Genomic DNA, 55,097 nt, shown 5'->3' on the forward strand with positions numbered 1-55,097 from the left:
CCGATGCCGCTGTCGCGGATGCGAAAACGCCACCGACCTTCATCGTCAGCGGGCGCTATCGCCAGCAGCACTTCACCCTGGTGGGTAAACTTAAGGGCGTTGCCCAGCAGGTTGGTAAGGATCTGGCGCAGCCGGGGACCGTCCGCTACCAGCACCTCCGGCAGCTCGGGGGCAATATCCACCAGCAGCTCAATGCCTTTTTCGCTGGCGGCGGGCATGTGGGGGCGGATCAGCGACTGAATAAAGGGGCGGATCTCCAGCGGCTCCGCATCCACCGACATCTTGCCCGACTCGATGCGGGAGAAGTCGAGAATGTCATTGATAATATGCAGTAGCGACTGGGCCGAACTCATGACCAGCGAAAGATACTCCCGCTGCTCCGGGTTAAGAGGGGTGTCCAGACAGAGCTGGGTCATGCCCAGAATGCCGTTCATCGGGGTGCGAATTTCGTGGCTCATGTTGGCGAGGAAGGCGCTCTTCGCCTCGTTAGCCTCCCGGGCCACCTTCGCCGCCTCTATGGCCAGCAGTTCCGCCTCTTTACGACGGGTAATATCCTGCAGGGTGCCGATCACCCGCTCGGCCTGCTGCTGCATGTTGAGAGTCACCACCTGGCCCGAAATCAACATCCAGCGCCAGCCCCGGGCGGCGTGCTGGACGCGAATTTCGCATTCGAATACCGGCATATGCGCCTGGCGAGAGGCGATCATCGCCTGGCGCAGGGTGGCGCGATCCTCCTCGTGCACCAGGTTAAGCAAAAAGCGCAGCGGATAGAGCAACTGCGTGCGCGACTCGCCCACCATCGCCAGCAGGGTATCGTTCACCTGCAGGCTGTCGTGGGAGACCTGCCAGTCCCAGATGCCGATCTGGATCGACTCCGCGGTAAGTAAAAAATCGTCGTGCAGCTGGTGGCGCGAGCGCTGGGCCTCATCCAGCTCGGTGATGTCCGTATGCAGGCTGATAATGCCGCCGTCCGCCAGCCGCTGATGCTGGACGTAGAGCCGCCGCTGACCCGACTGCCGCACTTCGCGATGACTCGGCTGACGGCAGTTGCGGATAATCGCTTCGCGCAGGGTCTGGCGGCGGCCAGGATCGATGTTATAGCCCGCATCGATAAATTTTTCCGCCAGGCTCTCCAGGGTGGCGCCGACGGCCAGCCAGGGGGTGATGACCGGGTAAAAGCGCGTCACCGGGTCGTTCCAGGCCAGCAGGCGCTCCGCCGGATCGTAGATCATTACCCCCATGGGCAGCGCGTTAAGATCGAAACAGGATCGCTCTTGCATGGTTATTCCCCTCCCGCCTGATAGTGCAGCTCCGCCTGGCGACGCAGGTACTCCAGCCCGGGCGCGATCGCCATCGCCCAGGCGGTGAGGATCTCCTCGTCGCAGAGGGGATCGCAGGCGCGAACGGTTCTGAGCATCGCTTCCCGCCAGAGGGCGAAAAACCGCGGCGGCAGGCGCAGCCCTTCATGGCTCTGCTCTCGCGCCAGCCGCTCCAGAAAGTCCGGCACGAAGAGCGCACCATCGACGGCCAGCATGGCGAAAAAGCTCTTAAAGAGCATCTGCTGGCCCTCCGCCTCCGGATGCCGGGCGAAGTGCTGCTCCGTTTCAGGAGACATATGGATAAATGTCTCCCGGAAGGCCTCAAAAAAGCGCTTTTTGTCGTTCTCCGGCAAGACGCGATTCAGGCTTGCCTCAAAGAGATCGCGATAAAACTTCATGGTGCACCCCTCGTGGCCCGTTCGCCGGGCAGACAGAGGCCGGGCGGGTTAAATTCATCCGTCGTGCGGCGGGAGAAATAGCTGTTCTCATCCGCAAGGCCGTTTTCAAACAGCGGCCCGGCATTGTGTTTGTAATAGAGGGCTTCCAGCACCATGGCGTTGGTGGAGAGGGTCAGGGTCGGGTTGATGTCGCCGGTCGCCTCAACGCGTCCCTCAAACCAGCCCTGCTGCGGGTTGTTGAGATGGCGGGTGACCGCCATCAGAGCATCGGTATAGTCGTTTTCCCACAGCGCCCAGAGCAGGAAGACCGCTTTGGTAGAGACCTGCGCCAGCCGGGGGTAGTATTTGCCGTCGTCCCCCAGGGTGTTCCAGGCATAGCCGTTTCCCCAGACGGTGTCCTCAACGTGCCAGGGCGCCTGGGAGAGATAAAAATCGGCCCGCGCGGTGAGCACTTTGTCCTGCTCCCAGCGCGATTTCTGAGAGAGCCATATCCCTTCTGCCCGGGCGCGCAGCGCTTTTTGCATACCGGACGGTACGCCGGGCGGCTGCCAGCCGAACTCCACTCCCGGCAGCATCGCGGGGAGGGTGGTCAGCAGCGAAGGTTGCCAGGTGGTGCGCGGATCCCGGGCATCTACGGCGAGGCTGCGCTGAAAGAGGATCACATTACGCGAAGGGGGAGTGAACGCCTTTCCTGCCGGGAATCCCCACAGGCGAAACGCGCTGGCGGCGTACTCACTCTCACCCAGACGCAGCTCCTCGCGCAGCACCGGCTGGCCGTTCTGAACGGAGGCGGACCACAGTTCCCCCTCGTTATCCATCACCCGGCAGAAGTTCCAGCGCAGAATGATCTTATCCAGATACTCGCGATACTGGGGGGCGCGTTCGGCAGTAAGCCGCAGGGCCAGCATCAGTCGGGCCATATCCTTTGCCGACCAGCCGCTCTTTGCCGGTTTACCGGTAAAGTCGATGGGGGTCGCCGTCCGGCTGGAGTAAAGCCTGCCCGGGGTGCGGGTTTCGGTCAGGGTCAGCCGGTTAAGCGTGCCGAGCAGGCGCGTCAGGCGGGCGTCAAACTCAGGCTCCTGCACCAGCCCCAGATCCCGGGCGGCGAGCAGGGCGATGAGGGTGTCGCCCATTTGCCAGAGGGTGACCCGCGGCTGTTTGTCGCTGCCGTTCACCAGCCCGGTCTGCGGCTGGGTGTTATTTTCGAAATAGCGCCAGGCGATGCGGGCCCACGCCTGCTCCTGCGGCGTCAGGCTGTCGATGCGCGCGGTGGTGTGCCAGCCGCCCTTCGTCAGCCAGCGCCACCCTGCGCCCTCCCGGCTGAAGAGGGCGAGGGCAATAAGCAGCAGGAGGAGGGCGACCGCCAGCCAGCGGGCTACGGTTTTAAGCATTGCGCGGTCACCGGCGGCAGTTTGACAGGCTCGTCTGCACTACAGGCGGCGCACTGGCAGGCCTGGCAGGCGGGTTTCGTGCGCTGGGTGGTCCCGGTCTGTTCACACCAGCTCTTAACCGCCGGGGTGCTGCTCAGGAAGGGGCGGTTGCGCGGGGTATTATTGGGCTCGAAAAGATCCACCAGCTTTTTGTCCCAGAGCGAAGGGGCGAAATCGCGGTTTTTCGGGTTGTCGGTATTAAACCGCAGCAGCTTGCCCTCTTTCTTGAACAGCAGCGCCTCCAGCATGATGCCGTTGTTATTGGCGGTGAACTCTTTAATCGGGCCGTCGCCGTTTTCGTAAAGCCCCTCGTAGTAGCCTTTGCCCTCTTCGTTGGCGTTTTCAATGGTGTCCAGCAGGCGGTCGGTGTAGGGCGAGTTCCAGAGTACCCACATCCCCAGCGCCGCCTTCAGGGATACGGCGGCGGTGTTGGGGACATACTGGCCTTTGTCGGTGATGGTGTTCCAGTTAAAGCCGTCGCTAAAGACGGTGTCATACACAAAGTAGGGCGACTTATCCAGCTGGTGCTCGGAGCGGGCGGACAGTATCCCGGTAATGGCGTAGCGGTTCTCCTGAGCCTGATAGACCCGGTCGGCAAAGTTTTTCATCCACGGATGGGAGTAGTCGCGCGGGCTGTTATTCCGGTCCAGCGGATTGTCATACCCAAACTCCATGCCGTACAGCACGTAGGATTCGGTCACCACGTAGTTATGCTGGCTGGTTTGACGCGGATCGCGCGAGTCGTAGGGCACCAGCACGCAGTAGATCTCCGCCAGCTCGTAAGGCTGCGGGCGGCTGGCCTGACAGGTGCTAAACCCCCAGAGCTGGAAACCTGCCGCGCCATACTCTTCATAGCCCAGCCGTCCTTCCTGCACATATTTCGGCTGGCCGTTCTCCAGGTAGGCGCCGTACATCATGCCGCAAGGATCGATAACGTGGCTGAAGTCCCACCCCAGCACCACGTTATCGATGCTGTTGGCATACTCCGGGTAACGCTCTTTGATCACTTTTAGCCAGATCAGCATCCTGCCGATATCCAGCGCCGAGAAGCCAATCTCCCCCGGTTTATTCTGGTAGTTCACCTTCTGGCCGGTAATGGTGTTGTAGGCCTTGTTAGGCAGCTCGTTGCGGAAAAGATCAAGCTTGTTCAGGGTGGCGAGCAATTTCAGCATCCGGCGGTCAAACTCGGCTTTATCAATGATCCCCAGCTCCCGCGCCGCCGTCATGGCGGCCATATAGGAGGCGCTGTCCCACATAGTGGTGGAGGGGTATTTATTTACCGCATTGACCAGCCCGGTGGTGGGCTGGAAGTTGGCGACAAAATATTGCCAGGCGTTTTTGGCGATAGCCATCTCCCTGGGAGTTAGCTCGCCGCTGCGTGGTTCGTACTCCGAGGCCGGCAGCCCGCTGGCGGCCTGTGCAGCGGAAAGCGTGAGCCAGCACGCCATAAGCCCGGCCAGAAGAGGAAAAAAGAGGAGAAATTTCAGCTTCATGGCGTAGCTCCTGCTGAAGAAGTAGGGGAAGTCGTCAGGCTCAGACAGGCCAGACAGAGCATCTGGCCGTGGGCAATATAGGCCAGGCTTTCGAGCACGATGGCGTTGGTATCAGCGTCAATCACGTCATTCACGCTGCTGTTCAGGTTAAGTCCGCGCTGCCACCCCTTGCCGGGCACCTGCAGCGTCTGAACCTGCTGGCGCAGCGCTTCGCTCCAGCCGTTGCGGAACAGGGCGTACCAGGCGAAGGCGGAGCGGGTGGAGGTGATCGCGGTCTGTTCCGGGGTGGCATCGCGCAGGGCGCTGGTTTGCAGCGGCTGGCGATCGGGCAGATCGTTTACGTAGTCCGGCGCGGGCTCAGCGTAGTCGGTGCTGATGGGCGGCTTGCTCACGCGCAGCCCGTGACGGCGCTGCTGGATCTGCATAATGCGCCAGGCGATCTCCGCGCTCTGGGCGTCGAAGCCCAGCTCAAGGCCGGTTAACAGGTAGGGGAGGCTGATAAGCGATGGCTGTCGGCCCCAGGGGGTACGTAGCCCCTCGTCGGGCACCATAATGCCGTCGATATCGATCATCTGCTGCCCCTCCGGCGGGTTGGTCACCGCCAGCCCCGCCGCGCTGTCGATCAGCCGAAGCGTATGGCTGGCATACAGACGATAACCGAAGCTGTTTCTGGGCTCGTCCGCCGCCAGTGCCCAGTGGTGGAGCGGCGCTGCGGCCTGGGTCGCGGGATTACTGGCGATCAGGGCTCCGACCTTCCACTGGTTAAAGAGGTCGCGCACGGCGGCGGCGTGCTGGGGATAGCGCCACAGCAGGGTTTGCAGGGCATTGAGCAGGCGGCCCATGCCGATAGCGGAGGAGTCTGGCTTGCCCAGCATTTGCAGCGTGTCCGCATGATAATAAGCGGCGGGTAGCCCTTCGGGATTCAGCGGGAGCTGCCCCAGCGTAAACAGCGCCGCGGTGATGCGTTCATCAAACTCGCCGGTGGTCAGGATATTGAGCTGTTTTGCCGCCGCCACGGCAAAAAGATAGCTGCCGATGCTCCACAGGCTGAACCAGGGCTCGCCATCGTGGGCGTTGGCCAGGCCGTTCGGCTGGGTATTGTTGACATAATATTGCCAGGCTACCCGGGCCCAGATCGCCTCATCGAAGGTGAGTTCACGCGTGGCGGGCAGGGGTGGGAAATCTTTACTCAGGGTCATGCCCGCGCTGCTCTCCACGCGCGAAGGCATCTGTTTCTCCACCCAGACGACGATGGCGAAGCCCAGCAGGAAACCGATCAGAATAGTGAGGTAGCTGCGGGCCGACAGCAGCGCATCGCGTTTTCTCATTGGCTCGCCTCCTCTTCGGCCGGGGTCCAGACGGCGGCCAGAATCAGCGGCAGCATGGCGGCAATATTCACCGCACCCCAGAAAATATTGATGACGTAGCCGGAAGGGTCGTCAACCTGGCCACGGGCTACCTGTATTCCGCCCCAGATGAGGCCCGCCAGGGTGAGCACGACGATAGCGATCTGCGGCTTCACCAGGTAGAGAAAACGCCCTGTCTGCCGCTCTTTGGGGGTGACGTGAAATTTTATCTGCTCGCCGCGCAGCACCGTATCGAGCGCCCGCAGATTCATGGAGAAAAACGAGAGATACGATGCCCTGCCATCCCAGGCTGATATGCCCCAGGTGCCGAACATAAACGCCAGCTCGGAGACGATGAAAAAGGGCAAAAAGTGGAGATAAAAGGGCTCAGACCAGGCCGACACCGGGGGAATACCGGTAAAGAGATAGATAATCGGCGAGATCAGGAAAATGGTATTCCATACGCAGGCCATGTAGGACCAGAAGGTGGTGGCATACATCAGCGTTTGCGGCAGGGAGAGCTTAAAGCGGCGGCGGCTGAAGATATTGTCGTGGAACAGAATATCCAGCGAGCCGGCGGCATATTTAAAACGCTGGATCATCCAGGTCAGCATATCCTGCGGGGAGAGCATCTTGGATTCAATGCGCGGGTGCATGACCGAGCGCCAGCGGCGCGCAGCATCGCCGTGCAGCAGGATAGAGGTGTAAATATCCTCGGAAACGTGGAATTTATAAGGGGTCAGCTCTGTATCGAAGGCTACATGAGGACGCATGGCCTCCTGCAGGGTTTCGCGCATCGCCGGATCGCGTATGTCCCGGGTATGGCGGTCGATCTCCTCTTCGACGGTCCAGACGTAGCTGCGCAGCGCCGCCTGCATCACCGCCTCGCGTCGATGCACCGAGGCCGCGCCGCAGCAGAAGGCGGCATTAGCCCAGTTGCGGCGGCGTAAAATCACGTCGTAGAACATGCGCGGATCGTTGAAAAAGGGATCCCGGCCAAGGGTCACCGGGCCGATAAATTTTTGGGCGAGCCAGCCCAGGCCGTATCCCGCTTTACCCGCCCTGCGCCCGAGCCAGTGCGCCAGATTCTCCCCTTCCGGCAGGTCAAAGAACCACTGGGGCGTCTGCACCCAGGCGACGTCCGGATCGCGGAAATAACCCAGCGTATGGCTGAGCAGCGTGGGGAAAACGCGGGTATCGGCGTCGCAGATGATCAGGAAATCGCCGTCGGTCTGCTCAAGTCCGTTACGCAGGTTGCCCGCCTTAAAGCCGATATTGGTCTGGCGGGTAATGTAGTTAGCGCCTTCCTCTTCGCATACGGCTTTCATCTCCGGACGCCGGCCATCATCCAGCACATGTACCTTGTAATCCAGCGGTACAGGGTAGGCCATTTTCATGGCGTCGCGGATGGAGAGCCGCACCAGCTCCACATCTTCGGAGTAGGTGGCGATAAAGAGATCGACCTTTATCGGCCTGGTCTCCTCGGCATCTTCCGGCCGCAGGCAGTCGTTGATCTCAGACGGCGGGGGCGTTTGCGGCGGATCCTCTTCCTTCCACAAGTTAATGGTGAACAGCACCGTGCCGATCCAGGCCAGGGTTTCCGCCAGCACCAGCGGAATGGCGTACCAGAGCGCGTCGGTATTTAATGAGGCCGTCCAGCGCCAGTAAATATAGTTGGCACCAAGAATAAGTGCGGCCACCGCTAATACCTGCCAGGTCATCATGACCCAGCGCGGCGTTTTAAGCGGTTCAGGCGGACGACGATGTTCAAAACGGGAAAAATAAAAATCCATAGCGAAGGATATCCTGATTCCACGATGACAATAAATTAAAAGCCTGTTACCGACAGGGAGAACGCCACGGGAATAACGCTCACAAAAACATAATTTAAGGTAAGTGTAGAACGCGGATAAAAATATTCCAGCAGGTTAAATTGCAACAGTTTAGGGGCGCTTAAATAAAAGTTAATTATTAATAAGGTTTTACCCTGTGTACCGCAATAATTGCCAGATGAAGGCATTTACGCTATCTAAATTATTAGCACGATGCTTTTTCAGGATCATTAACAGGACTCCCTATGAGCCAGATTGCGCCTGCAATACCGCAAGAAGAAAACATAAAATCAAGAACATGGCGTTATTCTCTTGCCGGGAATCGCGATCTGCGTATTGATTTTATGCGCGGAATTGCGCTGGTAATGATGGTGGTGGCGCATACAGAAGTGATGTCGATATTTAATATATTTACCTGGGAGCGTTTTGGTCTGACGACCGGTGCGGAAGGATTTGTCATTCTTTCCGGATTTATGCTGGGGATGTTAAATCGTGCCAGATTACAAAAAGCTGTCTTGCTCACTATTTCCTGGGGGCTTTACCTCAGAGCGTGGAAAATATATCGGGTAAATATTATTATCATTTTATCTTTTCTGTTGCTGGGGTATTTGCCTTTTATAAACGTTTTTGAAGTGACCCATTTTACCGACCGTTTTTCGGGCACCACCTGGTCCCTTTATCCGGTGACGCCGCAGATAAAAGAGACCTGGTTTAACATTGTTCTCTATCTGCAAATTGGCCCTCACCAGACGCAAATTTTAGGGCTCTATATCTTTCTCCTGCTGTTAAGCCCCCTGTTTTTAGGTATGTTGCAAAGGGATAAGGTGTACTGGCTACTGGGCCTTTCGCTGCTGGTTTACTGCTGCTGGCAGCGCTGGCCGGTACGGATAACCCCGTCGCAGTTTGAGTTCGCCTTTCCGCTGCTGGCGTGGCAGTTTATTTTTGTGCTGGGGATGAGTTGCGGCTGGTATAAAGAGGAGTTGCTCTCTTTCGCTCGCACTCCCGCCGGCAAAGTGGTGGTCGCGGCGCTGGTGGTGGTTGCGCTGGTCCTCGGCTTTGTCGCCCAGAATCATACCAACCCCTTTATGCCGCCCGCGCTCCTGATACATACCCTCCCCGCGGCGGACTTTAACGCTTTTTACCATACCTGGGCGGCAAAAAACGGTCTGGGCCCGGTGAGGGTGCTGAACGATATCTGCCTGATGGTGACGGTCTATCTCCTCCTGACCTGGTGCTGGCAACCTCTTTACCGGCTGGCGGGCTGGTTTCTTATCCCGCTCGGCCAGCGCTCGCTTTATACCTTTATTTTGCACGTCTACGTCGTGCTCGCGGTAAGTCAGTTTGTGACCTTCGATCTGTGGCGTCAGGAGTGGATAGTGAACACCGTTGTACATGCAGCGGCGCTTGGTGTGCTGTGGCTACTGGCGAAATATAACGTCGCCGCACGCTGGATACCTAACTAAGGAAGGGGAGATGCGGGAGAGATATTTGCTGGCCTGCGCACTCTTGTGCATTGCCACCGGCGCAGAGGCGGCGCCGAAGGAGGATGCCGGGACACTGCGCGACAACAACGGCGAGCCGGTGCAGGCGGGGGTATTTACCAGCCGCTGGGGGCGGCTTTTCTCTGGCAATGAGGATGTTTTTTCCGGCGCGCTGAGCTTTAGCTCGGGCCTGAAAGAGCAGTGGATGACTATCCCCAACAGCTCAGACAGCGCGGAGCAGAAGCGAAAATATAACCAGACGCTGAACCTGAGCCTGCAATATTCCCCCTACAGCTACTGGTTTGCCAACGTCACGTCGCGTCTACCGGTCACCGACACCAGCCGCTACACCGCTGACTTCCGCTACAGCTTTGGCTACGACGACTGGCACGCGAATACCCTTAGCCTGGTGTACAGCAACTACGGGGATAACCGCTTCTGGACCTCGGGCAGCGGTCGTCACACTTACTTCGAGCAGGGGGCGGTAACCCTGGCCTACAAATTCTCGCTGCCGAAACCGGTGGAGAATACGCTGTTGATCAACAAAGGAGACGCCATTATCTGCCAGGTGGGCTACAGCTGGGTGCCGCGCTATTACGATCTGGAGAGCAACGATATCCGCAAAAACAAAAACGTGATGCTGGGCGGATGCGGTTACACCTTCAAACAACATTTCTTTGTGCGCGCCACGGCGTTCTGGTTCCCGGACAGCAGCCAGCAGCAGCCCTGGAACGGCGATTACAGCTACAGCTTCGGCTATGCGGGCTATACGCCAGGCTCATTCTCCGTTCAGTATGCCAACTATTCCGGCACCCGTTATCCCGGCCACCAGAGCGGCAACGGAAAGTTTCGTGAAGGAACGGTTAGCCTTATCTGGTTCTTACCGCTTTAGGGGGCGAGAGAGTGACGCAGCATGTACTGATTGTGGAAGATTCACGGCTCTATCGGCGGCTGTTGAGCGGGATGCTGGCGCAGTGGGGCTATAAGGTCAGCGAGGCGGAAAACGGCCTCGCCGCGCTGCAGATCCTCGAAAGCCAGCCGGTCAGCCTGGTCATCAGCGACTGGGAAATGCCGGAGATGGACGGCCTGACGCTGTGCCGGGAGATCCGCAGCCGCCAGATTGGTCACTATATCTATGTCATTCTGCTTACCGCCCGTGAAAATCCAGACGATCTGACGCTGGGTTTTGACGCCGGCGCGGATGACTTTCTCAGCAAGCCTGTCGAGCAGAGCGAACTGCGGGCGCGGCTGCATGCGGGGGCGCGTATTCTCTCCCTGGAGGCGACCCTCGCCGCCCGCAACGCCCGCCTTAGTGAGGCCCTACGCCAGATTGAACAAGATCTCGAGGTGGCGGCGCGTATCCAGCAGTCGGTGCTGCCCGCGCACCAGCAGCGCTACCGGGACTACTTTTCCGACTGGCTCTTTCTGCCCTCGGCCTGGGTTTCCGGGGATATCTTTAACGTCTTCCCGCTGGATAACCATCTGGGCTTTTACTGCGTGGACGTCTCCGGCCACGGCGTGGGGGCGGCAATGATGTCCCTTGCGGTGGCCCGCCAGTTTTTGCACGGCAGGGCGGTAGAGCGCTTTCTCTTTACTGCCGACGACGAGGTGGCGTCCCCCGCCGAGGTGGTGCGCATCCTCAACGGCCGTTTTTGCAGCGATGAGGTAGAGATAGTCAGCTATTTCACCATGATTTACGGCGTCATCGATCTTGACACCGGCGAGGGGAAACTGTGCCAGGCCGGTCACCCGACCCCCTTTATCGTCAGCCCGGACGGTGAGGTCAGAGCCGTTGGCAGCGGCGGAGCACCGGTGGGACTGATGCCGGATCTCAGCTGGACGGATGTCGACTTCACGCTGGCGGCTGGCGAGCGGCTCTGCCTGTTCAGCGACGGCATTACCGAATGTGAAAACCTCGCCGGGGAACAGTTTGGCCCGCAGCGGCTGCAGGAGGCGCTGCGGCACGGGGCCGCCCTCGGACTGAACGATCTCCTGGCGCAGTTTGCCCGGCACCTTATTCACTGGCGCAGCGGGGAAAACCAGGAGCAGCCAACGATGGCCGATGATGTTTCACTCTTAGTGATTGAGCGTAAAGGAGAAGAGCAATGAATATTGATACAGAGCGGCAGCCCGATGTGAACATTATGACCCCGGCGGTGCGTCGGCTGGATGCCTCGGTGGCGGGGGCGTTTAAGGAGGCGATTACCCGCGAGATCGGTGAAGATCGCAAAGCCCTGATCGTCGACTTCAGCAAAATCGATTTTATCGACAGTAGCGGTCTGGGAACCCTGGTTTCCCTGCTGAAAATGATGAACGGTAAAGGCGATATGGTGCTCTGCGCGCTGAACCCCGGCATCCGCAACATGTTTAGCCTGACCCGGATGGATCGCATTTTCCGCATCTGCCCGGACCGCGCCGCAGCGCTGGCGCAGCTGAATCAATAATATGGCCGTGGCTCACGAGATTGCGCTTCCGGCCGCGTTAAGCTCGCTCTCGCCGCTGGCGGAGTGGCTGGCGCAGCAGATGGCCTCGCTGCCCGTGGACGAAACCTGGCGCTTTGCGCTGGATCTCGCCGCCTGCGAGACGGCGACCAATATCATCCGCTATGCGCTGCACGAAGATCAACGCCAGCTTTTTAACGTGACGTTTATCGCCGCCGACGCTGGCGTGACCCTGCGCTTTACCGATGCAGGGACGCCTTTTCCCGCTGAACGCCTGGCTGCGGCGCGTGATGAGGCGTTTGATGACGACACGCTGCTCGCAGAAAGTGGCCGGGGGCTCAGACTGATCCTGCTGTCGGTAGACAGTTTTGACCTCGAACGCCGGGACGGAAAGAATATTGCGGTGCTGGAAAAAGGGTGGTGAGGGCTGAAAAGCAAAACCTCCCACCGGGCGGTGAGAGGGGCAAACTTACGCGATCGCCGGGCTGGCGATAGCGGCTTTGGCGTTTTCGTTAACTTTGTACATGTATGTGGTCGAATCCAGGGTGTTTTCAACCGACTGCGCATAAAACGGAATCGACCCCGCGGTCTGCCAGCCAAGCGAGCGGTAGAGGTCGCTGGCCACGTCACCACTGCGTGTATCCAGCACCAGCAAAACGAGTCCCTTTTCCCAGGCCAACTGTTCTGCCTGCATCATCAGCGCGCTTGCAATTCCCTGGCGACGTGCTTGAGGGTGAACCAGCAGCTTGGTAATTTCTGCCCGGTGGCGGCCATTAGGCGTGGCGCAATAGTTAACCATGACGGTACCGGCTGCCGTGCCGTTATCCAGGGCGATGAAAAGATCGCAATCGCGGCGCGCAAGGCTATCTATGTTTTCCTGCCAGAAACGATCGATGGCAGGACGGTCGGTGGGATCGATAAAACCGACACTCGCGCCATCTTTTACGCACGCCTGCAAAACATCACCTAATTCTGAGAAGCGTTGACGTGCCTCGTCAGCAGTAAGACGTTTATATTCAATCATGATTTACATACCACCAGAATATAGTGGGCGCCGAGAGTTTCATGTGCCCTGAATGATGAGGTTCCCGATAAATGAAAACGTAAACTGTCACCTTTTTTCAGATGCCATGTTTCCGCATTCATGGTAATAATCAACTCCCCTGCATGTAACCAGATATATTGCTCCAGCCCCTGAACCGGCGGCTGAAGATATTCAATATAAGCACCCGGACGTAATTTCCCGTCAATCATTTCGCAGCGGAAGGCGTTAGACGGCGGTATTAACAGGCGTCGCTCAAACCCGCTGAGCTCATCATGCCACAGGCTCTGCTCCCCGGCCCGGAACAGGTTATCGGCGACCTGCTCAACCTCGCTGATCAGCCGGGACATGGTCATACCGTATACGCTACAGAGCTGGTTGAGCACTTCCGCGGTGGGGCTGACTTCACCCCGTTCAATGCGTGACAGTGAGGCTCTGCTTATCCCCGACGCCGCAGAGAGGTCCTCCAGCGAACGGTTATGCTGTAGGCGTAGCGCGGCCAGACGTGCCGCCAGCTTTTCCCTGTAGTCCTGATTGTTCATACTGGCTTCCCGTATGTGAGACAAAATTCTCTAATGAGAGATAATACTTCACGCTGAACGCGAGTCAAGCACCACTGAAAAAATCCTGCAAAAGAAAAATTCACAATTTCAAGATCAAAAAACCTATTAAATTTTTGTTAAATTTTTTATTGCGCCTGCGGGTAATTGAATTTATTACTAGTTAGCCAGCTATATTTCGTGGCCAACAGAACAATTAAAAATAACCAACAGGACAACCTATGACAACCAAACCCGCCGCTGAAATCTGCGCGGCACCGGGGCTTTTTCAGACGCTAAAAACATTTCCTGCAACCGTACACGCGCTGCTCTTTTTTACCTTCGTTATACGGTTTAGCTATTTTATGGCATGGCCCTTTATCGCCGTCATCATGACCCAGAATTACCATATGTCTCCCATCGCCATTGGCGTGGCGATGACCAGCAGCGCCCTGATCTCGGTGGTGCTCGGCATGTACGGCGGGCAGATTTCGGACCGCATGGGGCGGCGGGTGATCCTTCTGTTGGGGTGCGGGTTCTCCGCCGTGGGCTATATCACGCTGGCGCAGGCGAGCGGGATGGGGCTGTTTATCACCGGCCTGATGATCATCGGGGTCTGTTTTGCCTGGGTCGATCCCCCGGTGCGCGCGCTGATGAGCGATCTGCTGGGCGATCGCCGTCGCCGAGCGCTGGCCCTGCAAATGCGCTACTACCTGATCAACGTCGCGGCGGTGTTTGGCCCGCTGGTGGGTCTGGTCTTTGGCCTGACATCCCAGAAGGGGACATTCCTGATCACGGGCTTAACCTATCTGCCATTTTTCGTCTATGTACTGCTGTTTATCCCGGCAGGGAAACTGGTGGGCGAGCCGCAGTCCGGCAGCGCGCCGGCCATCAGGCTGCATCAGATGATGGGGATTATCGCCAAAGACCGAATTTATGTTGCGGCGCTGCTGTGTAGCATCTTGTGCAGTATCGTTTTTATCCATTATGAAGCCGTCCTGCCGCAGTATCTGATGTTACTGGATGGCAACGGGGCGGTGAAGCTCATCACCCTGATCCTGGTCACCAATGCCTGCACCGTGCTGGTGTTTCAGAGCTTGATTGTGCGGTTTATGGCGCAGATTAACCTGCCGAAACGGATACTTCTGGGCGGTGCCATTTTCGCCTTATCGCAGCTCTGCTTTTTTGCCACCCGTTCAACGGAGGTGTGGATCTGGCTGACCTTTACCGCCGTCTTCAGTATGGGGGAGGCGATTCTGATGCCAAACCTGAATATTTTGCTCGATCAGCTCGCGCCGGCGGAGCACCGGGGTGCCTATCTGGGGGCCTCAACGTTATCGACGCTGGGGGTTGCGGTCGGGCCGTTAATCGGCGGGGTGATGCTCGCCATGACCGGGGCGGGGGTCTTTATCTGCACGGCCTTGCTCAGCCTGCTGCTGTGCGCGATTATTTATCTCAGCCGGGCACGGATGCTGGCTCGTTTGCAGGAGACATAAAAGCGCCGGGGAGTGATGCATGCACCACTCCCCGGCGAGATTTCAGCGTTGGATCTTACGCCGCGACCAGGCTGTCGATAGCCGCTTTCGCGTCGTTCTGCGCTTTGGCCGCCACTTCCGGACCGTAAGCGATACCTTCAGCAAAGACGAAGTTCACGTCGGTGATGCCGATGAAGCCCAGGAACAGGGTCAGATACGGCGCTACCAGGTCAGTTGGGGTATCTTTGTGAATACCGCCACGGCTTGAAAGCACAATCGCACGTTTACCGGTAACCAGACCTTCTGGTCCTTTCTCGGTGTAGCGGAAGGTGACGCCCGCACGCGCTACCAGGTCGAAGTAGTTCTTCAGCTGGGTCGGGATGTTGAAGTTATACATCGGCGCGTTAATCACGATCACGTCGTGGGCTTTCAGCTCGGCAATCAGCTCATCGGAGAGCGCCAGCGCTTCCTGCTGACGTGGCGTCAGTGGCGCATCGCTCGGACGCAGGGCACCCACCAGCTCACCATCCAGTACCGGAACAGGCTGAGCGGCCAGATCGCGGACGGTGATTTCGTCACCGCTGTGCTGTTCACGCCACTGTTCAACGAAATAATCAGACAGCTGACCAGACTGAGAGTACCCTGCCAGAATACTGGATTTAAGAACTAATACTTTGCTCATGGGTGATTCCTTTGTTGTATTTGATGAGGGGGTTGCCCCGTTGCTTGCTGACACTCTATTCACAATCCTGTCGCAGGGATAGCGCAATATATCGAAGTCTATGTTCGAATTTTTTGAATAAGGCGCAAAAACCCGCGATGTGGTACTCTATAGCAATCATTACAAAGAGATTTTATCCGGCAGTGCACTGCCCGTTAACGCTATGACAGAACAACAGAAATTAACCTTCCCGATGCTTATGCAACAGTTGGATCCGCTGATGTTGCGTGACAAACAGCGCTTTGCCCGCCGCCTGCATGGGGTAAAGAAGGTTAAAAATCCTGATGCACAACAGGCCATTTTCCAGGAGATGGCGAAAGAGATTGAACAGGCGGCGGGTAAGGTTGTGCTGCGCGAAGCCGCGCGCCCGGCCATTACCTATCCGGAAAACCTGCCCGTCAGCCAGAAAAAACAGGCGATCCTCGAAGCCGTGCGCGATCACCAGGTGGTGATTGTGGCGGGGGAGACCGGCTCCGGCAAAACCACCCAGCTGCCAAAAATTTGTATGGAGCTGGGGCGCGGGATCAAGGGCCTGATCGGCCACACCCAGCCGCGTCGTCTGGCGGCGCGAACGGTGGCGAACCGTATTGCCGAAGAGCTGCAAACCGAGCCGGGCGGCTGCATCGGCTATAAGGTGCGCTTCAGCGATCACGTCAGCGACAACACCATGGTCAAGCTGATGACCGACGGCATTCTGCTGGCGGAGATCCAGCAGGACCGGCTGCTGATGCAGTATGACACCATCATCATCGATGAAGCGCACGAGCGCAGCCTGAACATCGACTTCCTGCTGGGCTACCTGCGGGAGCTGCTGCCGCGTCGCCCGGATCTGAAAGTGATCATCACCTCGGCCACCATCGACCCGGAACGTTTTTCGCGTCATTTCAACAATGCGCCGATTATCGAAGTCTCGGGGCGCACCTATCCGGTTGAGGTCCGCTATCGTCCGATGGTGGAAGACGCCGACGACACCGAGCGCGATCAGCTCCAGGCCATTTTCGATGCGGTGGATGAGCTGGGAAATGAAAGCCCGGGCGATATCCTGATCTTTATGAGCGGCGAGCGCGAAATCCGCGATACCGCCGACGCGCTGAGCAAACGCGACCTGCGCCATACCGAGATCCTGCCGCTGTATGCACGTCTCTCCAACAGCGAGCAGAACCGCGTCTTCCAGGCCCACAGCGGTCGCCGGATCGTGCTGGCGACCAACGTGGCGGAAACGTCCCTTACCGTGCCGGGCATTAAATATGTGATCGACCCCGGCACGGCGCGTATCAGCCGCTACAGCTACCGCACCAAGGTGCAGCGACTGCCGATCGAGCCGGTGTCGCAGGCCTCCGCCAACCAGCGTAAGGGCCGCTGCGGACGTGTCTCGGAAGGGATCTGTATCCGTCTCTATTCGGAAGACGATTTCCTCTCGCGCCCGGAGTTTACCGACCCGGAAATTCTGCGTACCAACCTGGCGTCGGTTATTCTGCAGATGACTGCCCTCGGACTGGGCGATATCGCCGCCTTCCCGTTTGTGGAAGCGCCGGACAAGCGCAACATCCAGGACGGCGTGCGCCTGCTGGAGGAGCTGGGGGCGATCACCACCGACGAGCAGGCCACGGTCTACAAGCTGACCCCCATGGGGCGCCAGCTCAGCCAGCTGCCGGTTGACCCGCGCCTGGCGCGGATGGTGCTGGAGGCGCAAAAACATGGCTGCGTGCGTGAGGCGATGATTATCACTTCGGCGCTCTCCATCCAGGATCCGCGCGAGCGCCCGATGGACAAACAGCAGGCCTCCGACGAGAAGCACCGCCGTTTCCACGATAAAGAGTCCGACTTCCTTGCCTTTGTGAACCTGTGGAACTACATCGGCGAGCAGCAGAAAGCGCTTTCCTCAAACCAGTTCCGCCGCCAGTGCCGGGTCGATTTCCTTAACTACCTGCGGGTGCGCGAGTGGCAGGATATCTACACCCAGCTGCGCCAGGTGGTGAAAGAGCTGGGCATTCCGGTCAACAGCGAGCCGGCGGAGTACCGCGAAATTCATATCGCGCTGCTGACCGGTCTGCTGTCGCATATCGGCATGAAAGATGCCGATAAGCAGGAATTTACCGGGGCGCGTAACGCCCGCTTCGCCATCTTCCCCGGCTCCGGCCTGTTCAAAAAGCCGCCGAAGTGGACGATGGTGGCCGAGCTGGTGGAGACCAGCCGTCTGTGGGGCCGCATTGCCGCACGCATCGATCCGGAGTGGGTCGAACCGGTGGCGCAGCATCTGCTGAAGCGCTCATACAGTGAGCCGCACTGGGAGCGGGCGCAGGGGGCGGTAATGGCCACCGAGAAGGTCACCGTCTACGGTCTGCCGGTGGTGGCGGCGCGTAAGGTCAACTACAGCCAGATCGACCCGGCGCTCAGCCGCGAACTGTTTATCCGCCACGCGCTGGTGGAGGGGGACTGGCAGACGCGCCACGCCTTCTTCCGGGAAAATCTCAAGCTGCGCAGCGAAGTGGAAGAGCTGGAGCACAAAACCCGTCGCCGCGACATCCTGGTGGATGACGAGACGCTGTTTGAGTTTTACGACCAGCGCATCAGCCACGACGTGATTTCTGCCCGCCACTTTGACAACTGGTGGAAAAAAGTCAGCCGCGAGACCCCGGACCTGCTCAACTTTGAAAAGAGCATGTTGATCAAAGAGGGGGCGGAGCAGGTCAGCAAGCTCGACTACCCGAACTTCTGGCACCAGGGCAACCTCAAGCTGCGCCTGAGCTACCAGTTTGAACCGGGCACCGATGCCGACGGCGTGACCGTGCATATCCCGCTGCCGCTGCTCAACCAGGTGGAGGAGAGCGGGTTTGAGTGGCAGATCCCCGGCCTGCGCCGCGAGCTGGTTATCGCTCTGATTAAATCGCTGCCAAAACCGGTGCGCCGCAACTTTGTGCCTGCGCCGAACTACGCCGAGGCGTTTTTAGGCCGCGCCACGCCGCTGGAGCTGCCGCTGCTGGATTCGCTGGAGCGCGAGCTGCGTCGCATGACGGGCGTCACCATCGACCGCGAAGACTGGCACTGGGATCAGGTGCCCGATCACCTGAAAATTAGCTTCCGGGTAGTGGATGATAAAAACAGAAAGCTGCAGGAAGGTCGCTCCCTGACCGAACTGAAAGAGGCCTTAAAAGGCAAGGTCCAGGAGACCCTCTCTGCCGTGGCCGACGACGGTATCGAACAGAGCGGGCTGCATATCTGGAGCTTTGGTCAGCTGCCGGAAAGCTACGAGCAGAAGCGCGGCAACTACAAGGTGAAAGCCTGGCCCGCGCTGGTGGACGAGCGCGAGAGCGTGGCGATCAAGCTGTTCGATAATCCGCAGGAGCAGCAGCAGGCGATGTGGCGCGGGCTGCGCCGTCTGTTGCTGTTGAACATCCCGTCGCCGATCAAATATCTGCACGAGAAGCTGCCGAACAAGGCCAAGCTGGGGCTCTACTTTAACCCGTACGGCAAGGTGCTGGATCTGATCGACGACTGCATCTCCTGCGGCGTGGATCAGCTGATCAACGCTGCTGGCGGCCCGGTCTGGACCGAAGAGGGGTTTGCGCAACTGCACGAAAAAGTGCGCGCTGAGCTCAACGAGACTGTGGTCAACATTGCGAAGCAGGTCGAACAGATCCTGACTGCGGTGTTCAATATCAACAAGCGCCTGAAAGGGCGGGTAGATATGACCATGGCGCTGGGGCTCTCGGACGTAAAAGCGCAGATGGCGGGGCTGGTCTATCGCGGGTTTGTGACCGGCAACGGGTACAAGCGTTTAGGCGATACGCTGCGCTATTTGCAGGCGATTGAAAAACGTCTGGAGAAGATGGCGATCGATCCGCACCGCGACCGGGCGCAGATGTTGAAGGTGGAAGCGGTGCAGCAGCGCTGGCAGCAGTGGCTGAACAAGCTGCCACCGGCCCGCCGCGATGACGAAGATGTACAGGAGATCCGCTGGATGATTGAAGAGCTGCGCGTCAGCTTCTTTGCCCAGCAGCTGGGGACGCCATACCCCATCTCCGATAAGCGGATTTTGCAGGCGATGGAGCAGATCTCGGCTTAACATCGCCGGGCGGCGCATGCGCTTGCCCGGCCTACAATCCTGCCATGAAGTTGTTGTAGGCCCGGTAGGCGTAGCGCCACCGGGCATTTCTTTAACCGTTCACCATCGCCAGCGTAAACCCATCCCATCCTTTCACACCCACCGTCTGTAACGCGGTGGCGGTCAGGCGCGGATTATCGCCGATCATCTCAATAAACCGCCGCACCCCGTGTACCCGGGCGTCGTCGCTCTGGCCGTTAACCACTTCTCCGTCCCGCACCACGTTATCGCCGATGATCACCGTCCCCGGCCGGGAGTAATGCAGCGCCCACTCCAGATAGCCCGGGTTATTCGGTTTATCGGCATCGATAAAGATCAGATCAAAAGGCGGGATCGCATCGAAGCGCTCAAGGGAGAGCAGGGCCGGACCTTCGATCAGCTCAATACGCTGCTCCAGTCCCGCCAGATGAATGTTCTGCCGGGCGACCTGAGCGTGAACCGGGTCGGCCTCCAGCGTGATCAGCTTGCCATCCGCGGGCAGGGCGCGCGCCATCCAGATACTGCTGTAAGCCCCGAGGGTGCCAATCTCCAGAATGCGCCTCGCCTGGGTCATGCGGACAAACAGCGCCAGTAACTGCCCCTGATTGGCGGCGACGTCGTGGGCTGGTAACCCGGCGCGCTGGTTATTATCAAGGACCTTTTGCAGCACCTCATCCTGAGGAATAAGCTCGGAAATCATGTAATTATCTACGGCAGACCACTGTTGTTGCATAGATTGACCCCTTAGTACGTATATTGCCCGGCGGCGCTACGCTTGCACGGGCCTATGAAACCTGTAGGCCGGGCAAGCGCATGCGCCGCCCGGCGTTTACGATGCCGACCAGCCGCCGCCCAGTGCCTTATACAGATCGATCTGCGCCAGCAGCAGGTTATTTTTCGCCTGCACCACGCTGGTCTGCACCGAGAACAGCGTGCGCTGGGCGTCGAGCACGTCCAGATAGGATGAATAGCCGTTGCGGTAGCGATTCTGGGCGATACGCAGCGTCTCCTGGGCGACCGCCTGCTGCGCCACCAGCTCGGTCAACTGCTCGCCATAGCGGGCGATGGCATCCAGGCTATCGTTCACCTCTTTAAAGGCATTGCGCACGGTTTTTTCATAGCTGTAGAGCGCCTGGTTGCGCTGCGACTGGCCGATATCCACCTGGGCGTTCAGCGCCTGACGGTTCAGCAGCGGGGCCAGAATACTGCCGCCGATGCTCCACAGCTCCAGCGGGTTGTCCAGCAGACCGGGCAGGGTGCGATCCTGGATCGATCCGCTCGCGGTCAGGTTGATCGATGGCAGCAGACTGGCGCGCGAAGCCGCAAGCGAGGCATCGGCGGCAATGAGCTGGCGTTCCGCCTGCACAATATCCGGGCGGCGATTAAGCAGCGTTGAGGGCAGTTGCGACGGGATACGCAGCGGCGTCAGAGCATCGAAATCGTCACTGCGGGCGATACTCCCCGGATTACCCCCCAGCAGCAGGCTGAGCGCATTCTCCTGACGGGCAATCTGGTTCTGCACCTGCGGGATCTGCGCCCGCGTCGAGCGCAACTCGGAGTCGGACTGCATCAGCTCCAGGCGCGAACTGTAGCCGGTCTGATACTGCCGCTGTGCCAGGTTAAAGGCCTCTTCCCGCGCTTTGAGGGTCGACTGCGTGACCTTAAGCTGCTCGTCCAGCGCCAGCAGGGTGACGTACCCCGAGGCCACCGAGGAGGCCACCGTCAGATCGGCCGCGGCGGCGGCCGCCTTTTGCGCCTCGAGGCTCGCCCGGGCGGCATCGGTGGTGCGGCGGTTCGCCCCCCAGATGTCTACGTCGTAGCTGGCAGTCAGGCTGCCTTTGTAGAGCGCCCCATAGGTTGGCAGACCGGTTGCCGCCGACTGAGAACGGGCGCGACCCGCATTGAGATCGGCATCCAGGGTCGGAAACAGGTTACCCTCGCTGGCGTAGACCCGCGCCTGGTACTCGTTGATTCGCTCCCGGGCAATCAGCACGTCACTGTTGTTACGCAGGGCCTGGTCAACGTAAGCGTTGAGATGATTGTCGTGAAAATTGCGCCACCACATCTGCTCAGCCGGGCTGGCAGGGCCGGTGCTGGCGCGCCACTGGGCGGGGATCTGTAGCGTCGGCTTCGCTGGCTCAACATCCACCGACTGGCAGGCGCTCAGGGCGGCGGCAATCAGCAGGGCGGTTAGCGGGCGGCGGATCATTCTGCCTCCCGGGTATCAATGGTCACCTGCACCGACATGCCAGGACGCAGCAGGGCCGACTCCTCCGGCTTGCCTAATACTTCAATACGCACCGGAATACGCTGGGCAATCTTGACGAAGTTCCCGGTGGCGTTATCGGGCGTAATGGCGCTGAACTCCACCCCGGTGGCGGGGGAGATGCTCTGCACCCGGCCTTCATAGGCTTTGTCGTTCAGGGCATCGACGGTGAATTTCACCGGCTGGCCAACGCGCAGGTTTGCCAGCTGGGTCTCTTTGATATTGGCGATCACCCAGTGCTGCGGCGGCACCAGGGTAGTGAGGTGGGTTCCGGCGGTCACATAGGCGCCTAAACGCACCGCAATTTGCCCGAGCTGGCCGTCGCGTGGCGCCACGATACGGGTATTTTGCAGGTCGATCTGCGCCAGCTCTAGGGCCGCCTTCGCGTTTTCGACGTCAGCCTCCAGCGCGGCGCGGTTAACGATGGCGGTTTGCAGATCCTGGCGCGACATCTCCAGCGTGGCCTTCGCCTGGTCGATGTCGGCGCTGCCCTGGGCGGCACTCGCCAGCGCCGCATCCCGCTCACGAATGGAGAGCGAGCCGTCGGCGGTTAAGTCCTTCACCCGCTTTAAGTCGGCCTGGGTCTTCTGGCTCTGGGCCCGGGCGTTTTTCAGCGCCGCTTCGTTACGCTGGATCACCGCCTCGGCGCTTTTGCGCTGTTGCAGGTTGTTGTTCAGCGCGGCAATTTTCATCGCCAGCTGGGCCTCAGCCTGGTGTACCCGCTGGCGGTAGATACGATCGTCAATCTGTAGCAGCAGGTCACCCTTCCTGACGCGCTCAAAATCCTGCACCCTGACCTCGGTGATATAGCCGTTCACCTGCGGGCTGATAAAGGTGGTCTGGCCGCGCACGTAGGCGTTATCGGTAAACTGGGTATGGCGGGTAAACGGCGGTAACTGCCAGGCGTAGAGGATCACCAACACGCCAACGATGCCGATGGCGGCAGCGGCGAACACTGACACCACGCGCAGATTATTACGGGTACTGGCCTGCTCTTTAGCGGCATCCTGCTGACTCATAACCACTCCTGGGAACGCACAATCATCATTATTGTATAAACCATTATTTACTGCCGGTGGCCTTTCTCAGCGCCAGACGGGCCGTGATACGAAGCCGCAGCAAACGCCACAGGATCCACACCAGCGTGGCGCTGGCAATGCCAGCCGTCAGAAGATAAGTATCGTTGTAAGCGAGAATATTTGCCTGCAGCGTGCTGGCGTTCTGTAGTTGCAACGCCGACTGGGTGCTCAGTAGGGCGCTGTCGCCAATCAGGCTCCGGTACATCTGGCTGTAGATCTGCAGGCGCTCGTTCACCAGCGGATTAAGGCTGGTGAGCTGTTCCGCCAGCAGGCTGGAGTGGTACTTCTCACGCCAGGTCTGGAAGGTGCCGAGAATGGCGGAACCCAACAGCCCGCCGATGTTCTGGCTCATGCCGAACAGCACCGAAAAACTGACCAGGTTGCGCGGATCGGCAATCACCCCGCCAATCCCGGCCAGCATCGCCGGGGCCAGGAAGAATGCACTGCCGAAACCCAGCAGGAACTGGCTCAGCATTAGCTGATCCGGGCGGGTGAGGCTGCTGGACTGGCTGTCGAGCAGCGAGGCGATAATCATCAGCACCAGCGAGGTGACAATCGGCCAGGCGAGCTTTGTCGGTTTGATGGTCAGGCAGCTTGCGGCGATGCCGCAGAGGATGCCGGCAAAAATCGCCCAGGCCAGGTGGGTCATCTGCTCGTTCTGCAACCCGACATACTGCAACCAGCCAATCACCCCGGTATTCTGCTCCGCCAGCACGATGCGGATCAGCAGCATAATCAGCCCCAGGCGCAGAATGCTGCCGCTGGAGAGCCAGCGGGTATTCAGCAGTGGGTTGCTGCGGTTATGTTCGAAGACCACCGCCGAGACAATCAGCACCAGCGAACCTGCCAGCGCCCAGCCGATCCACGGCGTTTCAAACCACCACTCCAGCCGCCCAAGGGAGAGCACCGCGCAGAGCAGCGCCATCCCCGGAGCCAGCAGGATAAAGGTGATGAAATCTTTCTTCTCGAACACCTTGCGCCGGTCGCCAGGGGGGAGCTTGAGGGCGATGACGCAGCCCAGCGAGATCAGCGCCAGACCCAGCTCAAAGAGATAGAGCCCGCGCCACTCGTCCAGCTGCAGCAGCTCGGTGGAAAAGAGCCGCGCAATGGGGATCGCCAGCGAGGAACCGGTGATACCAATGGTCAGGGCCTTCAGGCGGTGTTTCGCCGGCCAGGCCTGGATCTGATAGTAGATCCCAAGCGAGCTGAGCGCCGCGGCCACCATGCCGTGGGCGGCGCGCACCATCAGGGCCGAGCTGAGATCGTTGACGAAGAGGTGAAAGAAGGTCACCAGCACATAGAGCACCAGGAACCCTTCGGTAAAGGCGCGCAGGCCGAACTGCTGGCGAAACTTCACCAGCAGCAGGTTTATCGACACGTTAGTCATCACGTACACCGCGGGCAGCCAGGCGATCTCGGTGGACCAGGCGGCAAAGGTGCCCTGCAGATTTTGCAGGTTGGCCGAAACCATGGCATTGCCCAGCGCGCCGGTAAGGCATACCAGCAGTCCCACCACACCGTAGGCCACCCGTTTGGGCGTGCTGTGGATCGGGGTGGAGGGGGAGCCTAACAGCATTGGCTTTTCGTGAGGCTGCCACTCGCGAGGAGCATAAGGGTCGCGTTGGGGCAGTCGCATAGCGTTTATTACCTGTCGCATTGATGATAGTTAGTGGGCTAATGATTCTACGTCTGACGCAAAGTCTGTTTCAAGTGAATATGATAATAGCGGGTTAATCAAATGTGAGCGGTAAGTATGACAGCGGCCAGCAAGTGCTGGCCGCCTGGGGATCAGAGTTCGTGGGTTTGTGCGTTGATGACCGGGGCGCGTTTAACCCGGCTGGCACAGAAGATCGCAATCAGGGAGATGGTCACTGTGACCGCCAGATACCAGGCCACCGGCACCCAGTCGCCGTTATATTTCGCCAGCAGGCCGGTGGCAATCAGCGGCGCGGTGCCGCCCGCCAGGGCTGCGCCCAGCTGATAGCCGAGGGTGATGCCGGTGTAGCGCACGTTGGCGGTGAAAATTTCTGAACAGAGGGTGCCGAGTACCGCGGTGACCGGCGCCCACAGCACGCCGAAAGCGATGACGGTAGCCAGCACGATGCCCCACGTGGTGCCGGTGTTGAGCAGCATAAACCACGGCACGATAAACAGGCCGAGGACAAAGACGCTGACGGCATACATTCGCTGGCGACCAACCTTATCCGACAGCAATCCCATCAGCGGGATCATGATGGTGGCGACCAGCGCCCCGAGGGTCACGGCCTCCAGCGCCTGCGATTTTTGATAGCTGAGCGTGGTAGTGGCGTAGCTGACCACAAAGGTGGAGAAGATGTAGAAGGGCGCGGTCTCAACCACTTTTAGCCCGGCGGCGATCAGCACTTCGCGCCAGTGGTATTTCAGCGTATCGCGCAGCGGAGCTTTGGCCACCTTGCCGGAGGATTTCACCTTTTTAAACTCCGGCGTTTCGTCGATATCCTTACGGATCCACAGGCCGAGCAGCACCAGCACCGAACTCAGCAGGAACGGAATACGCCAGCCCCAGGAGAGGAAATCCTCTTCGCTGAAGAGCGTCATCAGCGAGACGATAAAGGTCGCCATCAGCATGCCGATGGTGACCCCCGCCTGAGGAATGCTGCCAAAGAAGCCTTTGCGCTTCTCAGGCGCATATTCATAAGCCAGCAGCAGAGCACCGCCCCATTCGCCGCCAATTCCCATTCCCTGAATAATGCGCATCAGGATCAGCAGGGCCGGGGCCCAGAGGCCAATCTGCTCATAGGTAGGTAACAGCCCAATCATCACGGTTGCACCCCCCATCAACGATAGGGTTAACACCAGCGTTTTTTTGCGCCCGATACGATCCCCGATGTGGGCGAATATCACCCCCCCGATGGGGCGGATAAAGAAAGTTAACGAGAACGAGAGATAGGACAAAATCAGGCCGATGACCGGGTCGACCATCGGGAAGAAGATCTTGTTGAACACCAGCGCCGCGGCTGTGCCGTAAAGAAAATAGTCAAACCATTCAATGGCGCTGCCGGTGAGGCTGGCGACCAGCACCTTTTTATTTTTGCGTAAAACTGCGGTACTGCTTTCGTGTTGTTGTGTCATACCGTGATCCCGCCCAGTGGATGATGAAGCGGGTGACACCCGGCGCGCTTCGGGTGCAACCCGATAAGAGTAAAAGGTTGTCGAATTGTTAAGCAACTTAGGGAGAGCTGTTACTTTTGGCAAGCAGGACGAGGTGAAAACTGGTCAGATCACGCTGAAATAAGCAGCAATCACTGCTTTTAATGGCGATATTTCTGGCGCTTAATTTTTTTAATGGCCTAAGTTACAGCATATAATGCAGGTGCAACCGCCTGATTTTTGGACGTTTCTGGTTATTTCAGTTTAATGACTATTCTTATAAGGTAACTGCCGATTTCGCTTTCAGAGGGATCCTCTGTTAACCGACGGCCCGCGCGTTACCCTGAACTTACTTGCTGGAAGGAGGTAACGATGAGTCTCACAATCTTCCCGTCTCTGCCGGATAAAACCCTGTCTGCGGTCAATACAGTCGGCGCCTGGCTCGCTGAAGACAATCTGCCTTACAATCCGCCCGCGCTACAGCCGGATCTGGTGGTGCTGGCCGGTAATGCGGTGATCCCCTCCATCGACGCAGCCTGCCGTCTGGCATCGGAGCTTGCCGTGCCGCTGCTGATCAGCGGCGGGATAGGCCATTCCACCACCTTTTTATATGCCGCCATCGCGCAGCATCCCCGCTATAACAAGGTGCGCACCACTGGCAAAGCGGAAGCCACCATTCTGGCGGAGATCGCCCGGGAGTTCTGGTCTGTTCCGCCGGAACGGCTGCTGGTGGAAGATCAGTCCACCAACTGCGGTGAAAATGCCCGCTTCAGCGCCGCCATGATCCAGCACCATCCTCTGGCGGTGAAGCGCGGGATTGTGGTGCAGGACCCGACCATGCAGCGGCGGACGATGGCGACCTTTGCCCGTATATATCGTGATAAGCCGGATGCCCCGGCGTGGACCAGCCATCCTGGCATTGTGCCGCAGCTGCAAAACAGTGATGACGGTCTGGTGTTTCGCGGCGGCGGCGAGGGGCTATGGCCCGTCGAGCGCTATCTGTCGCTGGTGCTGGGCGAGCTCCCGCGCCTGCGGGATGACATCAATGGCTACGGTCCGCTTGGCCGCGATTTTATCGTGCATGTGGATATTCCTGCCGAGGTAGAGGCCGCCTGGCAGATCCTGCGTCATGATGCGGTGCTCACCGAAGCGCTGGCCAGCCGCGCGCTGCTGTAACGCGTTGCCCGTTTGCGATGAGTTTGACGCAAACGGGCAACTCTCTGTTGCCGGAATGTAATGTTTTCCTCCTGCTGACCCGTTTCTTTTATGAGATATCTCACAAAAACAGCGCGATACGCTGGGATTGAGGATCGGGAACTGTAGTTTTTAACAATAATTTTACTTGTTAAAAACAGTGTAATTACAGGAGCGAGTCATGACAGTACCCGTACAACATCCTATGTATATCGATGGACAGTTTGTAGCCTGGCAGGGTGATGCCTGGATTGATGTCATCAATCCGGCCACCGAAGAGGTCATTTCCCGTATTCCCGACGGCAGTGCCGAAGATGCCCGTAAGGCGATAGACGCAGCCGAACGCGCCCAGGAGGCCTGGGAGGCGCTGCCTGCCATCCAGCGCGCAGGCTGGCTGCGTAAAATCGCGGCAGGCATTCGCGAGCGCGCCAGTGAGATTAGCGCCCTGATTGTTGCTGAAGGCGGTAAGATCCAGCAGCTCGCGGAGGTTGAGGTCGCCTTCACCGCCGACTATCTCGACTACATGGCGGAGTGGGCCCGCCGCTACGAGGGCGAAATTATCCAGAGCGATCGTCCGGGCGAAAACATCCTGCTGTTCAAACGCGCCCTGGGGGTTACCACCGGCATCCTGCCGTGGAACTTCCCCTTCTTCCTGATTGCCCGCAAGCTGGCGCCTGCGCTGCTGACCGGCAACACCATCGTGATTAAGCCGAGCGAATTCACTCCAAATAACGCCATCGCCTTTGCCAAAATCGTCGACGAGATCGGCCTGCCGAAAGGGGTCTTTAACCTGGTGCTGGGTCGCGGGGAAACCGTGGGCCAGGAGCTGGCGGGCAACCCGAAAGTGGCGATGGTCAGCATGACCGGCAGCGTGGCCGCAGGCGAGAAGATCATGGCCGCCGCCGCGAAGAACATCACCAAAGTGTGCCTCGAGCTGGGCGGTAAAGCCCCGGCTATCGTGATGGACGACGCAGATCTGGAGCTGGCGGTGAAGGCGATTGTTGACTCGCGGGTGATCAACACCGGGCAGGTCTGTAACTGCGCCGAGCGCGTCTATGTGCAGAAGGGGATCTACGACCGCTTTGCAAACCGTCTGGGCGAAGCGATGAAAGCGGTGCAGTTTGGCAACCCGGCCGAGCGTAACGACATCGCCATGGGCCCGCTGATCAACGCCGCGGCGCTGGCGCGTGTTGAGCAGAAGGTGGCGCTGGCGGTAGAGCAGGGAGCGAAAGTGGTGCTGGGCGGCAAAGCGGTGGAAGGGAAGGGCTACTTCTATCCGCCAACGCTGCTGCTGGACGTGCGTCAGGAGATGAGCATCATGCACGAAGAGACCTTCGGACCGGTGCTGCCGGTGGTGGTATTTGACACCCTGGAGGAGGCGCTGAAGATGGCCAACGACAGCGATTATGGTCTGACATCTTCGATTTATACCCAGGATCTGAACGTGGCGATGAAGGCCATTAAAGGGCTGAAGTTCGGTGAAACCTATATCAACCGCGAGAACTTTGAAGCGATGCAGGGCTTCCACGCGGGATGGCGTAAATCGGGGATCGGCGGCGCGGATGGCAAACACGGTCTGCACGAGTATTTGCAGACCCAGGTGGTCTATTTGCAGTCGTGATAGAGACGCCGGGTGGCGCGAGGCTTGCCGGGTGGCGGCTTCGCCTTACCCGGCCTACGTGTCCGATGCCGTTTGCCGGTTTTGTAGGCCGGGTAAGCGCAGCGCCACCCGGCATCCAGACTGCACCCTTCCGCTTACACCTTCTTCGCGATCCAGTTCATCATCAGCTCCGGCCAGAGGGCCACCGGCAGCCCCTGGGCATCGCGGATGCCGAAGCCATGTCTCCCGCGCTCAAACAGATGCATCTCAACCGGCACCCCAACGCGGCGCAGGGCGGTGAACATCGCCAGGCTGTTCTCGACCTTCACCGCCGGATCGTCGGCGGCATGCAGCAGGAAGGTCGGCGGGGCATCGCGGGTGACGCGCGCTTCCAGCGAATAGCGGCGGATCAGCTCTTCGCCAGGGTTGTCACCCATCAGCTCCAGGCGCGAGCCCGGGTGGTAGTGTTCGCCCTGCATGGTGATCACCGGATAGACCAGCGCCATAAAAGCCGGACGGGCGGATAGCGCGTCGGCGGCGTCGAGCGGGGCGTATACCGTTTCGTCATGGCGGGTGCCGAGGCTCGCCGCCACGTGTCCGCCCGCCGAGAAGCCCAGTACCCCAATCCGCGCCGGATCCAGCTGCCACTCCCCGGCACTGGCGCGGATCACCCGCATGGCGCGCTGGATGTCGGCCAGCGGCGCGTCGGCCCCCTCTTCATGACCATCCCCCGGCATGCGGTAGGTCATCACAAACAGGGTGTAGCCGCGGGCGTTAAAGAAGGAGGCCAGCGCGCTGCCCTCTTTATCCAGCACCACGCGGCGGTATGACCCGCCCGGCGTCACCAGGATGCCCACCCCGTTAGGTTTGCTCGGGGCATAGACGGTTATCTCCGGGGCGCGGATGCCGGTGACGGCGCGATCAAAGTGGGAGGTACCGGTGTGGTGGGGTTCCGGGGTAAAGACGGTGTCGCTGGTCTGTGCGCCCGGGGCTTCATTATCGGGCCAGATGGTCAACGTGGCCGAACGGCTAACAGCGTGGGCCATATTCTATTCGAGTGTTTCACGGCTGAGTGCTTCCATGTTAACGCTCCCTCTCTGGAAAGCGTTTGTTATAGCAGGGTTAACGGAATGAAAACCTGAACAGTTTCACAGGTTGCGGACAGCCTGGCTGTCCGCAGGGTGATTACAGCGCCGCGAACTTATCCAGGGTCCGCACCAGCTGGGTGACAAAACCATATTCGTTGTCGTACCAGGCGACGGTTTTCACCAGCTGGACATCGCCCGCCTCGGTGACCTCGGTCTGGGTGGCATCGAATATCGACCCAAAGTGGCTGCCGATCACATCGGACGAGACAATCTCTTCGTCGGTATAACCGAAGGATTCGTTGCCCTCAGTGGCCTTTTTCAGCGCCTGATGGATCTCATCCACGCTCACTTTTTTATCCAGAATAGAGACCAGCTCGGTGACGGAGCCGGTTTTAACCGGCACGCGCTGGGCGTGGCCTTTCAGCTTGCCGCTCAGGGCGGGGATCACCAGCCCAATGGCCTTCGCCGCGCCGGTGGTGTGCGGAATGATGTTTTCCGCCGCGGCGCGGGAGGCGCGAAGATCCTTGCCGCGCGGCCCATCCACCAGCGCCTGGGTGCCGGTATAGGCGTGGATGGTGGTCATGGTGCCCGCCTTGATGCCAAAGGCGTCGTGCAGCACTTTCGCCAGCGGGGCCAGGCAGTTGGTGGTGCAGGAGGCGACAGAGATAATGGTGTCACTGGCCTCGATGGTGTCGTCGTTAACGTTAAAGACGATGGTTTTCATCTCGCCGGCCGGGGCGGAGATCAGCACTTTTTTGGCGCCCGCGTCCAGATGGGCCTGGGATTTCTCCTGCGAGGTGTAGAACCCGGTGCACTCCACTACCAGATCCACGCCCGCAGATCGCCACGGGATGTTTTTCGCCTCTTTCTCGGCGTAAACCGAAATGGATTTCCCGTCGACGATCAGCGCGTCTTCAGTGAAGTCGACGCTCCAGGGGAAGGGGCCATAGTTAGAGTCATGTTTTAACAGGTAGGCCAGCACTTTTGGCGACGTCAAATCGTTAATCGCCACCACGCTATTACTGTCCTGCGTTTCCAGCAACCGACGGAGAACCAGTCGGCCAATACGACCAAAACCGTTAATGCCAATCTTACTCATGATCTTCTCCTGTGTGATGTACGGGACGTTGAACTCATCCAGGATTAGACCATGAAGCCCAGCGAGGCAATTGAAGATGGCTCATCTGCACGGAAGTTTTTGAAAAGTCCGGGAGAATAAATAATGAATTTTTAACTGAAGCTGGGTTATTTTACGTTTTTTAGCCTTCTGTTCAGGAAAGACTATGCGCAATAAATACACCGGCCTGCAAATCACGATCCACTGGCTGGTTTTTCTGCTGGTGATCGTGGCCTACTGTGCCATGGAGTTTCGCGGCTGGTTCCCCCGCAGCGACCGCCCACTGATCAATATGGTCCACGTTTCATGCGGCATCTCTGTACTGGTGCTGATGGTCGCGCGTCTGCTGGTGCGTCTTAAGTATCCCGCGCCGCCGATTGTGCCTAAGCCAAAACCGATGTATATCGGCTTATCGCATCTGGGGCACCTCGCCATCTATCTGCTGTTTATTGCGCTGCCGCTGATTGGGCTGGTGATGATGTATAACCGGGGCAATACCTGGTTTGCGTTCGGGCTGGGGATGCCGCACGCCGCCGAGTCCAATTTTGATCTCGTGGACACGCTGAAAGCGTGGCACGTCACCCTGGCGAAGCTGGGCTATTTCGTTATCGGGATCCACGCCTTTGCCGCGCTGCTTCACCACTACTACTGGAAAGACAATACCCTCCTGCGCATGATGCCGAAAAAACGCTAAGGGGATCCTGTGTCCCGTAAGCTGCGCAAAGTGCTGTTTGCCACCGGTGTCGGCCATTTTGTTGAATGGTTCGATTTTGGGCTTTACGGCACGCTGGCCGCGTTTATTGGCCTGCACTTTTTCCAGGCTGACGATCCGGCGTTGGCGCTGCTGTCGTCGTTCGCGGTCTTTGGCGCCGGGTTTGTGATGCGTCCGCTGGGCGGGCTGTGGTTTGGCTCCCTCGGGGACCGCATCGGACGCCGGAGGGTGCTGGCGTCGGTGATCATGCTGACCTCGGGCGCCACCTTTCTGATCGGACTGCTGCCCACTTATTCGCAGGTGGGGCTTCTCGCCACGGTGCTGCTGGTGCTGGTGCGTCTGGTTCAGGGATTTGCCGCCGGGGGCGAAAGCGCAGGAGCCACCACCTTTCTGGCGGAATATGCTCCCGCCCGCCGCCGGGGCTACTTTACCAGCTGGATCGATAACTTCGGCTTTCTGGCCTTTGTTGCCGCCTCTGGCCTGGTGCTGCTGCTCACCACGGTGCTGGGAGAGGCGGCGATGAATGCGTGGGGCTGGCGCATTCCCTTCCTGCTCGCCGGGCCGCTGGGCTGGATTGGCCTCTACCTGCGCACCCATCTTGAAGACTCTCCCGAATTCCTGGCGCTGAAGCAAAGCCATAAAACCGAGGCCGCCCCGCTGCAGGTGGCGGTCACCACCGAGCGGCGCGCGCTGGGCTTCTGCATCGGTTTTGTGGTCATCAAGGCGGTGGGGCACTGGATGCTACAGGCCTTTATTCCCGGCTACCTGACGACGGCGCTGCGCTTTCCGACGCAGCAGGCATACCTTATTACCACGCTCGGGCTGTTAGCTGTGGCGGTGATGGTGCCCTTTATGGGGTATCTGTCGGACAGGTTTGGCCGCAGGCCGCTGATGCTGGCGGGCTGCATGGGGTTTATCCTCCTGAGCTGGCCTGCCATGGGATTGATGGCGCAGGGCGATGTCGTCTCCGCGCTACTGGCGATGCTGTTGCTGGGGATCTGCATTGCCGCCTTTGACGGGGCCTGCTGCGCGGCTATCGCGGAGCTGTTTCCTACCCGGATTCGCTTTGGCGGTATCGCTATCGCCTATAACGTGGCGGTGGCGTTCTTTGGCGGTATCACGCCGTGGTTCTCGGCCTGGCTGGTTCTGAAGAGTGGCAATCCGCTCGCCCCCGCGCTGTTTGTCATGATGGCCGCCCTGATCACCTTCCTGACGGTGTTACGGGCGAAAGAGAGCGCCGGATTGCCGTTGCGTCGCTAGGGGCGGCATAAAAAGCCCGGCGGGGAAGGCCGGGCAAAAATAAACACAACAAATTTGCATCACTTAACAGCTGATTACTTCAGATCGCGGTGTGCCATGGCGTTGACCAGGTACGACTGACGCTGACTGAGCCTCACTTCACGGTCAGCGTCATCACGCTTGATGATATTGAGCGCCGGGCCGCCGCTATCCGGCGAACGCGTACACTCTGCATCCTCCGGAATTATCCAGCCAACATCATCACGGGTGCGATGATTATTGCGTGCGTTACGAACTCTTCGTCTCAAATGCATACTCTAACCTCCGTATAATATATCGGGCTGCGTTTGCATGGTGTGGCAAAATTGCCGCTCGGTACGTCCATGAATATATTGTCTGACATATCGCCGTTAGCGGAAGATATATCGCAGCGGATTACGCTGCGGGTTTGCGTCCGCCACCGCGACTATTTTGTCCGCCTTTTTTTCCCGCTTCGGATGCCCGCTGCGGGTCGTTCTTAAAGTTACCGCCGCTACTCTGTCCGCCTTTACGGCCCGCCTGGGATGCACGCTCCCGGTCTTCTGCGAAATTGCCGGAACCGCCTCGATGATTAGCCATAACTTGTCTCCAGTTTTTCGTTGAGAATACTTTTAAGGAAAACCAACTTCCTCAAATGCGTGCACAAATAAATCTAGACAGAACGGAACAAACGTCAATAAGCCTCCCGATGCGTTTTTTCCTTGCTCATGGCTAACAAATTTTATTTTTTCACCGGCTCCAGGGAATATATCCTCGCTAATAAATAAGTTAGCATTCCTTATATATCTGACGAATAATTTCCGGGTGGTAAAGGGTGTTTGCAGATTCATAAAATAATTCCCTTTCTGAGGGAATTTAAGATAAGTCTTAGCGGCTCTGCTCAGGCTCAATGGCCGCGATGGCCCGTAAATCGGGTGGCTGGCAGGTGATCAGCCGGGCGCTGATTATCGCACTACCTTTCATGGTGGTTGCCGCTCTGCTGACAATGCCTGCATCATTGCATGGGACAGGCTTTTCGGGCTGGGGCTCCCGCCACGCTGCTGCATGAGAGGGTGAGCCCGTTAATGGTATTTATCATCTTTGACGTGATTCTTTATGTCGTGGGATCACGAAAATTTGGCCGCTAATTTTATAAGGGATTCAGGATGTTTACAGGTCTGAGCGCATTTCCTCTCACGCCGTTGGTAAAGGGGGAGATTGATGAAAACGCCTTTGTTGCGCTGATTGAGGCGCTGGCGGCAGCGGGGGTAAATTCCATCGGCGCGCTGGGCTCCACGGGGAGTTACGCCTACTTAACCCGGGAGCAGCGTTTCGCCGCCACAAGGCTGGCGGTGAGTGCCGCCGCGGGCGTGCCGGTGATGACCAGTATCGGCAGCGTCAACGCAGAAGAGATCGTGAGACTGGCAGAGGATGCGCAAAAGGCCGGGGTGAGCGGTCTGCTGCTGGCCCCGCTCTGTTACCAGAAACTGACGGCGGAGGAAGTGTTCCGTCTGTACGAGCGCCTCTGCGGTGAAATTTCCGTTCCGCTCTGTATCTACGACAACCCGGCGACCAGCGGCTTTGAATTTAATGATGAACTGCTGGAGGCGCTGTCGTTTTTACCCAACATGGGTTCCATCAAGCTCGGCGATCTGCCTGCCGATCCGGCTGACGCCTTAGCCCGTGTGGCGAAGCTGAAAAGCCAGGTGGCGGCGGGGGTGACGATTGGCATCAGCGGTGATGCGCAGTCGGCTGCCGGTCTGCTGGCAGGGTGCGACGTCTGGTACTCGGTGCTGGCCGGACTTTTCCCGGATTATTGCCTGCGGTTGACGCAGGCGGCGCTGCGGGGGGATGTGGAGGAGACCCGGCGGCTTAACGGCGCGCTGGAGCCGTTATGGAGATTCTTCCGTCGCTACGGGAGTTTGCGGGTGATCGCGACGGTGGCGGAGCTGCGGGGAAGGGCTGCGGCGCCGTGTTTGCCTTTTCCGTTGCAGACGCTGGCGGGGGCGGAGCGGGATGCGTTGCAGGAGGTGGCAGAGCGGGTTTTGTAGGCCCGTGCAAGCGAAGCGCCGCCGGGCAATGCGCGGGCGGCCTGGCGATATCACCGAACTGATGGCAGAGGAGCGGGAGCGTGCCCGCACCCTCTGTATCCTTCATCAGCCTGTTTGAAGACCTCCAGACCAGAAAACATTTACAAAACAAATATTTCTAATTGCAATAATCACTTGTAAGCGAAGCGGTTAAGTAATAAACCGCCGTTGTCGGCCTGCGACTTGATTGCGCTTCGCGCCACGACTACTGTATATAAAAACAGTATTCGAGGAACGAATCATGGAGTTTTACCAACTTTCAGCGCTGCGCGAGGTGATTGCGCTCCCCCTTTTCAGCGATGTGGTGCAGTGCGGCTTTCCCAGTCCGGCCCAGGACTATGTTGAACAGCGTATCGATTTAAACAAATTACTTATTCAGCACCCCAACTCGACCTACTTTGTGAAAGCGGCCGGGGATTCGATGATTGACGCCGGGATCGGCGACGGCGATCTGCTGATTGTCGACAGCGCCAGAACGGCGCAGCACGGGGATATTGTTATCGCCGCGGTGGAGGGGGAATTTACGGTAAAACGCCTACAGCTCCGGCCCCGGGTACAGCTTAACCCGATGAACAGCGCTTATTCGCCCATCCTCGTGAGCAGCGAAGAGTCGCTCGATATCTTTGGCGTGGTGACCTATATCGTGAAGTCGGCGGATTAGGCTGCATACACCGGATCTTACCGATCGCATATCGCCAGAATTTGCTCCCTCATCCACACATGTCCGGGTGAGTTACCCAGCGTAGGGCTGTAATAGGCCTTCAGGATGTACTGCGGTGTCGGGAAAGGGGGAGCAAAAACCATCAGGTTTTTCATATCAAAGATCGACGCTATTCCTCTTTTGGGCAGCGTGATCGCCAGATCGGACTGGGAAACAATCAGAGGGGCGATCATCAGACTGGGAAGTTCCACGACGATCCGGCGACGTACCTGCTGGCTTTCCAGATAACGATCGATCATCCCGCGGCTTTCCAGCCACGGGCGCACCACCACATGCCCGGCACTCAGGTAACCTTCCTGCGTCAGCAAATCCTGGATATGCGGATGACCACGGCGCACGGCAACGACATAGTCATCGGTAAAACAGGTCATGGATTCGATGCCGCGTCGGGAGGGCTTTTGCTCCTCTTCGAACCCCAGGGCAAAATCGACCTTACCCGACAGCAGATCGTCATCGGCATTAAAATCCCGCGAATAGACAAGCTTAAGGGTGATGCCTGGCGCCAGCTGATTGACCCGTGCCACCAGCGCGGGCAGGATCACCGCGGCGGTGTAGTCCGTTACGGCAAAGGTGAATGTCTCCCGGCTTTTTTCCGCTTCGAAATCCCCAGACTCGAGCAGGCAGGAAGAGAGGCTGCCTAACGCCCCGGAAACCTTCGCCGCGATGCTTTCCGCTTTGGCCGTGGGCACCATCCGACCGCCGGTACGCACGAACAGCGGATCTGCAAGCGCGACCCGCAGGCGGTTCAGGGCATGGCTCAGCGCCGAAGGGCTAAGCGCTTGCTCATTGGCGGCAGCCGTGACGCTACCGTGCCGGTAGAGTGAATCGAAAACCAGCAGTAGATTCATATCGAGCTTACGTAGGGGTGAATACATATTTTCCCGGAATCCGGTTAAGTGCATATTATGCAGTTTATTATTGCATAACATGCAGCACAAACATGCCGGGAACAAGGTATTCTGTCGCCCACAACATGACGAAGAGGCAAAAATATGACTACCCCGGTATTCCGCCAGGCAACCGCAGCTGACATTGATCGTTGCCATGAGATTGAAAGGATGTCCTATGAAGGGGATGAAGCGGCAACGCGCGAAAAAATTGCAACCCGCATTAATCGCTACCCGGAAGGCTTTCTGTGCATAACGCTGGAGGGCGAAGTCATTGGATTCATTAATGCGGGCTGTGCATGGGACGTGGTGATGTCCGACGAAGCGTTTAAAGAACTGGTGGGCCACGATCCGGATGCCCCAAACGCAGTAATCATGTCCGTGGTGGTTCATCCGGATTTCCAGGGACAAGGCTATTCGTCATTGCTGATGCGTGAATTCGTGTCACGCATGAAGGCGATGCATAAAAAGACCATTCACCTGATGTGTAAAGATCGCCATGTCGATCTGTACGCCCATTTTGGCTACCGCTATATCAGGCCGTCGGAGTCCGATCACGGCGGGATGGCATGGCATGAAATGATGATGATGCTTTGATTTATCCTGAGTATCACCGCCGGCAAACATTATTCCGAAAAAGAGGTCAGGAAGCGCTTCGTCAAGCGCCTCGCTAACCCCTCCCTCTGAAAGATTATGCGCCAAAGGCGCCGTCGATGGTGTGCATGGCGCCTGTCACGAATGACGCCTCCGGGCTCGCCAGCCAGGCGACCATGCCCGCCACTTCCTCAGGACGCCCGTGTCGTTTAATTGCCATAAAGCTGTGCATCAGCTCCTTCATGGGGCCATTCTCTGGATTCGCATCGGTATCGATGGGGCCGGGCTGTACGACGTTAACCGTGATCCCGCGTGGGCCAAAGTCACGCGCCAGGCCGCGCGCCAGTCCTTGCAGTGCCGATTTACTGACCGCATAAGAGGCCATCCCCGGAATGGGCATACGATCGCCATTCACGGAACCGATGACAATAATGCGTCCGCCGTCCGGCATTTGCCGGGCCGCCTCAACCGCGGCATGGTAAGGCGCGTGAATGTTGATCCGGAAGAGGCGATCGACGGCGTCGCTATCCTGCTCCAGCGCATCGTCAAAGAGCGCAATGCCTGAGTTGACGACCAGAACATCCAGCGGCCCGCTGTCACGCACGAGTTTAATTACCGCATCCCGGTCGGCGCTGTCGGTCTGTACCGCCACGCTTCCGGTTTCAGCGGCCAGCTGCGCGGCGGCGTCTGGCGATCCCGCATAGCTGAACACCACCGATGCGCCCTCGGAGGCAAAGCGCCTGACGATAGCCGCGCCAATGCCACGACTTCCGCCTAAAACCAGTACCGATCTCTTTTGCAGTGCAGCCATAAAGCGTTCCTTATGATATTGTAGTGGTCATTACAATATGCGTCGGCTACATGTGCCGTCAAGGAGTAATGTAGTGATCACTACAAAAAAGAGCCGTACCCCAGGACGACCTCGCCGGTTCGATCCTGAGCAGGCCATTGAAACTGCCCAACACCTCTTTCACTCGCAGGGTTATGACGCGGTGAGTGTGGCCGATCTGACAAAGGCGTTCGGCATTAATCCCCCCAGCTTCTATGCCGCTTTTGGCAGCAAGTTGGGGCTCTACACCCGGGTGCTGGAGCGGTATAGCCATACTGGCGCGATCCCCTTTACTGAACTCCTGCGTCACGACCGCCCGGTGGTGCAGTGCCTGATGGATGTTCTGCACGACGCGGCAAAACGCTATGTGAGCGATCCGGCGGCGGCCGGGTGCCTGGTGCTGGAAGGGATCCACTGCAACGATCGGCCTGCGCGCGAGGCGGCAAGCGAATTGCACGCTGCCGCGGAAGAGACTATCCGGGCCTATATTGCCCAATACTATCCGCACGAAGCCGTTCGGCTGACCGACTTTATCAGCACATTGATGGCGGGACTGTCGGCGAAAGCACGGGCAGGGGATAGTCTGGCGCGTCTGCAGGAGACCGTGCGCCTGGCGAGGCTGGCCCTGGCGCCGTTACTTCCGCGCTGAGGCCAGACCCGGTTCTTATGGCGTGGGGATCAGATGGTCTGTCCGCCCGACACCTCGATACGCTGGGCAGTCACCCACCGGTTGTCGTCACGCAGCAGGCTGGCGACCATCGGTCCGATATCATCGGGAACGCCGACACGCCCGAGCGCGGTCATGGCGGCAAACTGTGCGTTAACATCGGCGTTGTCGCGCACCAGGCCGCCGCCGAAATCGGTCTCAATGGCCCCTGGCGCGACGGTATTGACGGTGATACCGCGCCCGCCCAGCTCGCGGGCCATATACACGCCCAGCATCTCAACCGCCGCTTTTGCCGCGGCGTAGGCCGAGAATCCCGGGTAGGAAACCCGGGTCAAACCGGACGAAAAGTTAACGATCCGCCCGCCGTCGGCCAGCATCGGCAGCAGCGCCTGCACCAGGAAAAACACCCCTTTGACGTGAACGTCGAACAACCCGTCGAACTGCGCTTCGGTGGTATCGGCCAGGGTAGCAAACTCACCGTGACCGGCGTTGTTAATCAGATGATCGAAGGTGTCGCGCGCCCAGACTTCAGCAAGCTGCGTGCGCAATGTTTCAGCAAAGCGCGGGAAACTTGCCGTCTGCGCCATATCAAGCTGGAGGGCAATCGCTTTGCGTCCCAGCGCGCGGATCTCCGCGACAACCGCTTCAGCCTGCTCGGTGTTTCCTCTGTAAGCGACAATGACATCACCCCCCTGTTGTGCAATGGCGAGGGCGGTACGACGGCCGAGGCCACGGTTGGCGCCGGTGATAAGTGCGATTTTATTCATGACAGCTCCTGTCTGTTGAGTGGTATCACTACAGTAGGAGAAGCCCCTCTGTGGCCATTGCCCGATCCTTGTGAAGTTTTGCCCATTTCTCTTCCAGGGGGTGTTCTGTCGCCAGTTATCACATACTATCGTTAAAAAACTTGCCCGAAAGGATCCTATGCCTGCTGCACTGTTCGAGCTTTGCCGCCGCTATGCTGATACGCACGCTGACCGTAGCGGGGTTGCTGTTACGCCGGTTCCGGGGTTGACGATTGTCCGGGCTTTGCATCCCGGCGATTTGCAGGCGGCCATCAACAGACCGCTGATTGCGATGCTGTTGCAGGGACGCAAATGCGTCACAACCGGTACTGAACGTTTTGACTATGGCCCGGGCGAGGCGATGGTGATTGCTGCGGATGTGCCGACGATCAGCCAGATTACCCAGGCCAGCCTTCGCCATCCCTACTATTCCCTGGTGCTCGAGCTGGATACTGCCATCCTGCGTGAGCTTCAGACGCTGGCACCCGCAGGGCAGGGTGACGGGCCTTACGTCGGCATTGAACCAATGAATGCCGGGGTGGCGGATGCCGCTTACCGGCTGGCAAGACTGTTTGACGACCCGCCTGCGCTGGCGGTCCTGGGTGAGGGATTACGCAGAGAGCTGCATTACTGGCTACTTCGCAGCGTACACGGGGCGGCTATCCGTGCCCTTGGCGCAGCAGAGAGCTATTCCGCACGCATCAGCCGCGCGGTCGCGGTTTTGCGTAAGGATTTTACCCGCACGATAAGCGTTGAAGAGCTTGCCGGCGTGGCGGGAATGAGCGTTTCCGTGTTCCATCAACATTTCCGGGCTATCACCACCACCTCGCCGTTACAGTTTCAGAAACAGCTGCGCCTGATCCACGCCCGTCGGCTGATGCTGACAGAAGGAACTGCCATTGCCCAGGCGGCCTACAGGGTAGGCTATGCCAGCGTGTCGCAGTTCACCCGGGAATATGCCCGGATGTATGGCGTGCCGCCGGGGCGTGACAGGCGGCTGGCTAAAGCCAGCGCCTGAGGCCGGAAGACAAACGTTAAATGGCCGTTTTGAGCCAGGAGGCAATATCCTGCGTGGGCAGATTGTTCCGCGCATTCCAGGTTTCACTCATCGGCCACCACACTCCCTCTCCCCGGGCAAAGGCGACGCGATAGCGCAGCATCGGATCATCCGGCTGTAAACGCAGTTCTTCCTGTAAGGCGGGCAGCGTGAATACGCTTTTCGCGAAGGTCTGTTTTGTGACGCGTTCAACCGTTTCCGCCAGTTTGCCATAGGAGGTCGTTTCCCCCGCGACAAAGACCACCTCGTTGACGATACGCGGCTGCTGCAAATAGATCGCCGTGGTCAGCCGGCCAATATCCGCGGGTGAGGTCACGGTGACCTGGGTGTCCCATCCTCCGAGAGCATGAAGGGTTCTGTTGGCTAAATTCACCACATCAAACGCCGGTTCGAAGAGAAAGCTGGTAAACATACCGGTTGACACAATCACCCACTCCGTCGCGCGCTGTTCCCGCAACAGGGTTCTGACCTCATACTGCTCGTCCCAGACGGGTTGGCCGCTTCCTTTGCCGACCACATCGTAATTAACGCCAAACTGCCAGGGGAAGTAGCGTCTCACGCCCGCCTCCAGCACCGCGCGGGTAATTTTTATCTGGGTGCCTGCACCGGCGATAAAACCCATGCAGTTGATCACCGTATCAAAGCCAGCAAAGTGGGGTTTTAACGATTCAATCGTACTGGCTGCAACGTCAACGGCCATAAATGTTGCGCCTGAATCAGCCAGTCGCTGATGATCATCGGCCAGCAGGTTGCCCTGTTGATCCAGTGACCCGGGCGAGACGATAACCGAGACGCTGCCGTTTCGCCGTGTGACTGCCGGGATCAGAAAATCCAGTACGGCGGTGCCCAGTTGTCCCGCTCCCAGCACCAATACTTTTTCGCCCTGATTAACATTGCGCTCTGTCATTTTTATTCCTCATCTTTGTCAGCAGCTTGTTTGCTGCTATTAAGGCCATTTTATGGCAGGGTGGTTTATGCGATAAGAGGCTGAGGACGGGTTAGACTGTTCGTGAAAATGGCATAATCAGTCGGTCTGGAGGGCAATATGGATAAGCTGGAAGCAATGCAGGTCTATGTCGGCGTGGTGGATACCCATAGCTTCGCCAGGACAGCCGAAGCGATGGGATTGCCGCGTTCAACGGTATCCCGCGTGATTAAGGATCTGGAAGCCTGGCTCGGGATCAAGCTTCTGCAGCGAACCACCCGCACACTCAGCGTGACCGCCGATGGCCGACGGTACTATGAGGAGTGCAAACGCGTGCTGGCTGATATTGCCGCCATAGAATCCTCTTTTCCTGGCCGGGCGGCGCAGCCCAAAGGGCGTTTCAAGGTGGGGATGCCGCAGTCGCTGGCCCGGCACTGCATTCTCCCGAGGCTAGCGGAGTTTCTGCAGCTGTATCCTGAGCTGGAGTTGATCCTGTGTTCCAGCGATAACGTCGAAGATATCATTCAGGAAGGGTATGACTGCGTGATTCGTACCGGCAGAATCGACGATTCAACCACGCTGGTGGCCCGACCTCTCGCGAACTTTAAGTGGGTGGTTCTGGCCTCTCCGGCATACCTTGCCGCCCATGGTAAGCCGGAAAATATTGATGATCTGGAAAGGCATTACGCCGTTGGCTATCTCAACCATCGCACCGGACGCACCACCGACTGGTTTTTTACCCTTGAGGAGGGCGATTGCGCGATCCGGATGAAGGAGACGCTGGTTGTCGATGATACCGACGCCTATATTCAGGCCGGTATACAGGGGCTTGGGGTAATCCGTGTCGCCAGCTATCTGGTTGCGCCTTACCTGCAAAACGGCGCGCTCATCGCCTGCATGGATAACCTCTCTTTTGATTTGCCGCTTTCGCTGGTCTATCCGCAAAACAGGTATTTACCGCCTTCGGTGCGCGCATTTTATGACTGGAGCCGCGCGGTGCTGCAACAACCTGTGAGGGGGGCTTAAACGCGCAGAATGGCTCTTTTTAACTGCTCCACCAGCCAGTTCAGCGCCGGATCCTGCGCCCGGCGCTTGTGGCGCAACAGACACAACGTAAACGAGGGATAATTCACGGGCGTGGCGCTGGTGCGTAAAGCAAAATGCTGCTGCCATCGTCGGGCCAGTCCGTCGGGAACCGTGGCGAAAACGGGCATCGTGGTTAACAGCAGAGGAAAGGTGGAAAAATTGGCCGTCACGTAACGCACGCGCCGCTGCAACCCCTGGCTGGCAAGCTGCCGGTCAATTTCACTGTGGCTTGATTCGCGATACGACACCATAACATGCTCATAAGCGATAAAGTGGTTTACCGACAAGGGCCCTTCACAGGGGATCTGCTCAGCTGACCAGAGCGTCGAAACGCCCATTGTCATGACGGGCTCGCTCACGATCTCTCCCGTGCTCTGCTTGTTCAGCGAAACGGCAATATCAATGGCATCCTCCTCCAGTAATCGACGTACCTGAAAGGGATCGGCGGGGAGACTATGCAGCGCCACGCCAGGTGCCTGATGGGCGATGGCGGGCAGGAGATCCGGCATCAGCCAGTGCTCGCTCCAGTCGCTTATGCCCAGGCGAAAGGTCCGTTTTGCCGTGGCGGGAGAGAAGTCCTGAGCGCCAAAAATGACGGTATGCAGGTTTTCCATCAGCGGTTGCATATGAACCATCAAGGCTTCGGCGCGCGGTGTCGGCAGCATCCCCCGGGCCGCGCGAACGAACAGCGGGTCATCAAACATCTCCCGTAGTCTTTTCAACGCCCCGCTGATGGCCGGTTGCCCAAGATGCAGCACCTCTGCGGTACGGGTGACGCTCGCTTCCCGGTATAACACCAGAAACACCGTCAGGAGATTCAAATCTATCCGGTTAAAATCATTTTCAATGATTTTCTTCATCATGTTAATCAATTTGAATGTTATTTATCCCAGCAGCATAGTGAATCTCAACCTGGTAAATCAACTATGCCGAGAACAGGCGGAGGGCGTTATGCAATCTTACCGGATAGGCGACACGGTTATTTTTAAGATCATGGAGCGAGAAATTAAAATACCAACAGCGGAGTTATATCCTGATTATCTCCGGCCCGCAGACGCAGAATGGGCCCGTCAGAGCGTACCGCTGTCGATCCACAGTTGGGTCATACGTACTCCCGACGATATTATTGTGATTGATACCGGCACCGGTAATGGTCGCGAACGCGGTGGTAATCCGTTTTACCATCAATTGCACACAGGCTACCTGGAGAATTTTCTGGCCTCGGGCATTAAGCCGGAAGAGGTGACCCTGGTATTACTGACTCACCTGCACACTGACCATGTTGGCTGGAACACTCTCTGGCGGGATAACCGCTGGGTGCCGATGTTTCCCAACGCGCGTTATATCTGCTCTGAGAAAGAGCTTATTCGGGTACAAAACAGTGACCGCTACCGGAATTTATGGCTCGACAGCCTGTTGCCGGTGATTGACGCGGGCCTGCTGGAAACCGTTGATGTGGCCGCGCAGCCGGTATTTAGCGGCAGAATTTCTTATACCCCCATGCCCGGGCACAGCCCCGATCATGCGGCGTTGATCCTCTCCGCGGGCGGCGAATATGCCTTCTTTGCCGGGGATATTGCACATTCACCGTGGCAGTTTAGCCACCCGGAATGGAATTCGGTGTTTTGCAGCGACCATCACGAGGCGGAAAAGTCACGGCGTCGGGCGATGGCATGGTGTGCGGAACATAACGCCCTGTGGTGTAGCGCCCATTTCGCTGGCTCCTCCTGCGGCTGGCTGAGTGTTGATGAACATGGGCACTATCGCTGGACTGAGGCGAATGACACGCCAACCTTTTTCGGAAGTACGCAACAATGAACAACGCTTCTGTGATTCTGGTTTTTGGCGCGACGGGCCAGCAGGGCGGCTCGGTCGCGAATGCGCTGCTTAACAACGGCTGACTGGGCGTATAACCGGTAGGGCTTTTCCCGGCGTCACAACGGTGACGCCGGGCGGGGTGGCTAGCGGGAGGATAACAGCGGCGCGTAATCCATGTTCTCCAGATCCTCGAGCAGGCCGGGGCCGGTGGGATGCCAGCCCAACTGCTGACGTGTCCAGGCGGAGGATGCGCGCAGGTTTATGGCGGCGAAAATAGCGAACCAGCCAAAATGCGCTTCAGCCTCTGAGGAGGGGAGCGAGATGTACGGCAGATCGAGCTTGTGGGCAATGATTTCGGCGATCTGCCGGAGGGGTACCCCTTCTTCGGCAACGGCGTGGTAGCGTTTACCGCTTTCGCCACGCTCCAGCACCTGTCGGTAGAGCGCGGCGACATCGCTGACGTGCGCCGCTGACCAGCGGTTATCGCCCTCACCGATGCAGGCTACAACGCCTTTCTCAATCGCATGCTGAATATACCAGGTGATGAGGCCCTGGCGCCGGGTATCATGCACCTGTGGCAGACGCACAACCTGCACATTAACACCTTCAGCAAGCAGCGCATTGCCTTCAGTTTCTGTTGCCACCCGGGGATGGCTGTTCCCGGCGTTAAAGTGCTTTTCCTGCGCTAATGCCGTGGCGGTGTCATCGCCCATGCCGGTTCCTGACGTAATAATCAACGGGCGATCGCTGCCTTTCAGCGCCTGGCCCATGGCATGGATAGCCCGCCGATCCTTTTCACAGTTCTCGACGAAACGGTGAAAATCATGATCAAAAGCCGTATGGATCACCGCTTCCGCATGCTGTGCGCCCGCCGCTAACGTATCGGGGTCATCCAGGGTTCCGCGATGAACCTCCGCCCCCGTATTCCTGAGCGCCTGCGCGCTGCTCTCCGAGCGGGCGAGCGCGGTAACCTGATGTCCGGCCGCCAGCAGTTCAGTGAGGATCCGGGAGCCAATAAAGCCACTTGCGCCGGTAAGAAAAACTCGCATAACACACCTCCAGAGTAGGGTTCCGGAACAGAGTAGCGCTATAGTCAGACGAGAAAAGTAGAGACATTATCAGGGTATAAACCTTAACAGGATGACGACGATGCACACTGCTATGCAGTCACTGGGCGATTTTCTGCGGGCGCGACGTTTACGCCTCGATCCGGCCACCTTTGGCTTTAGCCCGGGCAGGCGACGCACGCCCGGCTTGCGCCGTGAAGAGGTAGCTCAGCTCGCCAGTATCAGCCCGGTCTGGTACACCTGGCTTGAACAGGGACGCGGCGGTGCGCCGTCGCGGGAGGTACTTAACCGTATCGCCAGCGGGCTACGCCTGACCTCACCGGAACGCAAGCACCTGTTTATGCTGGCATTCGGCCATCCGCCCGGCACCCGTTTCACCGTTTCTGCCGAAATCGCGCCACGATTACAGCGGGTTCTGGATGCATTGAGCATCCCTGTCATCGTCAAAACCATTACCTGGGACGTCATTGCCTGGAATCGCGCCGCCGCATGCGTTTTAACCGATTATGCGCGTCTGCCCGCAACAGAGCGTAACGTTCTGCGCCGCCTGTTCACCGATCCGGCAGTACGCCGGGCGCAGGATGACTGGCAGGCGGTGGCGCGGTTGGTGGTTTACGCGTTTCGTGCTGACGTGGCGCGCGCGGGAACATCGCCGGAAACCACCAGCCTGATTGCCGAACTTTCCCGTCAGAGCCCGGAATTTGCTGCCTGGTGGCAGAGTAACGATGTCGCCAGTCACGGTGAGGGGGTGAAGCGTATCTATCATCCCCAGGCCGGCGCGATAGAGCTTGAATTCTCAACCTTTGCGGTGGAGGGGCGGCCGGATCTGGCGATGCTGGTGTTTAACCCGGCGACAGAGGAGAGCCGCCTGAAAATTGATGCCCAGCTCAGACAATCCCCGCTCTGTGATTAACCGGTGTCGGCGAGCCCGACATGTTTAACCGCCGCGCGATGCTGCGCATATTTCCCCGGCGGCACACCGACATAGCGGGTAAACGCCACGCTGAATGCGCTGGCGGAGCCGTAACCCGTGCGCTCTGCCACTTCGGCGACCGTGACGCCGGTATCGCACAGCAGTTGCATGGCGAGGGTCATGCGCCAGGAGAGCAGGTATCCCATCGGCGTGACCCCGGTCATCTCCGTAAAGCGCTCAAACAGCATCGAGCGGGAGAGGGCGCAGCGACTGGCCAGCGCCTGCACCGTCCATTTTCTGGCAGGCTCCTGATGTATCAGCCGTATCGCCTGGGCGATACGGGGATCGGCCAGACCACGCACTAATCCGGGCGTGGCGAGGGATGTGCCAGAGCGGATAGCCTCGATAAAGAGCAGTTCCAGCATGCGCGCCAGCATGAACGCTTTTCCGGAGCGTTGCGCCTGGGCTTCATCCTTTAACAATCCGACCAGCAGCGAAAGACGCTTTTCATCACGCACAAACACAAGCCCGGGCAACAATGAAACCAGCAAACCCGCATCGGGTGATTCAGACATGCAGTGACCAACCAGCGCCAGCATTTCAGGGTCAGCATGGGGATCGCCGAGCCGGAAATGTCTCTCTGCCACTTCGATGGGGATAGTATCGACACCTGGCGAAGCAGGCGGGACGAGGCTCGTCAACGCAAAGTTGTAGGCTGCGGGTATTAAAACAAAGTCACCGGCATGCAGCGTGAGGGGCTCATCGCCTTCGCGCTCAAGGCGGCACGCCCCTTCAAGCACAGCGCAATAGAATGACAACCCCTCATCCGAACGGCGGACCCGCCAGGCGCCCGCGCCGGTCACCGTTTTTGTCAGCACCGCTTTGAGCTTTAACATGGCGATGGCTTCGGCTAACGGATCGCTCATTTCCGGACTCCTGCTAAAGAATGACGGACGTTTGAATATATATCGTCCAGTCAGGGCTGTCTATTATGTGCTCAGGTAAACCACACGCAGGAGTGATTATGAAAACGGTTATGATTACCGGCTGTTCATCAGGTTTTGGTCTGGAAACCGCACGGTATTTTCTTGAGCAGGGCTGGAAGGTGATTGCGACGATGCGCACACCGCAGGAGAATCTTCTTCCCGGGAGCGCGCGTTTACGTCTCCTGAGCCTCGATGTCACTTCGCAGCCGAGCATAGATCGGGCGATCGCTGACGCCGGCGACATCGATGTTCTGGTCAACAACGCCGGGGTGGGGATGTTAAACGCCCTGGAAGGTGTCTCCCCGGAGGCGGTCAGAGACATTTTTGAAACCAACACGCTTGGCACTCTCGCCATGACCCGGGCCGTACTCCCACAATTCAGACAACGTCGTTCAGGGGTGATCGTGAATGTCACGTCTGCGGTCACCCTTCAACCGCTGCCGCTGCTTGCGGTCTATACCGCCAGTAAGGCGGCGGTTAATGCGTTCACCGAATCTCTGGCAATTGAGCTTGCGCCGTTTAATATCCGCGTGGGCCTGGTGCTGCCCGGGCGTTCGCCTGCGACCCGTTTCGGCGAAAATGCGCAACGGATCATGGGATCGATTCCCGCAGAGTATGCCGCGTTGAGCGAGCGTGTCTTTCAGGGCATGCAGGATGCGCATGCGAGCGTAACCTTACCCGAGGATGTGGCAAAAGCCATCTGGCAGATGGCAACGGATCCGGATACGCCGATCCGTTTACCGGCCGGAGAGGATGCCCGGCAGATGGCGGCGCATCTCATGTAGAATCCGCCACAGTCAATCCTGCACGTTTAGCGGTTATCCGACATACTGAAGCGTAATGCAGGAGACAATCACTGGAAGGCGTGCCCTATGGCTGATTATACCTTTTCCACACTCTGGCGGGTGGAGGCCTCGCTCCAGGAGGTCTGGGCGATTTTATCGCATCCCGATGTGTGGCCCGAATGGTGGGGAAGCCTGGAGCAGGTTATCGAGCTAAAGAGAGGGGATGCCCGGGGAATTGGCGCCCTGCATCGCTATACCTGGAAGGGGGCGCTTCCGTATCGGTTAACCTTTGATATCCACGTGCTCACCATTCAGCCCCTCTCGCTGCTGGAAGGGGAAGCCAGCGGTGAGGTGGAAGGGCGCGGTGTGTGGTCTTTTTCTGAGCACGAGGGCAACACGCTCGTCAGGTATGACTGGGATATCCGCACCACTACCCGCTGGATGAACCTGCTCGCGCCGCTGGCCGCTCCCGTTTTTCGCTGGAATCATCACCGGGTAATGCGCGACGGCGCAAAAGGTTTAGCCCGTAAATTGGGCAGGCGGGTAGAGATGTCGGTCGGGTAAAGGGGCGTCAGGCGTTGGGCGACTTACTGGTGAAGCGGCGCGCCGGTTGGCATTAATTTACAAATTGCCCCTTGCCCGCAGAGGCGACGCTCACTATTCTCATTGCCCATGACTATCCTGACCGGTCCGACTCAACATAAAAACAGGCAACTGAGAGCCCTCGCGCTGCTTTTCGTTGCCTGTGTTGTCATGCTGATCTGTCTGACCCAGCGGGCCGCTATCCTGCACCACATGCAGGTCAAAGCCGCCACGCTCTCGTTGAGTACTGAACATAGCCCGCAGGAACTTTCCTCCCCTGGGTTGTCCCCCTGCGAGTTGAGCGCCCACTCGCTGCTCTCCGCCCAACCTCTTCATTTTGATAACCTTCTGCTGTTACCCGGTCTGCTGGTTCTCGTTTTAGCGGTGCTGATCAAAATCAGCGTCCTGCCGAGGCCGGTGATCCTGTTCCGTCCTCCGCTTCTTCGAATACATCTCAAAAACTGCGTTTTCCGTGAATGACTGACATGGCAGTGCCTGTTTAGTCAATTTTTCACGGAGAAAACTATGAAAACGCTTTTCAGGAGCCTGTGGTTCCTGTTGTTCAGCCTGTCCGCGGCCTGCGCTGCGGTACCGGGCTGGCCGATGACGCCTGACAATGCCCACGCTCAGGTGCAGGTCTGGCACGATGCGCCAGCAGAGGGAAAAGTTCGCCTGCTGCTGGATGTTACCCCTGATGAAGGGTGGAAAACCTACTGGCGAACCCCCGGCGACGGCGGCTTTCGGCCTGTAATAGAGTGGGCGTCCAGGGCCACTACCCAGTGGCACTGGCCGCGTCCCGTGCGCTTTACTTCCGCTGGCTTTAGCTCGGTCGGCTACGACCGTCGGGTGGTGTTTCCGCTGGAAATCACCACCGATGAGGTGCAGCGTTTGCGCGGGAAACTGACGCTTTCGCTGTGCAGTAACCTCTGCGTGGTTAACACGTTCCCGCTGGATATCAATCTTGCCGCCGGTCCGTCGGCGGACTTTGCCAGCGCCTGGGATGAGGCGATGCGGGCGGTTCCTGCGACACACGGCGCGATAGCGGTTAAATCCGTCGCCACGGACCGCGACACCCTGACGGTGAAACTGACCTCGCCGCAAGGCTGGTCCCGGCCCGAACTCTTCACCGATAACCCGACGGAGGCGACGCTTGCTCCGCTCCAGACAGCGGTTCAGGGCGACACCCTGACCGCACGGTTTAGCGTCAGCGACAGCCAGGGAGAGCCGCTGGCGGCCGACGGTTTACAGCAGATCGCACTGCTGGTCAGCGACGGTGCGCAGAGCCAGCAGCTTACGGTTGAGCTCAGCCCCGGTCCCTCCACCACGTTCTGGCAGATCCTGGCCGTGGCGCTGGTGGGTGGCCTGATCCTCAACCTGATGCCCTGCGTGCTGCCGGTGCTGGGGATCAAGCTCGCGTCGCTGATGACCCTGGCCGGGAGCACACGACGCCAGACACGGCTGCGTTTTCTGGCGACGGCGGGCGGGATCATCTTCTCGTTTCTGGTGCTGGCGGCGGTCGTTACCGGTCTTCGGCTGTCCGGGGCCTGGATTGGCTGGGGCTTTCAGTTCCAGAATCCGTGGTTTATTGGCGCGATGGTGCTGGTGACGTGGATTTTTTGTTTCAGCCTTGCGGGCCTGCTGGAAATCCGCCTGCCTTCCACGCTCACTACCCGGCTGGCTACCGCCGGTGGGAACGGCATCGGTGGGAGTTTCCTGGAAGGCGCGTTTGCAACCCTGCTCGCCACGCCCTGTACGGCGCCGTTCCTCGGCACGGCCGTCACCTTCGCCCTGGCGGCACCTGTCCATCAACTGTGGCTGGTCTTTTTGGTGCTGGGTATCGGGATGAGCCTTCCCTGGCTGGCGATCGCCATGGCCCCCGGCGTGGCGCGCTGGCTGCCGAAGCCCGGCCCCTGGATGGGGAAACTGCGTCTGGTGCTGGTGCTCCTGATGCTGGGCTCCTGCATCTGGCTGATGTCATTGCTGGTCAAAGAGTGGGGCGCACGCTATGTGTTGATTGGCGGCGGCCTGATGGTGGCGTTGTTCCTCTACCGCTGCGCAAAGGCCATGCCGCATCACAGAGAGAATCTGCGCAGCCTGGCGTTTGGCGTCCTGTTTGGCGCCGGGCTGTATGCGTTTCTGGCGCCGCAACCTCAGGGGAAGGATGATTCTCCCCTCAACTGGCAGCCGCTGAGTGAGGCCGCGCTCAGCGAGGCCCTGACTGCCAGAAAGCGCGTGCTGGTAGATATCACCGCTGACTGGTGTCTGAACTGCCGGGTTAATGAGGTTATGGTGCTTCATCGCCCTGAGGTAGTGGCGGCTTTAAACCGCGACGACATGGTCCTGTTGCAGGGCAACTGGAGCCAGCCCTCGGCGGAAATCGAGCAGTTCCTGAGGCGCTACGGCGCCAGCGGCATTCCGTTTAACGCCATTTTTGGTCCTTCACTTCCGCAGGGGCATGTTCTGCCCTCCCTGCTGAGCAAAGAGGCCTTACTGACCGCGCTGGCGAAGGCCGGGGCGGCTACACCATCTGATTTTACTGAGGAAAAATAATGAAGAAGATCCTGTCCCTGTTGATTCTGACGTTCAGCGCCGCCACGCAGGCGCAGCCCGCTGATTTACCCGAACCTGTTAAGCAAATCCAGAAGCAGGGCATCGAAATCATCAAGCCGTTCAGCGCGCCCGGCGGCGTAGAAGGGTGGCTGGGCAAATATCAGGACATGGGCGTCACGCTCTATCTCACGCCGGATAAAAAACATGTTGTTTCAGGCTATATGTATGATGCCCAGGGCAATAACCTGAGCGAGAAGATCATCAACGAGGAGATCTATATTCCCGCCGGGCGCGAAATGTGGAAACAGCTCACCGCCGCGCCGGGGATCAAAGAGGGCAGCGCGGACGCGAAATGTCAGGTAGTGGTATTCGCCGATCCTTTCTGCCCCTACTGCAATAAGTTCTGGCATCAGGCCCAGCCCTTTATCAAGGATAAAAGCATCAGCACCACAACCCTGCTGGTGGGCGTGATCCGCCCGGACAGCGCGCAGTATGCGGCGGCCATCCTCTCCGCGAAGGATCCGGCTAAAGTGTGGTATGAGATGGAGAGCAGCAACGGCAAAACCAAACCGGCGCTGACGAGTAATACGCCGCCTGCGGTGTTTAAGCAGATAGAGCATAACCAGCAGCTGATGACGCAGCTCGGCGCCAGCGGTACGCCTGCCATCTATTACCTGAATAAAGATCGCGCCCTGCAGCAGATCGTCGGCTTGCCGGATGCTAAGCAGATGGCCGATCTGGTGGCCTGTAAATAACCGTCTCTGGTTATTAACCTGAACCATAGTCTCAACCGTTGTGCCGGTAAGCACCTTGATTTGTTCGTAAAATCACTGATACTGTATATATATACAGTTAAACGGATTTGAGACTATGCTATTCACCTTCCCGCGCATTGCTGCGTTCGTTAAAGGGCGCAAATAATCATGTTTGCGCTTGTCGATGTGAACAGTTTCTATGCTTCGTGCGAGACGGTGTTTCGCCCGGATCTGAAAGGGCGCCCGGTGGTGGTGCTGTCGAATAACGATGGCTGCGTGATTGCCCGCAGCGCCGAGGCGAAAGGGCTGGTGACGATGGGGGCGCCTTATTTCAAACAGAAAGAGATCTTCCGCCGCCACGGGATTGTCGCCTTCAGCAGTAACTATGAACTGTATGCTGACATGAGCCATCGGGTGATGACCACCCTGGAAGAGCTCACGCCGCGGGTCGAGATCTACTCGATTGATGAGGCGTTTTGCGATCTTACCGGAGTCAGTAACTGCTACAATCTGGACGCCTTTGGCCGCGAAATCCGCCGAACGGTACTGCAACATACACACCTCACCGTCGGGGTAGGGATCGCGCCCACCAAAACCCTCGCCAAACTGGCAAACTTTGCGGCAAAAAAATGGCAGCGGCAGACCGGGGGCGTGGTCGATTTATCCGGCGTTGAGCGTCAGCGCAAGCTGATGGCGGCGCTGCCCGTCGAAGAGGTATGGGGCGTCGGGCGACGGTTGAGTAAAAAGCTCAGTGCGATGGGCATTCATACCGTGCTGGATCTGGCGAACACTCCCACCGACCTGATCCGCAAGCATTTCAGCGTGGTGCTGGAACGCACCGTCCGCGAGCTGCGCGGCGAGTCCTGCCTGGGGTTTGAAGAGTTTGCCCCGCACAAGCAGGAGATCATCTGCTCCCGCTCGTTCGGGGAGCGGATCTCAGACTATGAGGCGATGCGCCAGGCCATCTGTAGCTACGCCGCTCGCGCCTCCGAGAAGCTGCGGGCCGAGCACCAGTACTGCCGGTTTATTTCGGCTTTCGTGAAGACTTCGCCGTTTGCGCTGAACGAGCCTTACTACGGCAATAGCGCCTCCGTCAAACTGCTGACGCCAACCGAAGACAGCCGGGACATCATTAACGCGGCGACGCGCTGTCTGGATCTCATCTGGCGAGAGGGGCTACGCTATCAAAAAGCGGGCGTCATGCTGGGAGACTTTTTCAGCTCTGGCGTCGCGCAGCTTAATTTATTTGATGAAAATCCGCCGCGGCGCAATAGCGAAAAGCTGATGGCTCTCGTCGACAAATTAAATGAACAAGGGCGCGGAACAATCTGGTTTGCGGGGCAGGGAATAGAGCAGCAGTGGCAAATGAAAAGGGAGATGTTGTCTCCGCGATATACCACACGTTTTTCGGATTTACTGCGCGTTAAATAAATCGCTTTCACCAAAATAGTGCAAAGCCTGAAAGTAAATATTTGTCGAACAGGAAAGATATATCCCTGGACGATCAATAATTGCGCTATGGTGGTGGCTCAGCACACACCTGCCCGGAGGGGCTATTCCTAACATAAAATTTGAGTGCCCGGTTTGCACGAGCAAGCGGTTTCGTTTTACCTCTTTTAGCCCTACGCAAACCCAACCTCATGGTGCTGTCTGTTCCGTCTGTGGAACCCGACTCACCGCACACTCATGCGTGCCAATGCCAAAAAGAAGACGCTGGCCAAAACAGGTGGTTTAGGTGTTAAAGGGGGGCTAATGCTGGCCCTCCCGATAAATGATTTTGCCGCTACGTTGACGACGCTTTTATATTAACTGCCGTTTCGTTATTTCTGAAAAATAGCGGGCTTTATTTTTACGGCTCGCTTATTTTATTGATTAATTCTGGCCCCTGATTTTTTACGTTTCCCACCGCCCGGGTGACAGGATGCCAGTGGAAATCATCTGCGGGAACGGCGCCGCTCTGCGCTATCTCTTCAGCTTCTTTGCTGCTTACCGTCTCGCGGAGCCATTCACGTGCCGCCTGCGGCGTCAGCACCAGCGGCCGTCGGTCGTGAATATCCACCAGCCCTTTGTCCGCTGCCGCAGTCACAATCAGGAATCCTTCCGCTTCATCCCCGCGCTCGAACGGCGTACTGCCGATCGCGGCCATAAAAATGGGCTGTCCATCGGCACGGTAGATAAAGTAGGGCTGTTTTTTCTCCCCCTCTTTTTTCCACTCGAACCAGCCGTCGGCAAAGACAATCGCCCGGCCATGGTTCCATAGCGGTTTAAACATCCGGCTGGTGGCGGCGGTCTCCTGTCGGGCGTTAATCAGCGGGGCTTTATCCCACCAGCCAGGGGCGTAACCCCAGAATACCGGGTCGAGATGCAACAGATCGTCGCGTTCGCTGAGCAGCAGCACTTTGGTGCCGGGCGCAACGTTATAGCGCCCGATGGGTTCCGGGTCGTAGGGGATATCGCAGTCTGCTTCATCCGCCAGAAAAGCAAGATATTCTTCCCGGGTCTGCGCCTGGGCGAAACGTCCGCACATAGTTACCTCCGGTGGTTTTCTTAAGTATAGAGGGTGAATTTCCCGGAACCGTAACCTCTGCGGCGGACGGTTGTGCTAAGAGCGATTAACGCGTCACCACCACATCGGTAAAGGTGAAGCGATTTGGCTGCCCGGTAACCGAAAAACGAGTAGATGGAATAACACCAGAATCAGGCGTATTGACGGGAATATCTACCGGGATGATGCTGCGTCAAGCATCGGGCATCTCAGGCGGGTTTAAGACCCCTCCGGATGACAAAATCCATCGACTAACTGCTTCAGAAGGCAAATAAGCCCGGCCAAAATCAGCACAAAGGCCAGCGCGGTGAATAAAACAATCGTCATCCTCGACTCCATGTTCTCAGTTTTGTTTGGTAAAAATCTTAGATCGCATTTTTCATTTGTCATTATCTTCCGGGTATTTTTCTTA

The 55,097-nt window shown here is 58.4% G+C and carries 51 protein-coding genes and 2 pseudogenes (1 of these 53 only partly in view); 27 read left to right on the top strand and 26 right to left on the bottom strand.

Translation table 11 applies throughout. The annotated features are described in order from the left end of the window. The 6 genes in view from ACOKCT_RS20340 to ACOKCT_RS20365 are tightly spaced (at most 2 nt apart) and all read right to left on the bottom strand, a layout consistent with a single transcriptional unit that may run on beyond the window. Nucleotides 1–1,280 carry the beginning of a response regulator gene (locus ACOKCT_RS20340; protein ID WP_420193829.1) on the bottom strand. The gene continues 1,393 nt to the left of window position 1, outside the view, so the window shows 1,280 of its 2,673 coding nt (coding positions 1–1,280); its start codon is at nt 1,278–1,280; its stop codon lies beyond the left edge, outside the window. A gap of 2 nt (nt 1,281–1,282) precedes the next feature. After that, a complete protein-coding gene (locus ACOKCT_RS20345) occupies nt 1,283–1,717 on the bottom strand; it encodes a globin (RefSeq protein ID WP_103179796.1) in 435 nt (144 codons plus the stop codon). Beyond that, the gene (locus tag ACOKCT_RS20350; protein ID WP_325941036.1) at nt 1,714–3,108 is read right to left on the bottom strand and encodes a DUF3131 domain-containing protein; all 1,395 of its coding nucleotides are present in this window, start codon (nt 3,106–3,108) and stop codon (nt 1,714–1,716) included. The genes ACOKCT_RS20345 and ACOKCT_RS20350 overlap by 4 nt, the downstream gene beginning before the upstream one ends. Then, entirely contained in the window at nt 3,093–4,640 is a 1,548-nt protein-coding gene (locus ACOKCT_RS20355) for a DUF3131 domain-containing protein (RefSeq protein WP_103179794.1), read from the bottom strand. Before ACOKCT_RS20355 ends, ACOKCT_RS20350 begins: the two co-directional genes overlap by 16 nt. Next, nucleotides 4,637–5,968: a DUF3131 domain-containing protein gene (locus ACOKCT_RS20360; RefSeq protein ID WP_103179793.1), complete on the bottom strand. Its 1,332-nt coding sequence runs from the start codon at nt 5,966–5,968 to the stop codon at nt 4,637–4,639. Before ACOKCT_RS20360 ends, ACOKCT_RS20355 begins: the two co-directional genes overlap by 4 nt. Beyond that, entirely contained in the window at nt 5,965–7,779 is a 1,815-nt protein-coding gene (locus ACOKCT_RS20365; protein ID WP_420193830.1) for a glycosyltransferase, read from the bottom strand. The genes ACOKCT_RS20360 and ACOKCT_RS20365 overlap by 4 nt, the downstream gene beginning before the upstream one ends. A gap of 284 nt (nt 7,780–8,063) precedes the next feature. On the opposite strand from ACOKCT_RS20365, the gene opgC reads away from it, so the two are divergent. The 5 genes from opgC to ACOKCT_RS20390 all read left to right on the top strand — a co-directional run bounded on the left by opgC (nt 8,064) and on the right by ACOKCT_RS20390 (nt 12,164). Continuing rightward, the gene (gene opgC, locus ACOKCT_RS20370; protein WP_420193831.1) at nt 8,064–9,281 is read left to right on the top strand and encodes an OpgC domain-containing protein; all 1,218 of its coding nucleotides are present in this window, start codon (nt 8,064–8,066) and stop codon (nt 9,279–9,281) included. Nucleotides 9,282–9,291: 10 nt separating this feature from the next. Further along, nucleotides 9,292–10,191: a hypothetical protein gene (locus ACOKCT_RS20375; RefSeq protein ID WP_103179790.1), complete on the top strand. Its 900-nt coding sequence runs from the start codon at nt 9,292–9,294 to the stop codon at nt 10,189–10,191. Between the two features lie 71 nt (nt 10,192–10,262). Next, nucleotides 10,263–11,408: a PP2C family protein-serine/threonine phosphatase gene (locus ACOKCT_RS20380; protein ID WP_409454952.1), complete on the top strand. Its 1,146-nt coding sequence runs from the start codon at nt 10,263–10,265 to the stop codon at nt 11,406–11,408. After that, entirely contained in the window at nt 11,405–11,743 is a 339-nt protein-coding gene (locus tag ACOKCT_RS20385) for an STAS domain-containing protein (protein WP_103179789.1), read from the top strand. The genes ACOKCT_RS20380 and ACOKCT_RS20385 overlap by 4 nt, the downstream gene beginning before the upstream one ends. Before the next feature lies 1 nt (nt 11,744). Then, a complete protein-coding gene (locus ACOKCT_RS20390; RefSeq protein WP_103179788.1) occupies nt 11,745–12,164 on the top strand; it encodes an ATP-binding protein in 420 nt (139 codons plus the stop codon). A gap of 45 nt (nt 12,165–12,209) precedes the next feature. Here ACOKCT_RS20390 and ACOKCT_RS20395 read toward each other — a convergent pair whose 3' ends face one another. Continuing rightward, nucleotides 12,210–12,764: a GNAT family N-acetyltransferase gene (locus ACOKCT_RS20395; RefSeq protein WP_420193832.1), complete on the bottom strand. Its 555-nt coding sequence runs from the start codon at nt 12,762–12,764 to the stop codon at nt 12,210–12,212. Next, the gene (locus tag ACOKCT_RS20400; protein ID WP_103179786.1) at nt 12,761–13,324 is read right to left on the bottom strand and encodes a helix-turn-helix domain-containing protein; all 564 of its coding nucleotides are present in this window, start codon (nt 13,322–13,324) and stop codon (nt 12,761–12,763) included. The genes ACOKCT_RS20395 and ACOKCT_RS20400 overlap by 4 nt, the downstream gene beginning before the upstream one ends. Nucleotides 13,325–13,563: 239 nt before the next feature. Here ACOKCT_RS20400 and ACOKCT_RS20405 point away from each other — a divergent pair, with 239 nt between their 5' ends. Next, nucleotides 13,564–14,817 (top strand): MFS transporter, encoded by a 1,254-nt coding sequence (locus ACOKCT_RS20405; protein ID WP_220436213.1) that lies wholly within the window; start codon nt 13,564–13,566, stop codon nt 14,815–14,817. Nucleotides 14,818–14,872: 55 nt separating this feature from the next. Here ACOKCT_RS20405 and azoR read toward each other — a convergent pair whose 3' ends face one another. After that, entirely contained in the window at nt 14,873–15,478 is a 606-nt protein-coding gene (gene azoR / locus ACOKCT_RS20410; RefSeq protein WP_103179784.1) for an FMN-dependent NADH-azoreductase, read from the bottom strand. A gap of 202 nt (nt 15,479–15,680) precedes the next feature. Here azoR and hrpA point away from each other — a divergent pair, with 202 nt between their 5' ends. After that, nucleotides 15,681–19,583 carry an ATP-dependent RNA helicase HrpA gene (hrpA, locus tag ACOKCT_RS20415; protein WP_420193833.1) on the top strand — a complete coding sequence of 1,301 codons (3,903 nt, stop codon included), beginning with the start codon at nt 15,681–15,683 and terminating at the stop codon, nt 19,581–19,583. A 91-nt stretch (nt 19,584–19,674) separates the two neighbouring features. Here the strand turns inward: hrpA and ACOKCT_RS20420 are convergent, their stop codons facing one another. From ACOKCT_RS20420 to ACOKCT_RS20440, 5 genes are all read right to left on the bottom strand, one after another. Continuing rightward, the gene (locus tag ACOKCT_RS20420; protein WP_103179782.1) at nt 19,675–20,334 is read right to left on the bottom strand and encodes an O-methyltransferase; all 660 of its coding nucleotides are present in this window, start codon (nt 20,332–20,334) and stop codon (nt 19,675–19,677) included. A 96-nt stretch (nt 20,335–20,430) separates the two neighbouring features. Then, nucleotides 20,431–21,810, bottom strand: coding sequence for an efflux transporter outer membrane subunit (locus ACOKCT_RS20425; protein ID WP_103179781.1), 1,380 nt, complete (start codon nt 21,808–21,810; stop codon nt 20,431–20,433). After that, nucleotides 21,807–22,886, bottom strand: coding sequence for an HlyD family secretion protein (locus ACOKCT_RS20430; protein WP_103179780.1), 1,080 nt, complete (start codon nt 22,884–22,886; stop codon nt 21,807–21,809). Before ACOKCT_RS20430 ends, ACOKCT_RS20425 begins: the two co-directional genes overlap by 4 nt. A 43-nt stretch (nt 22,887–22,929) precedes the next feature. Continuing rightward, on the bottom strand, nt 22,930–24,582 hold the full coding sequence (locus ACOKCT_RS20435) for an MFS transporter (RefSeq protein WP_409201126.1): 1,653 nt from the start codon (nt 24,580–24,582) through the stop codon (nt 22,930–22,932). A gap of 152 nt (nt 24,583–24,734) precedes the next feature. Beyond that, a complete protein-coding gene (locus ACOKCT_RS20440) occupies nt 24,735–26,057 on the bottom strand; it encodes an MFS transporter (RefSeq protein WP_103179779.1) in 1,323 nt (440 codons plus the stop codon). Between the two features lie 390 nt (nt 26,058–26,447). On the opposite strand from ACOKCT_RS20440, the gene ACOKCT_RS20445 reads away from it, so the two are divergent. After that, nucleotides 26,448–27,251 (top strand): YdcF family protein, encoded by an 804-nt coding sequence (locus ACOKCT_RS20445; protein ID WP_420193834.1) that lies wholly within the window; start codon nt 26,448–26,450, stop codon nt 27,249–27,251. Nucleotides 27,252–27,450: 199 nt separating this feature from the next. Next, nucleotides 27,451–28,890, top strand: a complete 1,440-nt coding sequence (aldA, locus tag ACOKCT_RS20450) for an aldehyde dehydrogenase (RefSeq protein ID WP_420193835.1) — start codon at nt 27,451–27,453, stop codon at nt 28,888–28,890. 134 nt (nt 28,891–29,024) lie between these two features. Here aldA and ACOKCT_RS20455 read toward each other — a convergent pair whose 3' ends face one another. Together ACOKCT_RS20455 and gap are read right to left on the bottom strand one after the other, a co-directional pair. Continuing rightward, complete coding sequence (locus tag ACOKCT_RS20455; protein ID WP_420193836.1) at nt 29,025–29,915, bottom strand: alpha/beta hydrolase; 891 nt, start codon at nt 29,913–29,915, stop codon at nt 29,025–29,027. A 139-nt stretch (nt 29,916–30,054) separates the two neighbouring features. Beyond that, entirely contained in the window at nt 30,055–31,056 is a 1,002-nt protein-coding gene (gap, locus tag ACOKCT_RS20460; protein WP_103179775.1) for a type I glyceraldehyde-3-phosphate dehydrogenase, read from the bottom strand. Nucleotides 31,057–31,240: 184 nt separating this feature from the next. Here gap and cybB point away from each other — a divergent pair, with 184 nt between their 5' ends. Further along, nucleotides 31,241–31,768, top strand: coding sequence for a cytochrome b561 (cybB, locus tag ACOKCT_RS20465; protein ID WP_103179774.1), 528 nt, complete (start codon nt 31,241–31,243; stop codon nt 31,766–31,768). A 9-nt stretch (nt 31,769–31,777) separates the two neighbouring features. Further along, on the top strand, nt 31,778–33,046 hold the full coding sequence (locus ACOKCT_RS20470) for an MFS transporter (protein WP_420193837.1): 1,269 nt from the start codon (nt 31,778–31,780) through the stop codon (nt 33,044–33,046). Nucleotides 33,047–33,120: 74 nt separating this feature from the next. Here the strand turns inward: ACOKCT_RS20470 and ACOKCT_RS20475 are convergent, their stop codons facing one another. Beyond that, nucleotides 33,121–33,339, bottom strand: coding sequence for a hypothetical protein (locus ACOKCT_RS20475; protein WP_103179773.1), 219 nt, complete (start codon nt 33,337–33,339; stop codon nt 33,121–33,123). A gap of 121 nt (nt 33,340–33,460) precedes the next feature. After that, entirely contained in the window at nt 33,461–33,643 is a 183-nt protein-coding gene (locus ACOKCT_RS20480; protein ID WP_103179772.1) for a general stress protein, read from the bottom strand. A 313-nt stretch (nt 33,644–33,956) separates the two neighbouring features. On the opposite strand from ACOKCT_RS20480, the pseudogene ACOKCT_RS20485 reads away from it, so the two are divergent. The 3 genes and pseudogenes from ACOKCT_RS20485 to ACOKCT_RS20495 all read left to right on the top strand — a co-directional run. Then, a pseudogene (locus tag ACOKCT_RS20485) lies at nt 33,957–34,191 on the top strand (EamA/RhaT family transporter); the annotation flags it as partial. 18 nt (nt 34,192–34,209) lie between these two features. Beyond that, complete coding sequence (locus ACOKCT_RS20490) at nt 34,210–35,094, top strand: dihydrodipicolinate synthase family protein (RefSeq protein WP_159339383.1); 885 nt, start codon at nt 34,210–34,212, stop codon at nt 35,092–35,094. Between the two features lie 280 nt (nt 35,095–35,374). Continuing rightward, entirely contained in the window at nt 35,375–35,794 is a 420-nt protein-coding gene (locus tag ACOKCT_RS20495; protein WP_103179769.1) for a translesion error-prone DNA polymerase V autoproteolytic subunit, read from the top strand. A 17-nt stretch (nt 35,795–35,811) separates the two neighbouring features. Here ACOKCT_RS20495 and ACOKCT_RS20500 read toward each other — a convergent pair whose 3' ends face one another. Beyond that, on the bottom strand, nt 35,812–36,729 hold the full coding sequence (locus ACOKCT_RS20500) for a LysR family transcriptional regulator (protein ID WP_159339382.1): 918 nt from the start codon (nt 36,727–36,729) through the stop codon (nt 35,812–35,814). Nucleotides 36,730–36,846: 117 nt separating this feature from the next. Between ACOKCT_RS20500 and ACOKCT_RS20505 the strand changes: the two genes are divergently transcribed. Next, nucleotides 36,847–37,338 (top strand): GNAT family N-acetyltransferase, encoded by a 492-nt coding sequence (locus ACOKCT_RS20505; RefSeq protein WP_103179767.1) that lies wholly within the window; start codon nt 36,847–36,849, stop codon nt 37,336–37,338. Nucleotides 37,339–37,432: 94 nt separating this feature from the next. Here ACOKCT_RS20505 and bdcA read toward each other — a convergent pair whose 3' ends face one another. Further along, nucleotides 37,433–38,146, bottom strand: coding sequence for an SDR family oxidoreductase (bdcA, locus tag ACOKCT_RS20510; protein ID WP_159339381.1), 714 nt, complete (start codon nt 38,144–38,146; stop codon nt 37,433–37,435). Between the two features lie 76 nt (nt 38,147–38,222). Between bdcA and ACOKCT_RS20515 the strand changes: the two genes are divergently transcribed. Next, nucleotides 38,223–38,813 (top strand): TetR/AcrR family transcriptional regulator, encoded by a 591-nt coding sequence (locus tag ACOKCT_RS20515; RefSeq protein WP_420193843.1) that lies wholly within the window; start codon nt 38,223–38,225, stop codon nt 38,811–38,813. Between the two features lie 29 nt (nt 38,814–38,842). On the opposite strand, the gene ACOKCT_RS20520 is transcribed toward ACOKCT_RS20515, so the two are convergent. Continuing rightward, a complete protein-coding gene (locus ACOKCT_RS20520) occupies nt 38,843–39,598 on the bottom strand; it encodes an SDR family NAD(P)-dependent oxidoreductase (protein ID WP_103179765.1) in 756 nt (251 codons plus the stop codon). Nucleotides 39,599–39,755: 157 nt separating this feature from the next. On the opposite strand from ACOKCT_RS20520, the gene ACOKCT_RS20525 reads away from it, so the two are divergent. Next, entirely contained in the window at nt 39,756–40,634 is an 879-nt protein-coding gene (locus tag ACOKCT_RS20525) for an AraC family transcriptional regulator (protein ID WP_420193838.1), read from the top strand. 16 nt (nt 40,635–40,650) lie between these two features. On the opposite strand, the gene ACOKCT_RS20530 is transcribed toward ACOKCT_RS20525, so the two are convergent. Further along, nucleotides 40,651–41,580 carry an aromatic alcohol reductase gene (locus tag ACOKCT_RS20530; RefSeq protein ID WP_159339380.1) on the bottom strand — a complete coding sequence of 310 codons (930 nt, stop codon included), beginning with the start codon at nt 41,578–41,580 and terminating at the stop codon, nt 40,651–40,653. Between the two features lie 138 nt (nt 41,581–41,718). On the opposite strand from ACOKCT_RS20530, the gene ACOKCT_RS20535 reads away from it, so the two are divergent. Further along, nucleotides 41,719–42,624 carry a LysR family transcriptional regulator gene (locus ACOKCT_RS20535; RefSeq protein WP_156654590.1) on the top strand — a complete coding sequence of 302 codons (906 nt, stop codon included), beginning with the start codon at nt 41,719–41,721 and terminating at the stop codon, nt 42,622–42,624. On the opposite strand, the gene ACOKCT_RS20540 is transcribed toward ACOKCT_RS20535, so the two are convergent. Next, nucleotides 42,621–43,544 carry a LysR substrate-binding domain-containing protein gene (locus ACOKCT_RS20540; RefSeq protein ID WP_420193844.1) on the bottom strand — a complete coding sequence of 308 codons (924 nt, stop codon included), beginning with the start codon at nt 43,542–43,544 and terminating at the stop codon, nt 42,621–42,623. The genes ACOKCT_RS20535 and ACOKCT_RS20540 overlap by 4 nt on opposite strands. 91 nt (nt 43,545–43,635) lie before the next feature. Here ACOKCT_RS20540 and ACOKCT_RS20545 point away from each other — a divergent pair, with 91 nt between their 5' ends. After that, nucleotides 43,636–44,502 (top strand): MBL fold metallo-hydrolase, encoded by an 867-nt coding sequence (locus ACOKCT_RS20545; protein ID WP_214422599.1) that lies wholly within the window; start codon nt 43,636–43,638, stop codon nt 44,500–44,502. Continuing rightward, nucleotides 44,499–44,582 (top strand): annotated as a pseudogene (locus ACOKCT_RS20550) (NmrA family NAD(P)-binding protein); the annotation flags it as partial. The gene ACOKCT_RS20545 and the pseudogene ACOKCT_RS20550, both read left to right, overlap by 4 nt. Before the next feature lie 63 nt (nt 44,583–44,645). Here ACOKCT_RS20550 and ACOKCT_RS20555 read toward each other — a convergent pair. Then, nucleotides 44,646–45,551: an SDR family oxidoreductase gene (locus ACOKCT_RS20555; protein WP_214422034.1), complete on the bottom strand. Its 906-nt coding sequence runs from the start codon at nt 45,549–45,551 to the stop codon at nt 44,646–44,648. 100 nt (nt 45,552–45,651) lie between these two features. On the opposite strand from ACOKCT_RS20555, the gene ACOKCT_RS20560 reads away from it, so the two are divergent. Continuing rightward, nucleotides 45,652–46,482, top strand: a complete 831-nt coding sequence (locus tag ACOKCT_RS20560) for a helix-turn-helix transcriptional regulator (protein WP_420193839.1) — start codon at nt 45,652–45,654, stop codon at nt 46,480–46,482. On the opposite strand, the gene ACOKCT_RS20565 is transcribed toward ACOKCT_RS20560, so the two are convergent. After that, nucleotides 46,479–47,408 carry an AraC family transcriptional regulator gene (locus ACOKCT_RS20565; protein WP_103179759.1) on the bottom strand — a complete coding sequence of 310 codons (930 nt, stop codon included), beginning with the start codon at nt 47,406–47,408 and terminating at the stop codon, nt 46,479–46,481. The genes ACOKCT_RS20560 and ACOKCT_RS20565 overlap by 4 nt on opposite strands. Nucleotides 47,409–47,506: 98 nt before the next feature. Between ACOKCT_RS20565 and ACOKCT_RS20570 the strand changes: the two genes are divergently transcribed. The 6 genes from ACOKCT_RS20570 (at nt 47,507) to ACOKCT_RS20595 (ending at nt 53,571) form a co-directional block, all read left to right on the top strand. Further along, a complete protein-coding gene (locus ACOKCT_RS20570) occupies nt 47,507–48,253 on the top strand; it encodes an SDR family oxidoreductase (RefSeq protein WP_156654587.1) in 747 nt (248 codons plus the stop codon). Nucleotides 48,254–48,340: 87 nt separating this feature from the next. Further along, nucleotides 48,341–48,817, top strand: coding sequence for an SRPBCC family protein (locus ACOKCT_RS20575; protein ID WP_156654586.1), 477 nt, complete (start codon nt 48,341–48,343; stop codon nt 48,815–48,817). 108 nt (nt 48,818–48,925) lie between these two features. Then, entirely contained in the window at nt 48,926–49,315 is a 390-nt protein-coding gene (locus ACOKCT_RS20580) for a copper-binding protein (protein ID WP_197431802.1), read from the top strand. Between the two features lie 45 nt (nt 49,316–49,360). After that, a complete protein-coding gene (locus ACOKCT_RS20585) occupies nt 49,361–51,385 on the top strand; it encodes a protein-disulfide reductase DsbD family protein (RefSeq protein ID WP_420193840.1) in 2,025 nt (674 codons plus the stop codon). Then, a complete protein-coding gene (gene dsbG, locus ACOKCT_RS20590; RefSeq protein ID WP_159339374.1) occupies nt 51,385–52,140 on the top strand; it encodes a thiol:disulfide interchange protein DsbG in 756 nt (251 codons plus the stop codon). Before ACOKCT_RS20585 ends, dsbG begins: the two co-directional genes overlap by 1 nt. Before the next feature lie 168 nt (nt 52,141–52,308). Continuing rightward, on the top strand, nt 52,309–53,571 hold the full coding sequence (locus ACOKCT_RS20595) for a Y-family DNA polymerase (RefSeq protein ID WP_103179754.1): 1,263 nt from the start codon (nt 52,309–52,311) through the stop codon (nt 53,569–53,571). A gap of 418 nt (nt 53,572–53,989) precedes the next feature. On the opposite strand, the gene ACOKCT_RS20600 is transcribed toward ACOKCT_RS20595, so the two are convergent. Next, complete coding sequence (locus tag ACOKCT_RS20600) at nt 53,990–54,667, bottom strand: SOS response-associated peptidase (RefSeq protein ID WP_103179753.1); 678 nt, start codon at nt 54,665–54,667, stop codon at nt 53,990–53,992. Between the last annotated feature and the right edge of the window lie 430 nt (nt 54,668–55,097).

It is taken from the genome of Leclercia sp. M-A074-M (assembly GCF_965195605.1).
Classification (GTDB): Bacteria; Pseudomonadota; Gammaproteobacteria; order Enterobacterales; family Enterobacteriaceae; genus Enterobacter.

What these genes read in the sequence shown, in the direction of transcription:
- ACOKCT_RS20540 (WP_420193844.1), bottom strand. Translation starts at nt 43,544, where the DNA reads ATGAAGAAAATCATTGAAAATGATTTTAACCGGATAGATTTGAATCTC.
- ACOKCT_RS20440 (WP_103179779.1), bottom strand. Translation starts at nt 26,057, where the DNA reads ATGACACAACAACACGAAAGCAGTACCGCAGTTTTACGCAAAAATAAA.
- ACOKCT_RS20580 (WP_197431802.1), top strand. Translation starts at nt 48,926, where the DNA reads ATGACTATCCTGACCGGTCCGACTCAACATAAAAACAGGCAACTGAGA.
- ACOKCT_RS20350 (WP_325941036.1), bottom strand. Translation starts at nt 3,108, where the DNA reads ATGCTTAAAACCGTAGCCCGCTGGCTGGCGGTCGCCCTCCTCCTGCTG.
- ACOKCT_RS20435 (WP_409201126.1), bottom strand. Translation starts at nt 24,582, where the DNA reads ATGCGACTGCCCCAACGCGACCCTTATGCTCCTCGCGAGTGGCAGCCT.
- ACOKCT_RS20360 (WP_103179793.1), bottom strand. Translation starts at nt 5,968, where the DNA reads ATGAGAAAACGCGATGCGCTGCTGTCGGCCCGCAGCTACCTCACTATT.
- ACOKCT_RS20380 (WP_409454952.1), top strand. Translation starts at nt 10,263, where the DNA reads ATGCTGGCGCAGTGGGGCTATAAGGTCAGCGAGGCGGAAAACGGCCTC.
- ACOKCT_RS20455 (WP_420193836.1), bottom strand. Translation starts at nt 29,915, where the DNA reads ATGGCCCACGCTGTTAGCCGTTCGGCCACGTTGACCATCTGGCCCGAT.
- ACOKCT_RS20525 (WP_420193838.1), top strand. Translation starts at nt 39,756, where the DNA reads ATGCCTGCTGCACTGTTCGAGCTTTGCCGCCGCTATGCTGATACGCAC.
- ACOKCT_RS20345 (WP_103179796.1), bottom strand. Translation starts at nt 1,717, where the DNA reads ATGAAGTTTTATCGCGATCTCTTTGAGGCAAGCCTGAATCGCGTCTTG.
- ACOKCT_RS20425 (WP_103179781.1), bottom strand. Translation starts at nt 21,810, where the DNA reads ATGATCCGCCGCCCGCTAACCGCCCTGCTGATTGCCGCCGCCCTGAGC.
- ACOKCT_RS20420 (WP_103179782.1), bottom strand. Translation starts at nt 20,334, where the DNA reads ATGCAACAACAGTGGTCTGCCGTAGATAATTACATGATTTCCGAGCTT.
- ACOKCT_RS20495 (WP_103179769.1), top strand. Translation starts at nt 35,375, where the DNA reads ATGGAGTTTTACCAACTTTCAGCGCTGCGCGAGGTGATTGCGCTCCCC.
- ACOKCT_RS20385 (WP_103179789.1), top strand. Translation starts at nt 11,405, where the DNA reads ATGAATATTGATACAGAGCGGCAGCCCGATGTGAACATTATGACCCCG.
- hrpA (WP_420193833.1), top strand. Translation starts at nt 15,681, where the DNA reads ATGACAGAACAACAGAAATTAACCTTCCCGATGCTTATGCAACAGTTG.
- ACOKCT_RS20600 (WP_103179753.1), bottom strand. Translation starts at nt 54,667, where the DNA reads ATGTGCGGACGTTTCGCCCAGGCGCAGACCCGGGAAGAATATCTTGCT.
- ACOKCT_RS20430 (WP_103179780.1), bottom strand. Translation starts at nt 22,886, where the DNA reads ATGAGTCAGCAGGATGCCGCTAAAGAGCAGGCCAGTACCCGTAATAAT.
- ACOKCT_RS20405 (WP_220436213.1), top strand. Translation starts at nt 13,564, where the DNA reads ATGACAACCAAACCCGCCGCTGAAATCTGCGCGGCACCGGGGCTTTTT.
- ACOKCT_RS20400 (WP_103179786.1), bottom strand. Translation starts at nt 13,324, where the DNA reads ATGAACAATCAGGACTACAGGGAAAAGCTGGCGGCACGTCTGGCCGCG.
- gap (WP_103179775.1), bottom strand. Translation starts at nt 31,056, where the DNA reads ATGAGTAAGATTGGCATTAACGGTTTTGGTCGTATTGGCCGACTGGTT.
- cybB (WP_103179774.1), top strand. Translation starts at nt 31,241, where the DNA reads ATGCGCAATAAATACACCGGCCTGCAAATCACGATCCACTGGCTGGTT.
- ACOKCT_RS20595 (WP_103179754.1), top strand. Translation starts at nt 52,309, where the DNA reads ATGTTTGCGCTTGTCGATGTGAACAGTTTCTATGCTTCGTGCGAGACG.
- ACOKCT_RS20500 (WP_159339382.1), bottom strand. Translation starts at nt 36,729, where the DNA reads ATGTATTCACCCCTACGTAAGCTCGATATGAATCTACTGCTGGTTTTC.
- ACOKCT_RS20520 (WP_103179765.1), bottom strand. Translation starts at nt 39,598, where the DNA reads ATGAATAAAATCGCACTTATCACCGGCGCCAACCGTGGCCTCGGCCGT.
- azoR (WP_103179784.1), bottom strand. Translation starts at nt 15,478, where the DNA reads ATGAGCAAAGTATTAGTTCTTAAATCCAGTATTCTGGCAGGGTACTCT.
- ACOKCT_RS20365 (WP_420193830.1), bottom strand. Translation starts at nt 7,779, where the DNA reads ATGGATTTTTATTTTTCCCGTTTTGAACATCGTCGTCCGCCTGAACCG.
- ACOKCT_RS20480 (WP_103179772.1), bottom strand. Translation starts at nt 33,643, where the DNA reads ATGGCTAATCATCGAGGCGGTTCCGGCAATTTCGCAGAAGACCGGGAG.
- ACOKCT_RS20355 (WP_103179794.1), bottom strand. Translation starts at nt 4,640, where the DNA reads ATGAAGCTGAAATTTCTCCTCTTTTTTCCTCTTCTGGCCGGGCTTATG.
- ACOKCT_RS20565 (WP_103179759.1), bottom strand. Translation starts at nt 47,408, where the DNA reads ATGAGCGATCCGTTAGCCGAAGCCATCGCCATGTTAAAGCTCAAAGCG.
- ACOKCT_RS20390 (WP_103179788.1), top strand. Translation starts at nt 11,745, where the DNA reads ATGGCCGTGGCTCACGAGATTGCGCTTCCGGCCGCGTTAAGCTCGCTC.
- ACOKCT_RS20555 (WP_214422034.1), bottom strand. Translation starts at nt 45,551, where the DNA reads ATGCGAGTTTTTCTTACCGGCGCAAGTGGCTTTATTGGCTCCCGGATC.
- ACOKCT_RS20490 (WP_159339383.1), top strand. Translation starts at nt 34,210, where the DNA reads ATGTTTACAGGTCTGAGCGCATTTCCTCTCACGCCGTTGGTAAAGGGG.
- ACOKCT_RS20535 (WP_156654590.1), top strand. Translation starts at nt 41,719, where the DNA reads ATGGATAAGCTGGAAGCAATGCAGGTCTATGTCGGCGTGGTGGATACC.
- ACOKCT_RS20545 (WP_214422599.1), top strand. Translation starts at nt 43,636, where the DNA reads ATGCAATCTTACCGGATAGGCGACACGGTTATTTTTAAGATCATGGAG.
- ACOKCT_RS20505 (WP_103179767.1), top strand. Translation starts at nt 36,847, where the DNA reads ATGACTACCCCGGTATTCCGCCAGGCAACCGCAGCTGACATTGATCGT.
- ACOKCT_RS20375 (WP_103179790.1), top strand. Translation starts at nt 9,292, where the DNA reads ATGCGGGAGAGATATTTGCTGGCCTGCGCACTCTTGTGCATTGCCACC.
- aldA (WP_420193835.1), top strand. Translation starts at nt 27,451, where the DNA reads ATGACAGTACCCGTACAACATCCTATGTATATCGATGGACAGTTTGTA.
- ACOKCT_RS20585 (WP_420193840.1), top strand. Translation starts at nt 49,361, where the DNA reads ATGAAAACGCTTTTCAGGAGCCTGTGGTTCCTGTTGTTCAGCCTGTCC.
- ACOKCT_RS20530 (WP_159339380.1), bottom strand. Translation starts at nt 41,580, where the DNA reads ATGACAGAGCGCAATGTTAATCAGGGCGAAAAAGTATTGGTGCTGGGA.
- ACOKCT_RS20475 (WP_103179773.1), bottom strand. Translation starts at nt 33,339, where the DNA reads ATGCATTTGAGACGAAGAGTTCGTAACGCACGCAATAATCATCGCACC.
- ACOKCT_RS20570 (WP_156654587.1), top strand. Translation starts at nt 47,507, where the DNA reads ATGAAAACGGTTATGATTACCGGCTGTTCATCAGGTTTTGGTCTGGAA.
- bdcA (WP_159339381.1), bottom strand. Translation starts at nt 38,146, where the DNA reads ATGGCTGCACTGCAAAAGAGATCGGTACTGGTTTTAGGCGGAAGTCGT.
- ACOKCT_RS20575 (WP_156654586.1), top strand. Translation starts at nt 48,341, where the DNA reads ATGGCTGATTATACCTTTTCCACACTCTGGCGGGTGGAGGCCTCGCTC.
- ACOKCT_RS20560 (WP_420193839.1), top strand. Translation starts at nt 45,652, where the DNA reads ATGCACACTGCTATGCAGTCACTGGGCGATTTTCTGCGGGCGCGACGT.
- ACOKCT_RS20445 (WP_420193834.1), top strand. Translation starts at nt 26,448, where the DNA reads ATGAGTCTCACAATCTTCCCGTCTCTGCCGGATAAAACCCTGTCTGCG.
- ACOKCT_RS20395 (WP_420193832.1), bottom strand. Translation starts at nt 12,764, where the DNA reads ATGATTGAATATAAACGTCTTACTGCTGACGAGGCACGTCAACGCTTC.
- opgC (WP_420193831.1), top strand. Translation starts at nt 8,064, where the DNA reads ATGAGCCAGATTGCGCCTGCAATACCGCAAGAAGAAAACATAAAATCA.
- dsbG (WP_159339374.1), top strand. Translation starts at nt 51,385, where the DNA reads ATGAAGAAGATCCTGTCCCTGTTGATTCTGACGTTCAGCGCCGCCACG.